This window comes from Candidatus Limnocylindrales bacterium, from assembly GCA_035559535.1.
Classification (GTDB): Bacteria; Moduliflexota; Moduliflexia; order Moduliflexales; family JAUQPW01; genus JAUQPW01.
Window position 1 is genome coordinate 1 of sequence record DATMBG010000042.1, and the last position, 57,671, is coordinate 57,671.

51 protein-coding genes and 2 pseudogenes (1 of these 53 running past the window's edge) are annotated in these 57,671 nt (G+C 47.2%); 41 read left to right on the plus strand and 12 right to left on the minus strand.

The genetic code is table 11. The annotated features are described in order from the left end of the window. Positions 1–56 precede the first annotated feature (56 nt). From VNM22_14965 to VNM22_15005, 9 genes are all read right to left on the minus strand, one after another. Positions 57–1,400 carry a hypothetical protein gene (locus VNM22_14965; GenBank protein HWP48464.1) on the minus strand — a complete coding sequence of 448 codons (1,344 nt, stop codon included), beginning with the start codon at positions 1,398–1,400 and terminating at the stop codon, positions 57–59. A 172-nt stretch (positions 1,401–1,572) separates the two neighbouring features. After that, the gene (locus tag VNM22_14970; GenBank protein HWP48465.1) at positions 1,573–2,745 is read right to left on the minus strand and encodes a glucose-1-phosphate thymidylyltransferase; all 1,173 of its coding nucleotides are present in this window, start codon (positions 2,743–2,745) and stop codon (positions 1,573–1,575) included. 21 nt (positions 2,746–2,766) lie between these two features. Continuing rightward, positions 2,767–5,019: an LPS assembly protein LptD gene (lptD, locus tag VNM22_14975; GenBank protein ID HWP48466.1), complete on the minus strand. Its 2,253-nt coding sequence runs from the start codon at positions 5,017–5,019 to the stop codon at positions 2,767–2,769. Positions 5,020–5,054: 35 nt separating this feature from the next. Continuing rightward, positions 5,055–7,241 (minus strand): SPOR domain-containing protein, encoded by a 2,187-nt coding sequence (locus tag VNM22_14980; protein HWP48467.1) that lies wholly within the window; start codon positions 7,239–7,241, stop codon positions 5,055–5,057. 105 nt (positions 7,242–7,346) lie between these two features. Continuing rightward, complete coding sequence (locus VNM22_14985) at positions 7,347–7,631, minus strand: HU family DNA-binding protein (GenBank protein HWP48468.1); 285 nt, start codon at positions 7,629–7,631, stop codon at positions 7,347–7,349. A 541-nt stretch (positions 7,632–8,172) separates the two neighbouring features. After that, positions 8,173–8,454 carry a MoaD/ThiS family protein gene (locus tag VNM22_14990; GenBank protein ID HWP48469.1) on the minus strand — a complete coding sequence of 94 codons (282 nt, stop codon included), beginning with the start codon at positions 8,452–8,454 and terminating at the stop codon, positions 8,173–8,175. Positions 8,455–8,585: 131 nt separating this feature from the next. Then, positions 8,586–9,770 carry a molybdopterin-synthase adenylyltransferase MoeB gene (moeB, locus tag VNM22_14995; protein HWP48470.1) on the minus strand — a complete coding sequence of 395 codons (1,185 nt, stop codon included), beginning with the start codon at positions 9,768–9,770 and terminating at the stop codon, positions 8,586–8,588. Between the two features lie 59 nt (positions 9,771–9,829). Next, complete coding sequence (locus VNM22_15000; GenBank protein HWP48471.1) at positions 9,830–10,303, minus strand: M67 family metallopeptidase; 474 nt, start codon at positions 10,301–10,303, stop codon at positions 9,830–9,832. Further along, positions 10,300–11,265, minus strand: coding sequence for a cysteine synthase family protein (locus VNM22_15005; GenBank protein ID HWP48472.1), 966 nt, complete (start codon positions 11,263–11,265; stop codon positions 10,300–10,302). Before VNM22_15005 ends, VNM22_15000 begins: the two co-directional genes overlap by 4 nt. Before the next feature lie 599 nt (positions 11,266–11,864). Between VNM22_15005 and rnhA the strand changes: the two genes are divergently transcribed. The 5 genes from rnhA to VNM22_15030 all read left to right on the plus strand — a co-directional run bounded on the left by rnhA (position 11,865) and on the right by VNM22_15030 (position 16,295). After that, the gene (gene rnhA, locus VNM22_15010; GenBank protein ID HWP48473.1) at positions 11,865–12,353 is read left to right on the plus strand and encodes a ribonuclease HI; all 489 of its coding nucleotides are present in this window, start codon (positions 11,865–11,867) and stop codon (positions 12,351–12,353) included. A gap of 88 nt (positions 12,354–12,441) precedes the next feature. After that, positions 12,442–13,353: a YitT family protein gene (locus tag VNM22_15015; GenBank protein ID HWP48474.1), complete on the plus strand. Its 912-nt coding sequence runs from the start codon at positions 12,442–12,444 to the stop codon at positions 13,351–13,353. A gap of 324 nt (positions 13,354–13,677) precedes the next feature. Then, positions 13,678–14,172 (plus strand): Hsp20/alpha crystallin family protein, encoded by a 495-nt coding sequence (locus VNM22_15020; protein ID HWP48475.1) that lies wholly within the window; start codon positions 13,678–13,680, stop codon positions 14,170–14,172. A 548-nt stretch (positions 14,173–14,720) separates the two neighbouring features. Beyond that, the gene (locus VNM22_15025) at positions 14,721–15,710 is read left to right on the plus strand and encodes a hypothetical protein (protein ID HWP48476.1); all 990 of its coding nucleotides are present in this window, start codon (positions 14,721–14,723) and stop codon (positions 15,708–15,710) included. 12 nt (positions 15,711–15,722) lie between these two features. Next, positions 15,723–16,295 (plus strand): choice-of-anchor V domain-containing protein, encoded by a 573-nt coding sequence (locus VNM22_15030; protein HWP48477.1) that lies wholly within the window; start codon positions 15,723–15,725, stop codon positions 16,293–16,295. 20 nt (positions 16,296–16,315) lie between these two features. Here VNM22_15030 and VNM22_15035 read toward each other — a convergent pair whose 3' ends face one another. Then, positions 16,316–17,788, minus strand: a complete 1,473-nt coding sequence (locus VNM22_15035; protein HWP48478.1) for an ATP-binding protein — start codon at positions 17,786–17,788, stop codon at positions 16,316–16,318. Positions 17,789–18,105: 317 nt separating this feature from the next. On the opposite strand from VNM22_15035, the gene mgtE reads away from it, so the two are divergent. From mgtE to hxlA, 15 genes and pseudogenes are all read left to right on the plus strand, one after another. Further along, the gene (gene mgtE, locus VNM22_15040; protein HWP48479.1) at positions 18,106–19,443 is read left to right on the plus strand and encodes a magnesium transporter; all 1,338 of its coding nucleotides are present in this window, start codon (positions 18,106–18,108) and stop codon (positions 19,441–19,443) included. Between the two features lie 537 nt (positions 19,444–19,980). Beyond that, positions 19,981–20,442: pseudogene (gene nuoB, locus VNM22_15045) on the plus strand (NADH-quinone oxidoreductase subunit NuoB). Positions 20,443–20,476: 34 nt separating this feature from the next. After that, entirely contained in the window at positions 20,477–20,968 is a 492-nt protein-coding gene (locus VNM22_15050; protein ID HWP48480.1) for an NADH-quinone oxidoreductase subunit C, read from the plus strand. 85 nt (positions 20,969–21,053) lie between these two features. Next, entirely contained in the window at positions 21,054–22,397 is a 1,344-nt protein-coding gene (locus tag VNM22_15055) for an NADH-quinone oxidoreductase subunit D (GenBank protein ID HWP48481.1), read from the plus strand. Then, complete coding sequence (locus tag VNM22_15060; GenBank protein HWP48482.1) at positions 22,394–22,912, plus strand: NAD(P)H-dependent oxidoreductase subunit E; 519 nt, start codon at positions 22,394–22,396, stop codon at positions 22,910–22,912. The genes VNM22_15055 and VNM22_15060 overlap by 4 nt, the downstream gene beginning before the upstream one ends. A 99-nt stretch (positions 22,913–23,011) precedes the next feature. After that, positions 23,012–24,289 carry an NADH-quinone oxidoreductase subunit NuoF gene (gene nuoF / locus VNM22_15065; protein ID HWP48483.1) on the plus strand — a complete coding sequence of 426 codons (1,278 nt, stop codon included), beginning with the start codon at positions 23,012–23,014 and terminating at the stop codon, positions 24,287–24,289. A gap of 86 nt (positions 24,290–24,375) precedes the next feature. Next, entirely contained in the window at positions 24,376–25,995 is a 1,620-nt protein-coding gene (locus tag VNM22_15070) for a molybdopterin-dependent oxidoreductase (protein ID HWP48484.1), read from the plus strand. Between the two features lie 126 nt (positions 25,996–26,121). After that, positions 26,122–27,159, plus strand: coding sequence for an NADH-quinone oxidoreductase subunit NuoH (gene nuoH, locus VNM22_15075; GenBank protein HWP48485.1), 1,038 nt, complete (start codon positions 26,122–26,124; stop codon positions 27,157–27,159). A 193-nt stretch (positions 27,160–27,352) separates the two neighbouring features. Continuing rightward, the gene (locus VNM22_15080; protein HWP48486.1) at positions 27,353–27,874 is read left to right on the plus strand and encodes an NADH-quinone oxidoreductase subunit I; all 522 of its coding nucleotides are present in this window, start codon (positions 27,353–27,355) and stop codon (positions 27,872–27,874) included. A gap of 74 nt (positions 27,875–27,948) precedes the next feature. After that, a complete protein-coding gene (locus VNM22_15085) occupies positions 27,949–29,958 on the plus strand; it encodes a (Fe-S)-binding protein (protein ID HWP48487.1) in 2,010 nt (669 codons plus the stop codon). A 243-nt stretch (positions 29,959–30,201) separates the two neighbouring features. Then, the gene (locus tag VNM22_15090; GenBank protein ID HWP48488.1) at positions 30,202–30,684 is read left to right on the plus strand and encodes a peroxiredoxin; all 483 of its coding nucleotides are present in this window, start codon (positions 30,202–30,204) and stop codon (positions 30,682–30,684) included. Positions 30,685–31,013: 329 nt separating this feature from the next. Then, positions 31,014–33,470, plus strand: coding sequence for an ATP-dependent Clp protease ATP-binding subunit (locus VNM22_15095; GenBank protein ID HWP48489.1), 2,457 nt, complete (start codon positions 31,014–31,016; stop codon positions 33,468–33,470). A 158-nt stretch (positions 33,471–33,628) separates the two neighbouring features. Continuing rightward, entirely contained in the window at positions 33,629–34,552 is a 924-nt protein-coding gene (trxB, locus tag VNM22_15100) for a thioredoxin-disulfide reductase (protein HWP48490.1), read from the plus strand. A gap of 161 nt (positions 34,553–34,713) precedes the next feature. Then, the gene (gene erpA / locus VNM22_15105) at positions 34,714–35,037 is read left to right on the plus strand and encodes an iron-sulfur cluster insertion protein ErpA (protein ID HWP48491.1); all 324 of its coding nucleotides are present in this window, start codon (positions 34,714–34,716) and stop codon (positions 35,035–35,037) included. 251 nt (positions 35,038–35,288) lie between these two features. Beyond that, positions 35,289–35,930, plus strand: coding sequence for a 3-hexulose-6-phosphate synthase (gene hxlA / locus VNM22_15110; protein HWP48492.1), 642 nt, complete (start codon positions 35,289–35,291; stop codon positions 35,928–35,930). 519 nt (positions 35,931–36,449) lie between these two features. On the opposite strand, the gene VNM22_15115 is transcribed toward hxlA, so the two are convergent. Continuing rightward, entirely contained in the window at positions 36,450–38,201 is a 1,752-nt protein-coding gene (locus tag VNM22_15115; protein HWP48493.1) for a tetratricopeptide repeat protein, read from the minus strand. Positions 38,202–38,566: 365 nt separating this feature from the next. Between VNM22_15115 and dnaK the strand changes: the two genes are divergently transcribed. Continuing rightward, positions 38,567–40,486 (plus strand): molecular chaperone DnaK, encoded by a 1,920-nt coding sequence (dnaK, locus tag VNM22_15120; GenBank protein ID HWP48494.1) that lies wholly within the window; start codon positions 38,567–38,569, stop codon positions 40,484–40,486. On the opposite strand, the gene nfo is transcribed toward dnaK, so the two are convergent. Next, positions 40,479–41,336, minus strand: coding sequence for a deoxyribonuclease IV (gene nfo / locus VNM22_15125; protein HWP48495.1), 858 nt, complete (start codon positions 41,334–41,336; stop codon positions 40,479–40,481). The genes dnaK and nfo overlap by 8 nt on opposite strands. 580 nt (positions 41,337–41,916) lie before the next feature. Here nfo and VNM22_15130 point away from each other — a divergent pair. The 20 genes and pseudogenes from VNM22_15130 to VNM22_15225 form a co-directional block, all read left to right on the plus strand. Continuing rightward, positions 41,917–42,348, plus strand: a complete 432-nt coding sequence (locus VNM22_15130; GenBank protein HWP48496.1) for a MerC family mercury resistance protein — start codon at positions 41,917–41,919, stop codon at positions 42,346–42,348. 217 nt (positions 42,349–42,565) lie between these two features. Beyond that, on the plus strand, positions 42,566–43,150 hold the full coding sequence (locus VNM22_15135; protein HWP48497.1) for a sigma-70 family RNA polymerase sigma factor: 585 nt from the start codon (positions 42,566–42,568) through the stop codon (positions 43,148–43,150). Further along, positions 43,143–44,084, plus strand: coding sequence for an anti-sigma factor (locus tag VNM22_15140; GenBank protein HWP48498.1), 942 nt, complete (start codon positions 43,143–43,145; stop codon positions 44,082–44,084). The genes VNM22_15135 and VNM22_15140 overlap by 8 nt, the downstream gene beginning before the upstream one ends. Next, complete coding sequence (merF, locus tag VNM22_15145) at positions 44,081–44,320, plus strand: mercury resistance system transport protein MerF (protein HWP48499.1); 240 nt, start codon at positions 44,081–44,083, stop codon at positions 44,318–44,320. The genes VNM22_15140 and merF overlap by 4 nt, the downstream gene beginning before the upstream one ends. Positions 44,321–44,323: 3 nt before the next feature. Then, positions 44,324–45,157 carry a copper ion binding protein gene (locus tag VNM22_15150; GenBank protein ID HWP48500.1) on the plus strand — a complete coding sequence of 278 codons (834 nt, stop codon included), beginning with the start codon at positions 44,324–44,326 and terminating at the stop codon, positions 45,155–45,157. 53 nt (positions 45,158–45,210) lie between these two features. Further along, positions 45,211–45,348, plus strand: coding sequence for a hypothetical protein (locus VNM22_15155; protein HWP48501.1), 138 nt, complete (start codon positions 45,211–45,213; stop codon positions 45,346–45,348). A gap of 21 nt (positions 45,349–45,369) precedes the next feature. After that, a complete protein-coding gene (locus VNM22_15160) occupies positions 45,370–45,735 on the plus strand; it encodes a hypothetical protein (GenBank protein HWP48502.1) in 366 nt (121 codons plus the stop codon). Between the two features lie 86 nt (positions 45,736–45,821). Beyond that, on the plus strand, positions 45,822–46,883 hold the full coding sequence (locus tag VNM22_15165; protein ID HWP48503.1) for a permease: 1,062 nt from the start codon (positions 45,822–45,824) through the stop codon (positions 46,881–46,883). Positions 46,884–46,899: 16 nt separating this feature from the next. Beyond that, entirely contained in the window at positions 46,900–47,811 is a 912-nt protein-coding gene (locus VNM22_15170) for a DPP IV N-terminal domain-containing protein (protein HWP48504.1), read from the plus strand. Between the two features lie 16 nt (positions 47,812–47,827). Then, positions 47,828–48,022, plus strand: a complete 195-nt coding sequence (locus VNM22_15175; GenBank protein ID HWP48505.1) for a hypothetical protein — start codon at positions 47,828–47,830, stop codon at positions 48,020–48,022. Between the two features lie 9 nt (positions 48,023–48,031). Beyond that, complete coding sequence (locus VNM22_15180; GenBank protein HWP48506.1) at positions 48,032–48,436, plus strand: cation transporter; 405 nt, start codon at positions 48,032–48,034, stop codon at positions 48,434–48,436. A gap of 409 nt (positions 48,437–48,845) precedes the next feature. Continuing rightward, a pseudogene (locus VNM22_15185) lies at positions 48,846–49,025 on the plus strand (glutaredoxin family protein). Between the two features lie 77 nt (positions 49,026–49,102). Further along, positions 49,103–49,762, plus strand: coding sequence for a thioredoxin domain-containing protein (locus VNM22_15190; GenBank protein ID HWP48507.1), 660 nt, complete (start codon positions 49,103–49,105; stop codon positions 49,760–49,762). Positions 49,763–49,842: 80 nt separating this feature from the next. Next, positions 49,843–50,433 (plus strand): TlpA disulfide reductase family protein, encoded by a 591-nt coding sequence (locus VNM22_15195; protein HWP48508.1) that lies wholly within the window; start codon positions 49,843–49,845, stop codon positions 50,431–50,433. A gap of 181 nt (positions 50,434–50,614) precedes the next feature. Then, the gene (locus tag VNM22_15200; GenBank protein ID HWP48509.1) at positions 50,615–51,100 is read left to right on the plus strand and encodes a DUF302 domain-containing protein; all 486 of its coding nucleotides are present in this window, start codon (positions 50,615–50,617) and stop codon (positions 51,098–51,100) included. An 88-nt stretch (positions 51,101–51,188) separates the two neighbouring features. Beyond that, entirely contained in the window at positions 51,189–51,998 is an 810-nt protein-coding gene (locus tag VNM22_15205; protein HWP48510.1) for a hypothetical protein, read from the plus strand. Next, positions 51,976–53,529 (plus strand): mercury(II) reductase, encoded by a 1,554-nt coding sequence (merA, locus tag VNM22_15210; protein HWP48511.1) that lies wholly within the window; start codon positions 51,976–51,978, stop codon positions 53,527–53,529. The genes VNM22_15205 and merA overlap by 23 nt, the downstream gene beginning before the upstream one ends. 109 nt (positions 53,530–53,638) lie before the next feature. Beyond that, a complete protein-coding gene (locus VNM22_15215; protein ID HWP48512.1) occupies positions 53,639–56,062 on the plus strand; it encodes a glucan 1,4-alpha-glucosidase in 2,424 nt (807 codons plus the stop codon). A gap of 36 nt (positions 56,063–56,098) precedes the next feature. Beyond that, positions 56,099–56,752, plus strand: coding sequence for an alkylmercury lyase MerB (gene merB / locus VNM22_15220; GenBank protein ID HWP48513.1), 654 nt, complete (start codon positions 56,099–56,101; stop codon positions 56,750–56,752). 421 nt (positions 56,753–57,173) lie between these two features. Then, on the plus strand, positions 57,174–57,671 hold the 5' portion of the coding sequence (locus VNM22_15225; GenBank protein HWP48514.1) for a cytochrome c biogenesis protein CcdA. Its footprint extends 507 nt past the window's final position; 498 of the gene's 1,005 nt are visible here — the first part of the coding sequence; it begins with the start codon at positions 57,174–57,176; the stop codon falls past the right edge of the window.

Below are 57,671 nucleotides of genomic sequence, written 5' to 3' on the forward strand. Positions count from 1 at the left end.
CCGCCCCTACATACTCCCATACCCCCATACCCCCACACTCCCATACGTATTCTTCTTCACGATACTCCTGGAATAAAAGGAACCCGAAGTGGGTCGATACTTCGGGCGGGAGGTAAGGGAGGATCTATGAAGGGAATGCCGAGTTTTTGAGCTAAAAGTTTCAGGTAAAGATAAGGCTCAGTGTAAGAGGTGGAAGCCTCAATCTGAGAACCCTCATGCCATTCATTCCAGGCTTGAATGACGATATAATCCGGCCGGGCCGTCAATGCAGCAGCAATCTGATTTTCCCAGTTTAATCCACCGGCCCGGGGACTGGTTGGAGCCGGAGAATCCCCGGGTCGCCATTCATCGTCATTAAATCCCGGCATAATAGGAATCATGGCATCTTTCTTCCATTTACGAGAATCATTCACGGCGAATTGATCGACTTGAATTCGTTTACTCTGCTCCGCAGTAATCATGCCGTTAGGAGTCCAGTGGGTGAAGCAATCGACTCCGGTATTTGCCCATTCCTGGGTAATAGGACTTCCGAATACGGCATCTGGAATAAAGTAGAAATAGACTTGGGCTACCATGGCAATCACATAGATAGGCTCGTTAACCTGTGCTTTGACACCATCGACCAGTTCTTTAAATACGGCAGGAGTTAAGGCCACATCAAAGTAGGGAATAACAATGACCGGTCTTCCACCGAACCGGAGGTAGGCCCCATGACCTTTCCAAAGGTTAAGCATGGTGGCAATTCGGTTGGCAGCCTCCTGTGTGGTACCTCGAACAGAAGGTCTACGAGAAGGTTGAGGAGCAAAAATACCGGGATGAACTCCTTCACGGCGGATCCGATTTGCTATTTCTTCAACGGCATCATGTTTATGGGAAATGAGGGGTTGGGGTTTTCCATCTTTAATACCTCGAACCGAACCCAATGCCGTAAAATGATCTACAAAGGCGATCTTGAAATTCTCCTCATAGGCTACATCCAGGAGCTTGCTGGTTACATTCTGCTCGGTTACCCAATCGTTCATATACAGAAAAAATCCTTCGAGACCTGCTGCCTTGGCTGCACGAATTTGCCATCTGAGCACTTCCGGATCGGTACTGTCGTAAGGACCTATGTAAGGATAATCCCCTGGAGCTCCTATCCAGATATCCCTGCGCCAGCCTTCAGGTCCTTTGATTCGTCTTGGATCCTTACCTGGATAGGACCACTGGGCAAATCCACCACTCTCATTCCGAAAATAATGAAAGTAAAATGCAAAGACTTTCGGAATTTCGTATTTGGGAGGAGGCGTCGGGGGAGGTTTTGAATCATGGTTATCATCGCCATCAAAAAAGGGGATATGACTGCAGCTTGCTAAGGTACTTAAAATTCCTACCAGGAAGATTAAGATAATTTTCTTCATTTATCCATCCCCCATTCCCTTCCCAGTGGATGGGAGGGGAGTGTGGGGTATGGGGGTATGGGAGTGTGGAAGTGTAATACCCCCATACTCCCATACCCCCATACCCCACACTCCCCTCCCATACTTCCATTTAGGGTTATCCTGTCCCACAGACAGCGATCACTGGACAAAATTATAAAACCCCTACTAAGCTATTGTCCCCCAACATAAACCTATAAGCCCTGGGTTTCGAGGAGGATTTGCGCACCTCGACATTCTTACCTATGAGACTGTCTTCGATGCGGGCATTGATATCGGAAATGGTGCTATTTTCCAGCAAAATGCTATGCTCAATTTCACTGTTCTTGACGAGAACGTTATAATGAATGGAAGTAAAAGGCCCTATATAAGAATTAATAATTTTAGAATTCTCTCCAATAATAGCCGGACCTCGAATCGTGCTATTGATAATCTCAGCCCCCTTAGAAATCACCACCTTACCGTAAACTTCAGAGCTACTATCGATATAACCTTCATTTTTACTCTCAAAAGTATCTAAAACGATGCGATTCGCTTCCAGAAGGTCTTCTAATTTTCCCGTATCCTTCCACCAACCTTTAACCAGACAGGGATGAACCTCATACCCCTTATCGATGAGATATTGAATGGCATCGGTAATCTCGAGCTCATTGCGAAAACTCGGTTTGATCTGTTTAACGGCCTCGAAAATAGGGGGGTTAAACATATAAACCCCCACAAGGGCCAGATTACTTTTGGGGTGTTGAGGTTTCTCCACAAGCCTTACCACACGCCCATTTTCTAACTCTGCAACGCCAAACTGCTGGGGATTGGGGACCTCGGCCAGAAGAATCTGAGAACCAAAAGAAGGACGAGAACCGTTCTTCCTGAATTCATCCACCAGACTGGAGATTCCATCTTTAATCAGGTTATCTCCTAAATACATGACAAAACAATCGCCCTTAATAAATCTCTCGGAAATAAGAACTGCATGGGCCAGTCCTAAAGGAGCTTCTTGCTCGATATAGGTAATCTGTACCCCCCATTTAGAACCATCTCCCACCGCTGCTATAATTTCATTTTTTGTATCCCCTACTACGATACCGATATCCGTGATTCCGGCATCCCGAATAGCCTCTATCCCATAGAACAGGACCGGCTTATTGGCTACAGGAACCAACTGTTTCGCACTGGTGTGGGTAATAGGTCGTAGCCGGGTCCCCTTACCACCGCTGAGAATTAAACCTTTCATAGAAGGATAGAAAGTATGAGGGTGTGGGAGTATGGGAGTATAGGTAAATCTCCCACACTTCCACACTTCCACACCCCCATACCCCCATACTCCCACACCCTCATACTCCCACACTCCTTAAAATCTGAGTGATCCAATTCTTCCCAGATGTTTAAATTCTAAAGTTACAATAAATCGTCGATCTGAGGTAATGGTACCGGTCGCAATATCCTGTTGGGTAAATTCAGAAATGAGGTTCCAGCATTGACCATTATAAGCCAGTTGCAGCGTGTCTTCCACTCGATCCTGATCTTCTATATTGAATCGGGTCCGGTACTGGATACCCAACGTATTCCATAATTTAACCCCCGCTTGAAGATCTAAGAATTGGGTCTCATCTATCACAGAATTTGCAACCCGATCTACTACCAGATTTCGTCGCCATAGCACGGCCAGATTAAATTTATCCTTGTAGTTGGTGTAGAGATCCACACCGGATCCAACCAGGGCCTTGACATAGACATCATAGCTCGCCGTGAATTGAAGTCGATTCGAACTACCGGGAAAAACCTGGAGGGTTCCGATGATGTTGGAAAATCTAAAATCCGGTTGGGTAAAGTTAACGCTTTGTGAAAGTTGTAAAGAGACGAATTCTTTGGTTTCAAATTGAGGTTTCGATTCGGAATCCGAGGTGGAAGAGGGGGTTGCAGATGTTGTTGAAACTCCGGTCTCTTCCTCCTTAGGTTTGATTTTTCTTCTGGCCAGCAACCGATTTGTCAAAGCGTAGGTAAGCTGATTTTGTTGACTGATCCGATCGATGCTGTCAAAGCTGGGTAAATCGCTTTGATCGGTGTTTTGAATAAAATTGTAGGTGAGGGAAGGCTCGATTAAATGTTTAATCTTGGTAATGGATTTATCCTCACCCCGGTCAAAGATTCTATCAAATCTGGGACCATTCAAATCCAGACTGAAGCCAAACTGACCTCGATCGACCGGATTACTTTTACTATCCGGGTTTGCTGCCGTAACGATGTCATCGGTATAGAGGGTTTCCCGGTAATTCAATTTGGGCGTCAGAGTTAAGGCTCTTCCCAGAGTTTTAAGGGGTATCGAGATGGTAGGATTAATATCTAACCGGGAGAACTCCAGTTGGGTTTTATTATTGACATCCCGACGGATGGTGGAGAAAACCGTGTCTTGCTGAAAAAAGACCGGGGAATCGAAAAGTCTTTGATTAAAACTACTGAATCGTATCTCGGGTAATCGATAATCGGTTTGCTGGATGACACTGGATGGATCAACGTTTGCCGGTACAACATTTTCCAGACGATCAAAAAGAATTCTCACCAGATTATTTTGTCCAAAGCGTTTGGTGAAAGAAACATCCGACGTAAGGCTCTGCCGGGTCCGTTCATCCAGACTGTTATCGAAATCACGAAGAAAGGTTCGATCCGAGACCAAATTTACGTTAGCCAGGGTTTCAAAATCCAGGGGGAGGGTCTGACGATGACTGAATCGTAAATCACCTCTATCCGAATGCTCTACCCGATCCCTTATGACACGACCCAGGAAACTTCCCCGGGTATTCTCATTATAAATATAGCGGTAATCCAACTCCAGCTCATGACCCCGGATATCATAAAAGTTGTGGGTTAAAGAAAGGTCCTGGCCTTCATTGATGGCCCAAAAGAAGGTATTACCCAGATGAAAGCCCTTACTTCGACTGGACCCAATATCAGGAACCAGGAAGCCAGTCTGACGCTCTTCCTTGATAGGAAATATCAGATAAGGGGTAAACAAAATGGGAATACCCTGGATAAACAGCAAGATATTTCGGCCTATGAAGTAATCTCCTTTATGGATGGTGGCCTTGGAGCTTTTAAACTTCCAAAAAGGAAGAAAAGAACTACAGGCCGTAAAACTGCCACGATCGATTTTAAAGGATTTCTCGCCAATTTTCTCTATCCGCTCACCGGTAATATATTGATCTGGCTGAATTACGGCATCTCCTTTATAAACAATCCCCAATTCAGAATTAATGTTAAATTCAAGTCGTTCGGCCCGCAAGACATCACTTCCTTCTGAATAGACCACCTCTCCAATGGCCACCATATCTCCCGTCTCCTCATTTAGTTCGACCCGATCTGCTCGTAATCGGACATCTCGATACTTTATATCTACATCCCCTTCCATAATATAGAGGCCCGTTTCAACATCTTTCTCTAAAGATTCGGCGTTGATGGTTAAAGGTTCATTGGGTATAATTTTGAATCGATCCTGACGGGAGGTATTCGATGGGGTTGCAACCGAGCTGGTCTGGGCTGCAACGGAATGAAAGAACAGATCGTTTACAGTGAATACAACTAAAAAACTTAAAATCAAAATCCGCATCTATCTTATCCCTCACTTCACTCACGATTGGAAAATTAATCATTGGCAACCGATCGAACGAACCATTTGCCAGCTTTTTTTTCAAGGGCATAATGGATGTTCTTTAATTCTCCCTTTTTGGATTCCTCGACCACCAATACATCTGCCTGCTCACCGGTCACGTTTATATTTTTAACCTGATAGGAATAACCCGGAATACTTCGTTTAATCAAAGCATTCCAGACCGTCTCTTCGATCTCATTTTCACCAGACTTCGCCGCAGCCGAAGTAACTCCTGTTTTAGAGGTTGTTTTAGGAGTGGCCTCAGTGGCTGGCATAGATTTTAGACTCGCCTTAACATCCGATTTGGATGGTTTCTCAGGGATCGAGGGGGTTGATGGAGAGGGAGAGTTCGTTGCGGGTTGCGTAGAGGTACGGGTAGATTTGAGATCTGCCCGTGTCAGAGGGGAAGGACTGTCTCCGGTGGAAGATCTACGATCAGAAAATCCACTGTCGGAAAAAGATTCTGCCTTCCCATAACCAACAGGTTTTGTCAGTTCAAACGGGTTAGAATCTGGAGGAGTAGACCAATGGGTTTCCCTCCAGTAGGGATCATCCCGCGTGATCCAGGTTTCTAATCCTTCCTGCACCCGAAGGTTGTAGGCTTCTCTCTCTGCACTCCATCGATCGGGATAGGTACCTACCCTCACCCGGAAGAAATGACCCAGTCCAGGGACATAAATTTCTGAGATATAGGCCGGATACCCTCTTCTTTTCAATCGATCTTGCAGTTTTACAGCGTTATAGTGGGTTCGGTTCGCTGCGACCTGAATGGTATAATTCCCTCTAGGTACAGGGGCTAACCGCATACCCGGCGGTGGAACTTCATAATCGGGTTGCAAAGGCGGAGCGGTATAGATTTCAGGGGGTTCTCCCGGAGGGGATGGAGGCTGCCTGTAGGGTTGAGCAGGAGGCGGTACCAAAGGTTGAGGGGATCTCCCGTAAGACGATACCGGAGGTTCTGTAAAGGTCTCTGGAGGTCTTTCATAAACTGGTGGCGGAGGCACCGCAAAGGGAGGAGGACCTTCATAAGCCGGCCTTGGAGGCCCCGCAGAGGCCTGTGAAGGTTCCAACGACTGAGCAGAGGGAGGTGGTGCATAGGCCTGTGGAGATTCTGAATAAGAAGGGGCAGGACGGGGGTAAAAGTAGAAACTATCCATATCTGACATGGTTTTAGAACCGGAACGGAAGACCACCCGAGCCCTATAAAGTCCGGATTTAAAGAAAGGAGCTCCTGAAGCTAAAAAACTGATAGAATCGGCGGTTAAATTTGGATTCCTGGCCTTCAATTGCTCAATCCCATCGGGATCTATCACATACAGATCCACCCCGAGCGCCGGCGTACTCTTGTTAAAACGTAAGGTAACAAAATCCCCGGTATAAGCCGGATTGGGATAAATATCTGCAATGTGGATCTCCGGATTATATTCATAGTCTCCGCCGGTAATATTTTTGTAAACATCTACCTCTACCCGCTTAATAACAAAGGCATCACTTCCTGTCATGGCAATTTCAATGGGAAGTCGTCCATCCGGACCCACAAGACTTCCAGGATCTCGATTAATTCGATCTGATTGATATTTGTTGGAAGGGTAGCGAATCCTCCAGCTCTCATTTCGATTAGACGGCTCTGTTAAATCGCCATAGATCAGATCATCGGCAAATTGAAATACCTTCGGTTTCCAGGCATCTCCAACCCGTCGGGTTACCTGACCAATATTACGACCTCCTATGAGAATAGTTGGACCTACGTCGGGGTTACTACTTTCTGAATAACCGTCGATCCAAACTTCTAAGATATCCGATTTATCCAGTCTTCCAACCGGAACCGCATAACGAATGGCTCCACCTTCTAAATGATTGGAGCCTATATGAATCCAGCCGGTATCCTCTCGCCGCAAAACGTCCCCACTGATCCCAATTTGATCTCGGACCAAATCTATTTTAAAGGCTTTGACCCGCCACTCGGTGGGGTTTCCTCTCAGGGTGGTACTCTGCCAGTCTGCCAGGGCTTCCGGGAATCCTATCTGGAAGCCATCCTTCCATAGGTTTCCCATTCGTCCTGCTGACAAACCCGGGACAGATTCTAAACCTGTCGAAGGAACAAGCCTCAGGGATGGCCCTACCAGGATGAAACCTAACACTACACACCCTACCAAACTTAAATGCACCGATTTTTTCATAAAGCCTCCTTTTTCTGGGACGTTAGGTCAAAAACTCATGGCCTTAGAATCGAAGCTTAGTTAATGGTAATCACACTTCTCTAAAGGTATAAAACCGTATTCTTCTTATTCACCTTGATTGATAATGGCTTCCTTAAATTCCTTTCCTGGCTTAAATTTAATCGTTCTACCCTCGCTAATCGGAGCTTCCTCCCCGGTACGCGGATTACGGCCTGTTCTGGCTTTCCGTTTGCGAACCCTAAAAACCCCAAACCCTCTAAACTCCAGGCGCTCTTCATTTTTAAGAGCCTCCTTGAGGATGGTTAAAAGGGACTCCACCGCTTCACTGGCTTTGGTTTTTGTTAGTCCTGTTTCTTTGGCAACTCTATTGGCTATCTCTACCTTGGTCAAAACGACCTATCCTCCTTTCCTAAAAATAAAATGATCTCCTTTAACCTAAAATCTCTTTACCTGAATTTAAAATGAATCTTGAAAATCCCTTTAAAATCTAGGGTTTCCATGGTTAAGCATCAAGCGTGACTATAAATATAACATTCTTATTTATTTTGCAAGAAAAAAAGAAAGAATCCACCAGAAAAGTTTAAGGAAGAAGTTTGATTAGCCTGAAAACCTGTCACCCTGGAGATGGGAAGGTGACTCTGCAGAGCTACCCGACCCTTTCTCCCACATTTCCACGCCGATCAGGTATAACCTTTCGGAAGAGGAATCGGTCGGTCACCTTTACTCTTAGTGAATAGAGTATGGCTTATCAAATCGGGTATAAACCCGATTAAACGAAGCAATGGCGCTTCTGGAAGAGATACCCTAAGCTGGAAGTTACTACCCTGGGAAGGATTCCTGACTTGGGAATTTCCGTTAACACCCATAAAAAATGAGGAAAAAAGATGGAATCTTTTTTCCTCTGACCCGGTTAAGGATCTCTTTAAACGACTTAGCTTTTACCTCCGGCAATGGCAGGAATAATGGCTACTTCATCTCCATCATGAACCGGTGTATGTTCTCCTTCCATAAACCGAATATCGCGGTTATTGATATAAATATTCACAAACCGTTTAAGGGTCCCATCCGGGTTGTAGAGCTTTTCTTTCATCCCCGGATATTGTTTCTCCAGGTTCTCAAAAACCTCCCGGATATTTCCTCCTGAGGCTTGTATCTCATCCTTATTTCCTGTTAATTTTCGTAAAGGGGTTGGAATACGTACCTGAACAGGCATACTACCCTGCTGGTATGGGAGTATGGACGTGTGGGCGTGTGGAAGTATGGAGGTATATAATAAATACTTTACTTTCCATACTCCCATACTCCCGCACTTCCACACGCCCACACACTTATACTCTCTTCTCTCTAAGCATGGGCCATGCTGCAAACAGCCCCGGTGGCAACAAATTCATCGTAGTCTATAAACTCTTTGATTTCCGGATTTTTTCCGCAAACCGCGCAATTGGGATCACGACGGATCTCCAATTCACGAAACTCCATATTCAAGGCATCATACAGGATTAATTTTCCCATCATGGTAGAACCGATACCGAGAAGAAGTTTGAGGGCATCGGTAGCCTGTAACAAACCAATAACCCCGGGTAACACGCCCAGGACTCCGGCCTCGTCTCAGGTTGGGGCTAACTCTGCCGGAGTGGGTATGGGATAGAGACATCGATAGCAAGGCCCTTTACCCGGAATAAAGGTCGTAGCCTGCCCTTCAAATCGAAAAATACTCCCATAAATATTGGGTTTACCATAAAAGACACAGGCATCATTGACCAGGTATCGGGTCTTAAAATTATCACTTCCGTCGATGATCACATCGTAGTCCTTAATAATATCAATATTATTCACCGAAAGCCTCTCGGCATAAGGAATGACGGTAATCCCCGGATTGAGTCTTTTGAGCGTATCTTGGGCAGATTCTACTTTGCTCTTACCTAACCACTCGGTATTATGCAGGATTTGCCGTTGCAAATTCGATTCGTCTACCACATCTGAATCTACAATCCCCAGAGTTCCTACACCGGCTGCAGCCAGATAATAAGCCGCAGGAGAGCCCAGCCCACCCGCTCCAATTAATAGAACTTTGCTTTCTAAAAGCTTGATTTGTCCTTTTTCTCCAACTTCTGGAATAAGAATCTGACGACTATAACGGGCCCGTTGTTCAGGAGTTAAGAACTTTGGTTTTACCACTTTATACTGGGCATTTTTCCAGGCATTAAAACCTCCCACCATGGATTGTACATTTTTATAGCCCATGTCTTTCAAGGTTTTGGTGGCTAAGGCAGATCGAACTCCGCCTGCACAATAAACGACGATGGGAGTATCCTTATCTGGAACTGCATTTTCGATCCTTAATTCCAGAAAACCCCTTGGAATAAATACCGCATTTTCAATGGCCCCTTCATCAAACTCTTCCTTTTCTCGCACATCTACGAGAACAAGCTTATCCCCTTTTTGAAGTCGCTCATGAACTTCGTGGGGTGTCACCTCCGATATTTCCTTTTTTACCTGTTGTAGCAGTTGATCCTTGGTTAAACTCATACGACCAGAAGCAAGAGGTAAGAAACAAGAAATTTTATTTCTTGCCCCTTGTTTACTGTTTAATCTTTAACTTGAAAAGCTTCCTCCTTAAAATCCTTTATCCTTTCATCCCATATAAAAATTCGGGCATTTTTTACTTTTCCTCCATAAACCGAAACGACCATATGAAAGGCATCAGGATACATAGGTTCTCCCCACTCTCCGGAGAGAGCCATATATTTATCTTCCTGAGAAAAATAAGCTTCGTGTTCAGGATGAGAATGATAGAACCCCTTAATTTCTTCCTTTTGCTCTTCGGCTTGTTGAAAAACCCGCATCATCTCCTGAGGCTCCATATAATAAGCAATTCGGGCGTCACGCTTGTATTTATTCGGATCTTTCCGGTGCAGCTCATTTTGAATATTTGTGATCCGATAAACCCTCCAGATGTCCTGATCCTTAGGACCTGTTATAATACCACAACATTCCTCGGGGTAGGTTGCTTCGGCATGTTGATAAATTTCCTCCAATTTAGATCTCTGAATATATATCATAATCGGTCTTCTGTACTGAGATACCTTTCTCCACTATCTGGCAAAATAGTTACAATCACCCCCTGGGTAAGCTGCCGACCTACCTCCATAACCCCAACTAAAGCGGCCCCTGCCGAGTGGCCTATTAAAAGTCCCTCTTCCCGGGCCATCCTGTGGGCCATCTCATAGGCATCATTGGTATTCACGTTGATTTTCATGTCGGCAAACTTTTCATCGTAAATTCCAGGAACAATAGAAGTAGCCATATGCTTTAACCCTTCGATCCCATGCAAAGGCTCACCGGGTTCTACAGCAATGATTTGAATGTTGGGATTGTACTCCCGCAGTCGCTTTCCCGTTCCCATGAGAGTTCCACTGGTTCCCAGAGCTGCTACAAAGTGGGTAATACGACCTTTGGTTTGGTTGAAGATTTCTACCCCCGTGGTTTCATAATGGGCTTTGACATTGGCAGGATTATTATACTGATCTGGCATGAAATACTTACCAGGATTTTCATAGTAAATTTTACGGGCTAATCGAATAGCCCCATCAGAACCTTCAAAAGGACTTGAAAAATGAATTTTAGCCCCGTAAGCCCTTAAAATCTTTTTTCTTTCCTCGCTGGCATTCTCAGGAAGGACAATTTCAACCCGGTACCCGGTTACACTGCCAATCATAGCCAGGGCAATACCGGTATTACCCGAGGTCGGCTCCAAAATAATTTTATCCTTGGTTAACCTGCCGGATCTTTCCCCTTCCCGTAACATCATCAAGGCAGCCCGATCCTTGACAGAACCACCCGGATTGAACCATTCTGCCTTGGCATAAACCTCTACCCCTCCTAACTCCTGGCTTAAACTTTCAATCTTTATCAAAGGGGTATTACCAATCTGACTCAGTATGGACCCAGATCGAAGACTCCCTTCAACAGTTCTATTCGGCCTCGGGGCTTTTACATTACTATCTAAGGTGGCTACCATCATCTCTCTACTCCTTGTTTGAATGAAAATGGCTCAACTTTTTGAGTCTGCTTCAAAATGTTCGTCGGTTTCTTGAGACAACAAAAAATAAAAATACCTGACTCTTTTGTCAAGATTCAGAATTTAATATATTCTGCGCTTTAAGTTTTGACAAGGGGAATTTTCCGTTTCCAAACCTTTCTCCTCCACTTTTAGAGAAGAAATAAAACAGACTTCAAGCTATTTCCCCTTATACCGACTTTATAGTGAAATTCGACCCAAGCATAGGGCACGTTGTAGCGTGCCCTACCAGATAGGGATAATTTCAACATGAATCTGGTATAACTTTTTCCTGAGCCTGAAAGTTAGAGCCCCTCTTCCGTCCTGCTGCTTTCAAATGAAGAACCTTTCTATATTTCATAGGGCCCTCCAATAGTCCCTAAGCAGGGATAGGCGGGAAACCGATCTTCGGGGGATTAGAAAAGTAGCATGGGGGTATAGCCTCCCGACAAAGCTATTGACAAGCCGGGGAAGTCACTCTAGAATTTACTAAGATTTTGAGAGGCTTTTCCATGGATAAGGAGGAGGACCGTTTTATTTGTTCATCGTAAGAGTGGAGAGGAATGAGCCAGCTTAAGAAGGTGATCATGTATACCGATGGGGGATGCCTGAAAAATCCCGGTCCGGGAGGTTATGGGGTGGTCTTGCTTAACGGAGATCACAGAAAAGAATTGTCCGGTGGATTTCGACGGACAACGAATAACCGTATGGAAATCATGGCGGCCATCGCCGGTCTTCAGGCCCTTAAGACCCAATGCGAGGTAACCCTTTATACCGATTCGCAATACCTGGTTAACGCCATGACGAAAGGATGGGTGAAACGATGGCAGGCAAACGGTTGGATGAGAAACAGGGAGGAGAAGGCTCTCAACTCTGATTTATGGGAGCAACTGCTCCGATTATGCCAACAGCACAAAGTTGAGTTTGTATGGATTCGAGGGCATGCGGGTAATTCGGAAAATGAGCGCTGCGATCAACTGGCTAAACAAGCCGCCCGGCAGAAAGATTTACCTGCTGACCTAGTTTATGAGAGTCAGGAAGGACAGAGATGACCCTAGTAAGGGCTTTAAGTAAAAGCTTTTAAATTTCAAAAGATATCTTAACGTTCCAACCAAATTGTTTGTAGAGGAGAACCCTAACATGAAACAATTCCTTAGACGACTGGTGAGGAAGCGGCGTGCTTTTTCTCATATCTGGAGGAAAATCCGACAACCGGTTATCATTGCCATTGGAGCCATTATAGCTGCCTTTGGCTATAGCCTTTTTCAGGTACCCTTCAACCTTGCAGCAGGTGGGATCAGCGGAATCGGCATTATCATCAATCACTTTACCGGCTGGCCGGTAGGCGTTCTGTATTTAATCATGAACATTCCTCTCTTGACCCTGGGTTACTTCTATTTAGGGCGCTGGCAGTTCTTGATTTACACCATGCTGGCCGTTTTTATCTTTTCCATGGCAACGGATCTATTCATTGCCTTCTTTCCTGTGATCCTGACCCAGTATCCCATTACTACCGACATACTGCTGAGCACGGTCTATGCCGGATTGGTTTCCGGTATTGGAGTAGGGATTATTTATCGGGCAGGGGGGACGATTGGGGGTACAGGGATCGTGGGCCGTATCCTCCAGCAGAAGACCGGGATTCCCCTGAGCCAGATATATCTATATACCGACGGGATCATTATCCTGGCTGCAGGATTTGTATTTGGCTGGGAAACTGCCTTACATGCTCTCTTGACCCTGTTTCTGAATGGATTGGCCTCCGATTTCGCCCTGGAAGGACCCAGTACCGTCCGTACGGTGGTTATTGTCACGGATCGTCCCGAGGAATTAACCAAAGCCCTGATGGAAGGGTTACATCGGGGGGTTACTCACTGGCAGGTGATCGGGGGTTATACCCATCAACCCCATTTTATTGTCTGGTGTGCCGTATACCGTCCGCAGGTTATTGAAATGAAACGAATTGTAGCATCGGTGGATCCTAAAGCCTTTGTGGTAATTGGCAATGCTCACCAGGCCCTGGGATCCGGTTTTATTCCGCTGAAACGTTGATCGTTCCGAAACTTCCAGAAAATCCAGGCGGCAGTCTTGAGAGAAACTCACAGATAAAAGTTTAGTGCCTTTATATCAGATTTCCTTCAAAAATTTTTTACACCCCCTCAATTTTAAAAGTAAGTGAAAAATTTTAAAAGAAAAAACTCGAAAATATTTTATATTCTTATTTCTCGGCTTCATGATTCTTTTAATGATCCGGTAACTCATTTATTCAAAGTTGAAAGTTCATCCCGGAGAATTTAATATATAAACTTGGAAAGCCCAAAAGCCATCCCTGGGATGGGTTCTGATCAGGAGATTAACCAAGGAGGTGTATCGACGATGTTAGGATTAACCAAGTGGAATCCCTTTAATGAAATCTTCACCATTCAAAACGAACTGGACAATCTCTTTGATAGAATTTGGGGTGATACCGTGAGAAGCAGGTTTGTAACAGGTCTGAGTCCCTGGAGTTACCGGAGTGGTCACTGGTACCCTGCCATGGAATGTTTCGTTAAAGGCGAGGAATTGGTGGTACGGGCGGTATTGCCCGGCATAGATCCGAAAGAAGTTGATATATCCGTATTGGGAAATCAACTGATCCTCAAAGGCGAACGTAAACCCCTGGAAGGGATGAAGAGTGAAGATTATTATTTTAGCGAAATTCCCTATGGAAAGTTTGAACGAACCATTACCCTTCCGAGAAAAGTAGATGCGGAACAGATCCATGCAAAATATAAAGATGGGGTTTTGGAAATTACCTTACCGGCTTCCGATATTGTTCCTAAAAAGGTTCCTGTGATGGTTGAGACCGGTGAAAAAGCCTTGAATGCCTGATTAACCTAATTAAATTGAAAACCCATCCCCGGGATGGCCTTCTCAACAAGCCCTTCCTCAAGAAGCTTCTCCCCTCTGCCTCCACCAGGAGGGGAGGAGCTTTTTTATTATCCCGGCTTCCTTTTACCCACTCCGGTAAACTTACAACCGGTGTATCCGTATCAATTTAGTAGGTGGAAAAAGAAACACCCCTCTGGCCCCCCTGCAGGGGGGGACCGACCTCGACCTGGGGTGGCTGCTGCTGAAGTTCCCCCCTGCAGGGGGGCCAGAGGGGTGTTCAGACAGAAAAAGTGCCACCTTCTAAATTGTTATAGTCACCACAACCGGTAAAAAAGTTGACATGGGATCAAAGGGGTGATTAAAATATCCATAGATCTGGTTACAATACTGACTTTATATTGAAATTCAAGTTGAGTGCAAAGGCACGTAAGCAACATACCCTTACCGTCCAGGAATAATTTCAAAATGAAGTGGGGATAGGGTATGATCCCACTATTTACCGGCGAGATAAATTCGCTCACCATATATCCTTATCAGGAGGTAACAGGATGCGTTATTTGACGGGTTTAATTTTTCTGTTTTTTACGTTGTTTGGAGAAGTCTGGGCCTTAGAGGCCGGAAAAGTAGACATTACTCTATGGCCCGTCCCCTGGAAGAATACACGACCCCGGGATCCTTATGTAGACCAGCAAAATCGAGTTTGGTTTGTTGGACAGGCAGGGGATTACATTGCTTATCTCGATCCAGAGAGCTCTCAATTCAAGCGATATGATCTGGAATCGGGCACCGGTCCGCACAATTTGATTGTGGATGCCAAGGGATATGTATGGTACGCAGGTAATTTAAAAGCCTACATCGGAAAATTAGATCCCAAGACCGGAAAAGTTGCCCAATATGCGATGCCCAATCCTGCTGCACGAGATCCCCATACCCTGGTCTTTGATCAAAAAGGCGATATCTGGTTTACAGTCCAGGGAGGAAATTTTGTTGGAAAACTCTCCACTCAGACCGGTGAGATTCAGCTAATTTCCGTCCCAACTCCCCAGGCACGGCCCTATGGAATCATCATTGACTCAAAAAATCGTCCCTGGATTTGTGAATTTGGGAGTAACAAACTGGCCACCGTAGATCCCAATACCTTGAAACTCCAGGAGATCTCCCTACCCCGTGAATCGGCCCGACCCCGTCGGATCGTTGCAACTTCCGATGATAAGATCTGGTATGTAGACTATGCAGAAGGTTTTTTAGGGCAGTATGATCCGACTACCGGTAAATTCAACGAATGGCCGCTGCCGGCAGGAACTGATTCCAGGCCTTATGGGATGGCTGTAGACGATCAGGATCGTATTTGGATCGTTGAGACCGGCCCTCAACCCAACCGATTTGTAGGCTTCGACCCAAAGACCCATCAGTTCTTCAGTGTTACGGAAATCGAAAATGCAAGGGGATCGGTACGTCATATGTTCTTCCATAAGCCCTCTCAAACGGTCTGGTTTGGAACGGATAGCAACTATATCGGACGAGCCCGACTTCATTAATCCTTCATAACAATGGGAAGGCGTTTAATCTGGCTTATTTTATCCGGTAGTTTTGGGGTCATCCTGGTATTATCCCATCTTCTGAAAACAACCCTGGCCTATCCCGAACATCCTCCCTTGGCTCACACCGGAGGCTTTGGCGAACCGACCTGTCAACAATGTCATTTTGATCAAACCCTCAATGATCCTGAGGGGTCTTTAACTCTGGAAGGCTTACCCGAGACCTATACCGCCGGTACCCGGTATCGATTAACGGTTAGCCTAAAGAGGTCGAATATGCGTAAAGGCGGTTTCCAATTGGCAGTTCGCTTTAAAACAGGAAAGCAGGCAGGCTCCTTACGAGCCGTGGATGAACGGGTGGAGTTGGTTCAAGAGGCCCCTTCTGAGATTCAATATGCTCAGCATACCAGGGCCGGAACTTCTCTGGTATCTTCAGATATGGCAAGATGGACTGTGGAATGGATGGCCCCCACAACAGGCAAGGAGGTCGTAATATGTAATGTGGTTGCCAATGCTGCAAACGATGATGCCTCTCAGTTCGGTGACTACATTTATGTAAGAGATTTTCTCAGCAAAGCACGGTAGGTTAAACGTCCCGTTTGACACTATCCTGGAAATTCTAAAGCCCGTTGAAGAGCTCTAAGATTTATCGGCTTGGTAAAGTGATGGTCAAAGCCGGCTTCTCGGGCTCGTTGTGGGTCTTCTTTTTGTCCATAGCCTGTCAAGGCGATCAATACTACCTGAGAGAGCTGAGGTTCCTGTCGAAATCGTCGGGCTACTTCGTAGCCGTTTATTCCCGGTAGATCAATATCCAGTAACACAACTTCCGGTCGATAAGAGGTCGCCAACTCAATGGCCGTTGGGCCATCCTGGGCGATCTGGACCTCATGGCCCCATAACTTCAAGAGCTTACCCAAACTAACCGCCGCGTCGGTATTGTCGTCTACCACCAGGATGCGTCGATGGGGAGGGTTCTTGCCCCCGGAGGCAGGTTGAAATTTTTTCCAGGGGGTTTCTGGCGAAACCGACAAAAGGGGTAGTTGGACAACAAATTCACTTCCCTGGCCCGGGCCTGCGCTGTAAGCAGAGATCTTTCCACCGTGCAGTTCTACCAGACTCCGTACCAGCGTAAGTCCTATTCCCAGACCTCCCCGTAATCGATCTTGAGAGCCATTCACCTGCGTGAAGAGATCAAAAATACGATCCACCATCTCTGGAGGAATGCCTATTCCGGTATCTCGCACCCGAAGTACGGCCTTTTCTCCTTCTCGATAAACCGTCAGCCAGATCTGACCCCCGGGATCTGTATATTTGGCGGCATTATTTAACAGGTTGACCAGAACCTGCTCCAACCGAACAGGATCGGCTTCTAGATACAAAGGTTCTGAAGGTAAAGAAACCGATACCTTATGTTTACGGGCTTCGATAAAAGGACGGCTGGTATCCAAGGCATGAGTGACAACCGTGGTCAGGTCCAGAAGTTCCTTACATAACTCGATTTTCCCACAGGTGATTCGGGAAATATCCAGCAGATCTTCAACCAATCGGTTCATGTGCCGAAGCTGTCGTTCCACCACTTCTACAGGCCACCTGAGATCTGGGTTATGGGTATTTTCCAGACGCAATATTTGAACAGCATTCAAGCTAGAGGTAAGAGGGTTGCGTAGCTCATGGGCGAGCATGGCCAGAAAGGTATTTTTGCGTTTATCGGCTTCTGCCAGTTCTGCCACCCGCTGTTTAAGCTCTTTCTCTAATCGCCTCCGGGTCTCAGTAAGGGAACTGATCAAAAGAGCTACGAGCACAAATACACTAAGCTCCAGCATATCATCTAATCCAAAAGTCAGGGAGTGGGTTGGAGGCATAAAAAAATAGTCGATCATCCAAGCAGATAGAAAGGTTGCCCATAATCCCGGTCCCAGGCCTCCATACCAGCTACTAATGGTCACAGCCGCAAAAAACAATGGATCGGCGCTTGGTTCAATCAGTGGCCATAACCCATAAGTTAACAACAGAGCCAGAATCACAACTGATATAGCCATTCCATAACGTAACCAGATGGGGTTTGTTGTTTCCGGCATATCTTCCCTCCTACTCTAGGAACAGATACCGACAAAATAATATCTTTATCATACGTCGACCGATCGGGAAGTACAAGAAATTTTTCTGGGAAGTTCGAGGACGAGAACTTCAACAAACCATAGAGTAATTTTATTAAATAATGTAATTTATTCTATAAGGATTTTATATTTCGGTAAGATAAGTAAGGGTTACCCGTTTATGCCGGTTAATTTACTGCGAAGTATGGTACCTGGAAAAGCCTTTATTCTAAATTGCAGGAATCCCACCGCGATATGGGTTGAGCCTCTGCCCTGTCTCGGGGGGTGGAGGTCGGATCATGTCATCTAAGCTTCAACAGGATAAAATGGAGGATTCTTTTACCTCCGATGAGCTTCGGGAAGCATGGCCTCTGCTTTTAACGGTAGATCGTGTGGAGTTTTTTAAACAGCTGCCTCAGGAAGATGCCGAGGAGTTCTTCTTCAGTTTGCAGGCCAGAGAACAGTTAGAGCTTTTATTGGCCCTTAAGCCGACAGAACGCCGGACCTGGATGCGATTGCTGGAACCGGATGATGCAGCGGATGTGATTCAAGAAGCCCCTCCCGAGGAAAGAGAGGGCCTTCTTGCCCTTCTCGATGATACCACCCGCAAGGAAGTGTCTGCGCTTCTTGCCTATGCCGAGGATGAAGCCGGTGGATTGATGAATCCCCGTTATGCCAGAGTCCGTCCGGATATGACCGTGGATGAGGCCATCAGTTACCTGCGAAAGCAAGCGCGGGAACGGGTTGAGACCATTTATTATGCTTATGTATTGGATGCCCAACAGCATTTGCTGGGAGTCGTATCGTTTCGTGAGCTTTTCTCAGCCCAGGGGAATAAAAAAATTCGGGATGTGATGCGCACCGATGTGATCTCTGTACCCGAGGATATGGATCAGGAAGCGGTAAGTCGTTTATTGGCCCAGTATGACCTGATGGCTATTCCGGTTGTGGATGGTGAAGGACGTATGAAGGGGATTGTAACTGTGGATGACATTGTAGACGTCGTTCAGGAGGTGGCCACAGAAGATATTCAAAAAATCGGTGGTATGGAGGCCCTGGATGCTCCCTATCTAAGGATTGAGTTCTGGCGTATGATCAAGAAGCGGGCCGGCTGGCTTTCCGCTCTTTTCCTGGGTGAGATGCTGACCGCTACGGCCATGAGTTACTATGAGCAGGAAATTGCACGGGCCGTTGTACTGGCTCTTTTCATCCCGCTGATTATCAGCAGTGGGGGAAATTCAGGCTCCCAGGCCTCTACTCTGGTGATTCGGGCTATGGCCCTGGAAGAGATCCGACTACGGGATTGGTGGCGAGTACTTTTTCGGGAGTTTTTGGCAGGGATCGCCTTGGGGGTTATTTTAGGAACCATCGGTCTCATGCGTATTCTCCTGTGGCCGTCTAAACAAACCATCTACGGAGAACATTACCTCATGGTTGGCCTTACCGTTGCCTGTAGCCTGATCGGTGTGGTAACCTTTGGAACCCTCGCCGGTTCTGCACTTCCCTTCATCCTCAGACGATTGGGATTTGACCCGGCCAGTGCCTCCGCTCCGTTTGTGGCAACCCTGGTCGATGTTTCCGGACTCGTTATCTATTTCACTATCGCCAGTCTCATATTAAAAGGAACCCTGCTGTAAGCCTCCGAAACTTTCTTTATCTAAAAGAGCAGAATAAAGCTAACGACGAATCCTTCAAGTTTTTTCCTTGATTTTTTTAACTAGAAGATATTACGTAGCTATGAGTTCTTTGCCACTGGCGAATTCCGAATGAAGACTCGTATATTGTAAGTACTGAGTTTAATTTCTGTTAAGGTTTAGTACTTTGTAAAGCTAGATTTGAATAAGCGTTCTGCCCTCATCCCCAACTTCCTTCTCCCGAGGCTTCGGGAGGGGGACCAGGGGCACACGCGCCAGGATAAGCTGAAAAGCCCCATCAGGGGCAGACAGTTGGGAGCCCCCGACTTGCGTCGGGAGATTCAGAATTTTTTTCAAGCTCCCTGGCAGCGCCTGTTAAACAGGTTGCCCCGCTGGGGCTAACCAAATTGTCAACCGGAGACGGTTAACCTACTTATCCCGGTGCGTAGAAGGGCCGGGGTGAGGGTAAAGAGTTCTGCTGATTTAATTTAGTACGGGTCGTTTTCAATAATTTCAATAAAAAAAGAGGTGTAAACAACTATGGACATTATGGAATCGGGTGGATCCTGGAGTTCAGGATATCTTCTCTCTAAATTAGAAGAAGCTATTGCCTGGGCAAGGAAATATTCCATCTTTCAATACCCCTTTGTAACGGCCTGTTGCGGTATGGAGTATATGGCAACAGCCTGTTCCCATTATGATATTGACCGGTTTGGGGCCGGGTTACCCAGGTTTTCACCCCGTCAGGCAGATGTACTTTTTGTGGTGGGTACCATCAGCCACAAGCTGGCTCCAGTACTTAAAAAAGTCTATGACCAGATGTGCGAACCTAAATGGGTCGTTGCTTTTGGCGTATGTACCTGTACGGGAGGTTTTTACGATAACTATGCGACGGTTCAAGGGATCGATACCATTATTCCGGTGGACATCTACATACCGGGTTGCCCGCCACGTCCCGAAACCGTCCTGGATGGTCTCATGAAACTCCAGGAAAAAATCCAAAAACAAAAACAACTGGTTTAATAGGGAAAACACCATGAGTGACGAAAGCCTTACCCTTCAGCTCCTGAAAGAGCAATTCCCGGATAAAATTATAGAAACCCATTCTTATCGTGGGGATGATACGGCCATTGTAAAGAAGGAAGCCATTCTGGAAGTTCTAAAATTCCTTAAAGAAGATGCCCGGTTGAAATATAATTTTTTGATGGATCTGGCCGGAGTGGATTATTTGACCTATAAAAAGGACCCTCGGTTTGAGGTGGTGTATCATCTTTACTCGTTGGAGTATAACCGACGTGTACGGATCAAAGCTCCGGTTGATGAAGATGATCCGGTAATTGATTCTGCAACCCCGCTATGGGAGGCTGCTAACTGGTATGAGCGCGAAGTTTGGGATATGTTTGGAATTAAATTTAGGGGCCACCCCAACCTCAAACGGTTGTTGATGTATGAAGAGTTTGTCGGACATCCTCTCAGAAAGGATTATCCCATAAACAAACGCCAACCCCTTATAGGACCAAAGATTTAAGTCCTGAAGGTTGAGTACCGGGTGCTGAGAGAAAAGCTTCACTGAGTACTCCCTACTCAATCCTCAGGACTCAGGACTTATAGGTGTGTCAGATCTGAGTAAAGAACTTAAGACAAAACATATGTTTTTAAACATGGGTCCCTCGCATCCGGCCATGCATGGGATTATCCGTATCATATTGGAACTGGACGGGGAGACGGTGGTCAATTCCGAGGTAGAGATCGGATACCTCCACCGGTGCTTTGAGAAACATGCAGAAAACAGTACCTACAACCAGGTAATTCCTTATACGGACCGGTTAAATTATGTGTCTCCACTGATTAATAATGTAGGCTACGCCCTGGCGGTGGAGAAACTTCTGGGAATAGAGGTCCCCGAGCGATGTAAATATATCCGGGTTATCATGAGTGAGATTTCCCGGATTACAGATCACCTGACCTGTATCGGAGCCTCTGCCATGGAGTTGGGTGCCTTTACGGCCTTTCTTTATATGATCAAAGCCCGGGAGCTCCTCTATGAGCTTATCGAAGCGGTGACCGGAGCTCGATTGACCATTTCGTACACCCGGGTAGGTGGCGTAAAGGCAGACCTGCCGGAAGGATTTGCCCAAAGGACGAAACAGGCCTTTGCAAAGGTCCGGGAAATCCTGGATGAGGTCGACAAGCTTCTCACACGGAACCGCATTTTTATGGACCGAATGAAAGGAGTGGGTGTCATTTCCAAAGAAGATGCCATCAGTTATGGGTTTACAGGCCCTCTCCTTCGAGCCTTGGGGGTGGAGTATGATGTACGAAAAGCCAATCCTTATTTGGTTTACGACAGGCTAGACTTTAAAATTCCCCTGGGTTCCAACGGGGATAATTACGACCGGTACCTGGTTCGCATGGCAGAAATGGAACAAAGTATGCGAATTGTAGAGCAGGCTTTGGAACAGATACCTTCAGGACCTATCAACGTGGATCACCGGGGGGAGATTTTGATACAACCAGCGGATATGGTCGATCGAGCCAAATTGGGACAAACTAAAGATCTCCTTATTACGGAGATTTCCCTTTCACCCAATTTGGAAGGATCCGAGGAAAAGGTCTATCCGGCCATTAATGCCAACGAAAAACGGGTTGTCTTACCTCCCAAGGAAGAAACCTACGGCAATATCGAAGGACTCATGAATCACTTCATGTTGATTATGGATGGGTGGGGAATCCGACCCCCCAAAGGGGAAGTTTATTTCCCTGTGGAAGGAGCCAATGGAGAGTTGGGGTTTTATATCATCAGTGATGGAACCGATAAACCGTACCGCGTACGGGTCCGACCTCCGTGTTTTCAATTAACCGCAGCCCTCCCTAAGATGATCAATGGCGGCATGGTTGCCGATATTATTCCCACGTTCGGGTCTATTAACATGATTGGAGGAGAATTGGATCGATGAGCTTGTTAGAGATTTCTACCGAAGATAAATCCGTAAAACCCTCTATTTCGTTTTCCCCGGAGGCTAAAGCCAAATTTGAAAAGATCTTGACCCTCTATCCACCGGGTACGCAAGCGCCTTTACTTCCGGTACTCCATCTGGCTCAGGAGGAGTTTGGCTATCTTTCTCTGGAGGTTCAAGAATACGTTGCAAAGCTGATGAATCTGCCGGTTACAACCGTCCATGAAGTTGTATCCTTTTATACCCTCTTTAAAAAGGAGCCTACCGGAAAGTATTGGATCCAGGTCTGTACCAATCTTTCTTGTAACCTGAGGGGTTGTGAGAAAATCGTCGATTACATCTCCAGAAAGCTGGGAATTCAGGTCGGACAGACCACGCCTGACAAGAAATTTACTTTGACCACCGTAGAATGTTTATGTGCCTGTGAAATGGCTCCTATGATGCAGATCAACGAAGACTACTATGGCTATCTTACAGAAGCCAGGGTTGATGAAATTTTGGATAACTTGAGGTAGGTCAAACGCCTCGTTTGACATTTGAGACCGGAGACTTGAAACGAGAGACCGGAAGCTCGATTTTCCAGCCTCTCGCCTCAAGTTTCCTGCCTCTCAGGGATGGCTGAACTGGTTTTAACTAAAAACTTTGGGGTTCCGGATTTTCACAAGATCGAGGGGTACATCCGGTGCGGTGGTTACGAGGGTTTGAAAAAAACACTGGAAGAATTTACACCGGATCAGGTGATTGAAGAAGTAAAAAAATCCAACCTGCGCGGACTGGGAGGAGCCGGTTTCTCAACCGGAATGAAGTGGAGTTTTGTTCCCAAGGATTCTCCAAAGCCCAAGTATTTGGTGATTAATGCCGATGAAGGGGAACCGGGAACCTTTAAAGATCGATACCTCCTTGAAAAAGCCCCCCATATGCTTATCGAAGGAGCCGTCATTGCTGCTTACGCCGTGGGAATCCATACGGCCTACGTGTATATTCGGGGAGAATACGTAAAGCCCGCGAAAATTCTCCAAAATGCCATTGAAGAAGCCTATGCACATGGATTTTTGGGGAAAAATATTCTGGGAAAAGGGTTCGATCTGGACCTGATCATCCATCGAGGTGCAGGGGCCTATATCTGTGGAGAGGAAACCGGATTACTGGAATCCCTGGAAGGAAAGAAAGGGTGGCCCAGACTTAAACCCCCCTTTCCGGCTATTGTTGGACTTTTTAAATGCCCCACCGTCGTGAACAATGTAGAAACCCTTTCCCAATTACCCCATATCATGAAAAATGGGGCAGCCTGGTTTGCCAATATCTGCCAGGGAGCTCCCAAATGCGGTGGAACCCGAATCTTTAGTGTAAGCGGCCATGTCAACAGACCCGGGATTTATGAATTACCTCTGACCGTGACCCTGCGGGAAATTATCTACGACCATGCCGGGGGAATTCCAGGTGGAAAAAAACTCAAAGCCGTTATACCGGGAGGTTCTTCCGCACCGGTATTAACCGCCGATGAAATCGATGTGAAAATGGATTTTGATTCCCTCATGGCCGCAAAAACCATGGGGGGATCGGGGGGCGTAATCGTCATGGATGAAGATACCTGTATGGTCAAGGCGCTCTATGTCCTTGCTAAATTCTATGCCCATGAATCCTGCGGTCAGTGTACCCCCTGTCGGGAGGGAACCGGCTGGATTGCTAAGATTTTACACCGACTGGTCCACGGGGAAGGCCGTCCTGGAGATCCAGACACCCTTAAATCAGTAGCCGATAATATCGCAGGTAATACCATCTGCCCCTTCGGAGATGGGGCAGCCTGGCCGGTTCAAAGTTTTGTGAAAAAGTTCCGAAGCGAGTTCGAATACCACGCCAAGGAAAGAAAGTGTGATATTTTAAAGACATAACCCACGAAGAACCGGAAGGGTCCATCGGCAGAAAGACTTTTTTCCCCTGCCTGCTTCTTCAGGTTCCTCGGGGTTCATGTTCTCTTATGCCCACATTAACCATTGACGGAAAAGAAATCACTGTTGAAAAGGGAACAACGATTATCCAGGCAGCCGAAAAACTGGGAATCGAAATTCCTCGCTATTGTTACCATCCGGGACTCAGTATAGCCGGAAACTGTCGGATGTGCCTGGTGGAGATTGAAAAGTCCCCTAAACTCCAGATCTCCTGTTATACCCAGGCTGCGGATGGAATGGTCGTTCATACGACCAGTGAGAAGGTGAAAGCGGCCAGGCGGGCTATCCTGGAATTTTTATTGATTAATCACCCGGTAGATTGTCCCGTTTGCGATCAGGCCGGTGAATGCTGGCTTCAAATTTATTATATGGAACACGGATTGTATAACTCCCGGTTCATGGAAAATAAAGTTCGTAAACACTTCAAAGCCACCCCGATCGGACCCTGGGTTAATCTGGATTCAGAACGCTGTATCCTCTGTTCCCGCTGCGTCCGATTTACCAGTGAAATAACCAAAACCTATGAGCTGGCCCTGGTGAACCGGGGAGATCACTCGGAAATTACCATATTCCCGGGTAAAGAGTTGAACAATAAATACTCCGGAAACGTAGTAGATATTTGTCCAGTCGGAGCCTTAACCGATCGAGATTTTCGGTTCCAGTGCCGGGTCTGGTATCTGGATAAACAGGAATCCATCTGCCCCGGATGTAGTCGGGGCTGCAACATTGAAATCCACTATAACGTTCAACGCGCCCACCACGCCGGAGGACGTAGAGTTTTAAGAATAAAACCACGTTTTAACCCCGAGGTCAATAAATGGTGGATCTGCGATGAAGGACGCTATGGCTACAAATTTATAGATGATAAAAGCCGGATTCAAATGCCTTATCTGCAAGAAGGAGAAGTTCTGGTGGAAACAGATTGGAAAGTAGTACTGGATAAGGTGGCTTCAACCCTTCGGTCGATTCTTACCACCTACGGAACCGAAAGTATTGGGGTTATCGCATCTCCTCAGTTAACCAACGAAGATCTCTACCTCATCCGAAAGCTCTTTGTGGAAGACCTCAGACTCCCCCACGTGGATTTTAAGGTTCCTGTGAAAGAGAAAGGGTACGAAGATGATTTTCTGATCAAAGCCGACAAGAACCCTAACACCCGGGGGGCTGAAGAGCTTGGGTTGGGAGCCAGAGAAGGCTCTTTGAATGTGGAAAATATGCTGGAAGCAGCCGGTACGGGCAGACTCAAGGCTTTGTATGTCTTCGGACAGGATCTAACCAACTTCTTTGGAGAAGAAAAAATTAAAGAGATCGCTTCTCGCCTGGAGTTACTGGTTTTCCAGGGAAGTAATCTGAATCCAACCGGACAATACGCCCATGTCATCCTACCCTCCGCTACCTATGCGGAGAAAGATGGTACATTTACCAACTTTGAAGGTCGGGTTCAACGGATCTACAAAGCCGTGGAACCTTTAGGAGAATCCTTACCGGATTGGGAAATCATCATTAAACTGGCCAGGTTGATGGGATTTTCTTATCCTTATCAATCCGCCCGGGAAATCTTCGAAGAAATCGCAACGGTGATTCCTGCTTTTAACGGGTTGAGTTATAAGGTAATCGGCAGTCAGGGTGCAAAGCTCGCAACAGTCTGAGGGTATGGGAGTGTGGAAGTGTGGGAGTAGAGAAGTATGGGGGTATGGGAGTGTGGAAGTGTGGAAAGTAAAGTATTTATTTTGTACTTCAACACCCCATACTCCCACACCCTTGGTTAGATAGAAATGGATTTAGCTATTGAAGTCATTAAGGTTGTCGTTGTTCTCTTCGGAGTCTTGAACCTGGCAGGGTTATTGACCTGGGTGGAGCGCAAACAGAGTGCGGTCATGCAAGACCGGATTGGGGCCAATCGTGCATCCATTCTGGGGATTAGAGCTTTTGGACTTTTTCATCCCCTGGCAGATGCGGCTAAATTGATCCTTAAAGAGGATTTTATACCGGAAGGTGGTAACAAAGTTTTACACACCTTGGCTCCCTTTGCGTCGCTGTTCTTTGCCCTGCTCGCGTTCGCAGCAATTCCATTTGGTAATGTGCTGATCCTGGATGGAAAGGAAATTAACCTGCAAATCGCCAATCTGAATGTGGGGATCCTTTACATTTTTGCCATGATGTCCATGGGAGTTTACGGAGTTGTTTTAGCCGGATGGTCTTCCAACAATAAATATTCCCTTCTGGGAGGACTACGAGCTTCCTCACAAATGATATCCTATGAAATCACCATGGGTGTTTCCATCATGGGAATTATCATGGTCTATAATTCCCTGGATCTCCAGGAAATTGTCCGAAGACAAGGCGAGCTTCTTTGGGGTTTTATCCCCAAATGGGGGGTCATTACACAACCTCTGGCGTGTCTGCTGTTCATGACTGCCATCATTGCAGAAACCAAGCGGATTCCCTTTGATCTTCCAGAGGGAGAGTCGGAAATTATCGGTTACTTCACCGAATATAGTGGGATGAAATTTGGGATGTTCTTCATGACTGATTTTGTCGAAACGGTCCTGGCAGCGGCCTTGATGACCACTCTGTTTTTTGGTGGATGGCAAATTCCCTATGTCCATGGAAATAGCCTGACTATCGTTATTTTACAGGTTCTGGCTTTTACGTTAAAAGTGATCTTCTTCTGCTGGTTCTTCATGCTCATTCGGTGGACCCTTCCAAGGTTCCGATACGATCAATTAATGAAACTCGGGTGGAAGATGATGCTTCCCCTTTCCCTGGCCAATATCTTCGTCACAGGATTGGTAATCCTGTTATGGAACTAAAAAGAGGTCTTAAAAAATTTTAATTTTCTTTAGGAAGAGGTATTAAAAATTGGCAATCTGGTTGCACAGATGAAAATTTCAAGAATATCCTGGAGATCTTGTTTCATTATCAAACATATTTCCGATGAAACCAAGGAATCCTGGGATTCAGAGATGGGTGAAGGCACCCCTGTTGAGTAGGTTATAAATTTCTATGAGGAAAGAAGAATTGACTTTTTGGGAGCAACTTTATATCCCGCAAATTTATGAAGGTTTGAAGGTTACGGCCCGTCATTTCTTTAAAAACATGAAAGGCCATATCGCCCGTTTGTTAGGAAGGCCTGTAAAGGATGATGAAACCGTCACCATCCAGTATCCTGAAGAACGTCGACCCCTATCTCCTCGACTTCGGAGTTTACATCGTCTGGTAAAACGGGCAGATGGAACCCCACGTTGTGTTGCCTGTATGATGTGTGAAACCATTTGTCCGGCCCGATGCATTTATATTGTCGCTGCTGAGCATCCGAATCCTGATATCGAGAAGCGACCTGCCCGCTTCGATATCGACCTGGGCAAGTGCATCTTTTGTGGCTACTGTGTCGAAGCCTGTCCAGAAGATGCCATTCGGATGGATACAGGAATACTGGAATTTGCGGCCTATACCCGTCAAGACATGATCTATACCATGGAAAGATTGCTGGCCCATGAACCTATGAAAATAACCTCACAAGGTTAACGACTTTAGTTGAGTAGGAAGAAGTCCTAAAAGAAAGTTCCCGGCTTTTTAAAAAAGAGGGGTTACTAAATTTTATGCATCCAACACAAAGTCTTTTGGGTTTCATTTTTTTCTGCCTTCTATTGGCAGTTTCCATAGGAATCTTTTCCTATCTTCTCTATCGGCGTTATGATTTAATGCGCCGGGCACAACCCGAGAATCGTTTCGATGAAATAAGCCGAAGAATCAAAGAAACCCTTATTTACGTTTTCGGACAGAAGCGTCTTTTCAAAGGGAAGTATTTCCTGGCGGGGGTTCTCCACGCCCTTATTTTCTGGGGATTTTTGGTTGTATCCATCCATACGATCCATATGATAGGAGGCGGTTTCGTGCAAGGATTTCATTTGCCTTATTTGAGTCCCCAGACCCGATTGGGAGCTTCTTACGCTTTTGTGCGGGATATCTTTGAGGTTTTGGTTTTGGTCATGGTTCTGGCGGCTGCCTATCGTCGGGCGGTACTCCGTCCCCCGCGAATTACCCGGTCCTGGGATGCCGTCTTGATATTGACCCTGATCGGAACTCTCATGGTAACCGATTTCATCCTCCATGGGGCTGAAACGGCTTTACAGGGTTATGAAAATACCAGATCTCCCGTTGGAGCCGTTCTGGCCAGCTTTTTTAATGGATGGAGATTACAGGAAACTACCCTTCAAGTTTTACAGGGAACTGCCTGGTGGCTTCATCTGGGAGTTCTCCTCTTCTTCCTGGATTATCTGCCCCTTTCTAAACATTTCCATGTCATTACCTCCTTACCCAATGTGTTTTTTAGAAATTTCCACAAGAACGCTCTCAAACCCCTTGACCTTGAAAACGCAGAGACTTTTGGGATCCACAAACTTGAGGACCTTACCTGGAAAAATATCCTGGATATTTACACCTGTACAGAATGTGGCCGTTGTCAGGATGCCTGCCCGGCCCACTTTACGGGAAAACCTTTGAATCCCAAGAAGATCAATGAGGATCTGCGCGAGTACATTTACCAAAAGGATTCTCTGGGGACCTGGAATCGGAGGAACGGAGGGGAAGAAGAGTTAGAACTCCCCTTGGCCGGGGGAGTGATTCATGAAGATGTTCTCTGGGCCTGTACAACCTGCGGGGCCTGTGAGGAACAATGCCCTCTTTTTATCGAGTTTATCGACCGCATTGTGGGGATGCGTCGCCATCTGGTTCTCATGGAGAGTCGATTCCCGGAAGAGACAAAAACTACCTTTAGAAATATGGAAAACACCGGTAATCCCTGGGGTTTAAGTCCGGACTCCCGGGCAGACTGGGCAAAGGAATTGGGAGTTAAACAGCTATCCGAGGAGGAAGAGGTAGAAATTTTGTATTGGATAGGTTGTGCCGGAGCCTTTGAAGATCGAAACAAGAAGGTAGCGCGCTCGGTGGTTCAGTTACTCAAAAAGGCCGGGGTGAAGTTTGGCATCCTGGGGAATGAAGAGGGTTGCACTGGGGAATCGGCCCGTCGAATTGGAAATGAATATCTGTTTCAGATGCTGGCCCGATCCAATATTGAAACTTTAAACCGATACAAGGTCAAGAAAATATTGACGCATTGCCCCCACTGTTTTAATACTATAAGAAACGAATACCCTCAATTCGGAGGAAATTATGAGGTCGTCCACCATACGCAGTTTATAGCCGATTTGATTCAACAAGGGAGACTCAAACCTACGAAGGCGTTGGAAAAAACCGTGACTTATCACGATTCATGTTATCTGGGAAGGCATAATGGCATTTATGAAGCCCCTCGAAAAATTTTACAGGCAATCCCTGGAGCTAAAATGGTGGAATTGCCGCGGAACAGGAAAAACAGTTTTTGCTGTGGAGCGGGAGGAGGTCGTATGTGGATGGAAGAGAACCAGGGAACCCGGGTTAACCTGGCCCGGATAGAAGAAGTGGTAGAATCTAAAGCAGAAGTACTCGGAACCGCCTGTCCTTTCTGCCTTATCATGTTGGGGGATGGGGTCAGACAAATTGGAAAAGAAGAGTCCCTGAAAACCGTTGACCTGGTTCAGTTATTGAGTGAATCCATAGAAATGGATTAAGAAAATCTCTACTCCCGGTCAGATACTCTTTTTCGTGAAGGGGAGGTAAGGGATTTCTCCTAAGGTTCAGGTGGGAGGTTTAAGGCTTTTAAAAATCCCACGTAAGGTACCGACTAAGAGCTAAGAGGCTTAGAAGGTAAAGAGGTAGATAACGGATCCAAGATCGCGAAATGGGAAGAAGTAGATCTTTGTTCCGTAATCTCCGGATTTAGGTTGAAAAGGAGAATCATTATGCGAGCAACTATGAGATTACAGGTCGGTGATGAAGCACCGGACTTTACCCTTCCGGCCACGGGTGAAACTGCCGGAAAAGGTCAAGAGCGAAAGAATATCAGTCTGAAGGATTATCGAGGGAAGAAAAACGTACTCCTGGCTTTTGTTCCTGCGGCCTTTACAAAGGTTTGAAGTGCCCAGATGCCTGCTTACGAGGAAGATCTGGCCGAGTTTAGCAGGTATGACACCCAGGTACTGGGTATCAGCACGGATAATGTACCTTCCCTGGAGAATTGGGCGAAAAGCATGGGTGGGTTATCTTATCCACTTCTGAGCGACTTCTGGCCCCATGGTCAGGTTGCCCTTAAATATGGAATCTTAAGGGAAGAGGGGATATGTGAGAGAGCCCTGTTTGTCATTGACAAGCAAGGAATTATTCGATATATCGATATCCACCCCATCGGGGACCAGCCGGATAATGCTGAAATTTTCGAGGTGTTGAAAAAACTCTAGTCGGAAGTATACCCGGGCAGGTCCCCCTTTGAATTTTAAACTCCTTACGTGGGATAAATCTTTTTACCGATAGTTTAAACCAGACCGGGTGAATTCGGGGGGAAGGGGGGTGGAAAAGGATTTTTCTGAAAAGGGATTCCCCCGCAAATAGTCGAGGACTAAAAGTTCTTGATTCTTAATCGGTATTCTCGTATATTATCAATAGGAAAGCGTTATACGATGATTCCTATCATCAGCGAATAAAATTCGCCGGAACTCGGTTTAATGAGTTATTAAATAAAAAAGGGTCTCTGCGTGACAATGGGTTAAAAATTTATAAGGAGGTTCCGATGTTCGACAGATTTACAGAGCGAGCACGTAAAGTGATTATTTTAGCCAGAGATGAGGCCAGTCGTCTTAAACATGATAGTTTAGACTGTGAGCATCTCTTGCTAGGCCTTATTCGAGAAGGGGGAGGGATTGCCATAGCAGCCCTGCAAAAACTAGGTGTAGACCCCGATCGGCTGCGACAGGAAATCGAAAGCCGATTGGTCAGGGGTAAAGAAGCACCCTCGCTCAGTGAAATACCCTTTACGCCTGCTGCTAAGAAAGTATTAGAGCTTTCAATAGAGGCTTCTCGTCAACTAGGCCACAATTATATCGGTACAGAGCATTTGTTATTAGGGCTCGAAAAGGAGCGAAATAGCCTGGCTGCTAAGGTCCTCAGGGATTTTGGGATAACTGAGGAGAAACTAAAAAGACAGATTTTATGGCTTTTAGGAACTCCTCAAGAAACTACAAAAGAACAAGAAGAATTTAAAGTACTTAAACATTTCAGTGTAGATCTTACGCAGTTGGCCCGAGAAGGTAAAATTGATCCGGTCATTGGGCGGGATGACGAAACGGAACGAGTCATCCAGATCCTGAGCCGGCGAACGAAAAATAATCCTATTTTATTAGGAGAACCCGGAGTCGGTAAAACGGCTATTGTGGAAGGACTGGCTCAGAGAATCGTCAATGGAACGGTACCGGAAATTCTCCTCAACAAGCATGTGATCACCTTAGACCTGGCTGCTCTGGTTGCAGGAACTAAGTATCGAGGTCAGTTTGAGGAACGGCTAAAAGCCGTTATGAAAGAAATCAAAAGCTCTGACCGGATTATTATGTTCATCGATGAGATTCATACCTTGGTCGGAGCCGGTGCCGCCGAGGGTTCCATTGATGCTTCCAATATGCTAAAACCCTCCTTATCTCGAGGGGAAATCCAGTGTATTGGGGCTACAACTCTGGATGAATACCGTAAGTATATCGAAAAAGATGGAGCTCTGGCACGACGTTTCCAGACGGTGATTGTAAATCCTCCGAAGGCGGAAGAAACCATCAGTATTTTGAAAGGCCTACGGGAAAAATATGAAAGCTTCCATCGGGTCAAGATCCCCGATGAAGTTATTAAGACGGCGGTTCGACTGTCCGAACAGTATATAACCGATAGATTTTTCCCGGATAAGGCGATTGATGTGATCGATGAAGCCAGTTCCAGACGGAAACTTCATGGTTACATGTACCCACCTAGCTTTAAGGAGCTCGAGGAAGAGATTCAACAGGTGAATATGCAGAAAGAGAGCGCGGTCCTGGAACAAGATTTTGAGAAAGCGGCAGAGCTAAGGGATAAAGAACGTCAGCTACGGGCTAAGTTGGAAACCATGAAGGTGAACTGGCGGGAAAATCGAGAGAAAATCACCCCTGTTGTTACAGAAGAAGATGTAGCCCATGTGGTTTCCAAGTGGACCGGAATCCCGCTTTATAAACTGGAAGAGACCGAAACCGAGCGACTCCTGCATATGGAAGAAGAGCTTCATAAGCGCGTGGTGGGACAGGATGAAGCCATTAAAGCAATCGCCAAGGCCATTCGACGCTCCCGTACCGGACTCAAAAATCCAAAACGACCGGTTGGCTCCTTTATATTTCTCGGACCTACAGGGGTAGGAAAAACTGAATTGAGTAAAGCCTTAGCTGAATTCCTCTTCGGCAGTGAAGCGGCTTTGATCCGAATCGACATGTCGGAGTACATGGAAAAGTTCTCGGTATCCCGATTGGTTGGAGCCCCTCCGGGTTACATCGGATACGATGAAGGCGGGCAGCTCACAGAGAAGGTTCGGCGTAGACCTTACTCGGTTATCTTGCTGGATGAAATCGAGAAAGCGCACCCGGATGTCTTCAATATCCTGCTCCAGGTTTTAGAAGATGGTCAGTTGACCGATAGTATCGGACATGTTGTAGATTTCAAAAATACGGTCATCATCATGACTTCTAACGTGGGAGCGCGAATGATCGAAAAGCGGACTTCTTTAGGGTTCCATCAGCAGGATGAAGAGGTGACCTATGAAAAGATGAAAGAGCTGGTGACCTCGGAGTTAAAAAAGGTCTTTAACCCGGAATTCCTGAACCGAATCGACGAGGTAATCACCTTCCATACCTTACAAAAAGAGCATATTAATCAAATCGTGGATATTATGATCGGCCAGGTTAATGCCCAACTTGCGAAGAAGGGAATTACGCTGGTGCTTGAACCTGAGGCAAAAGAATGGCTGGCCAATAAAGGATACAATCCAAGCTATGGAGCACGACCTTTACGGCGCGTGATCCAAAAGTATGTGGAAGATGCCTTGGCCGAAGAAGTCTTAAAAGGTCGATTTAAAGAAGAGACGGTTGTTCGCGTGGTTGTGGAAGAGGAAAATAAGCTTGGATTTATCGAAGAACCTTCTAAAACCGAGGAAAAATTGGAAGTTATCGAAAAGGGAATCTAAAAGACCGTTGTTAAATACCATCTCCTATAATAGGGGCGGGCTTAAACCCGCCCCTATTACGTTTAACGGATTCTTGAACCTATTTTTTTACTTTACTAAAATCGATGTGAGCAGGGATACTCATATTGAGCTTAGTAAAGTAGAGGCCATTCAAAATAATGAGAAACGTCATTATTATCGGATCCGGCCCAGCGGGACTCACAGCAGCTATTTATACCGCCAGAGCTAATTTGAACCCCCTTGTTTTTGAAGGATATGGAGCGGGAGGCCAACTGATGTTAACCACCATGGTGGAAAATTTTCCGGGGTTTCCTGAAGGTATTTTAGGCCCCCAGTTGATGGAAGATATGCGCAAGCAAGCAGAACGGTTCGGCGCAGAGTTGATTCGGAAAGATGTGACCGGGGTAGACCTCTCTCAAAGACCTTTTAAAATCCAGGTGGAAGAAAACACCTACGAAACTAAATCCCTGATCATCGCCTCAGGGGCTTCCGCAAAGCTATTGGGACTTGAATCGGAAAAGAAGTTGATGGGACGAGGGGTTACAACCTGTGCAACCTGTGACGGTTTTTTCTATCGAGGTCAAGAGGTGGCCGTTGTAGGTGGCGGAGATTCCGCCATGGAGGAAGCAATCTTTCTTACAAAATTTGCAACCAAAGTGACCGTTATCCACCGACGAGATAAACTACGAGCCTCTAAAATCATGCAGGAAAAGGCGTTTAAAAATCCAAAAATCGAATTCATGTGGAACTCGGTTGTAGAAAAGGTCCTCGACGAAAACCTGGGTAAGGTTACCGGCGCTTTGATCAGAAACGTTAAAACGGGAGAATTGACCGAGAAAAAATTTTCAGGTCTCTTTGTAGCCATCGGACATACTCCCAATACCCAATTATTCGCCGGGCAATTGGAACTGGATGAGCAGGGATATATCATCACCCGAAATGGAACCCATACCAGTGTCCCCGGCGTCTTTGCTGCCGGAGATGTCCAGGACCACGTTTATAGACAAGCCATTACAGCCGCTGGAAGTGGGTGTATGGCAGCCATGGATGTGGAAAAATTCCTGGAACACTCCGAACCTTAAATCCAACAGGAAAATAGCTTTTCCGGCTTCGGACTCCCGGCTGAAGCCGGGTTATTCCCTGTAAGTCCGAATTGCCTTTATCGAAGAAAGCGATTATATTGTCATTATAGGCTTCATGATAGGTTATTCACTTAAAAATTGAAAAAGGAGGAGGATAGTCTATGATAACCGTAACAGACGCAGCCGCATCTAAAATCAAGAGTCTTCTGGAACAGCAAGGTAAACCGGGATACGGATTAAGGATGCGGGTTGTGGGCGGTGGATGTTCAGGATTGCAATATCAGTTAAACTTTGAGGAAAAAGCCAATGCAACGGATAGGGTTCTCGAAACAAAGGGGATTAAAATCTTCATCGATATGAAAAGCTCGCTTTATCTGGTTGGATCGGAGTTGGACTATGTAGATGGACTTATGGGAGCTGGGTTTAAAATTAATAATCCCAATGCCAAATCCACCTGCGGTTGTGGAGAATCTTTTCAGGCTTAAAACTCTGTAGGGCTCAGCCACAAAGACACGAAGACCCCCGGGTTGAAAGTCGAAGGGGAGAGCATAGTTGCCGGGAGCCTTTCTCTTCAGGGAGAAAGGTACGTGTCTTTGTAGCTGAGTGGCCGGGTTTTTAGAAAATTTTCTTGCCTTTCTACTCCTACCTCTGATAATAATACCTTTAATATCGTCATCTTAGTTTCACAGATTTTAATTTTAGTAGTCTTTGGATTCCGAAAAACCGTACGCGGAGTATGGGAGATACGACCCTATTACAAATCGCCCTGGACTGTACCACCATCCAGGAAGCTCTTGAAATTTCCCGGCAGGTCGAGAATTATGTGGATATTTTAGAAGTAGGAACTCCTCTCTTAAAATCGGAAGGGCGAAGTGCCATTGTGCACCTTCGAAATCAATTTCCGAATAAGCCGATCTTTGCAGACACCAAAACCATGGATATGGGAGACTTAGAGGCCCGCATTGTATTTGAAGCAGGTGCCGATATTATGAGCGTGTGCGGAGTCGCTTCCATAGAGACCATCGAAGCGGCTATAGATCAGGCCAGATTGTTGAACAAACAAATTCTTATTGACCTGATTGGGGTTCATGATAAACTCCAGTGTGTAGAACGCCTTCGATGGACGAAGCCCAACTTCATCGGCATACAAACCGGAATCGACGAGCAGAGGAAGGGTAAGTTTCCCTATCAGGATCTAGAAATTATCTCTCAGGCCGTTTCTTTCCCCCTTGTTGTGGCCGGAGGTATTAGCCTGGATGACATTCCTTACCTTATGATGTTTCGTCCTGCCATTATTGTGGTTGGAGGATTTATAACAAGGGCTAAAGATCTAAAAGCAGCCGCAGAAACCATTAAGGAGGCGATCTGCAAGGGATAAATCCTTAAGAATCGAAGCAGGCTTTCCGGGACCTCCTCGAACCTCCAGGGGTAAGTTTCTTAACTTTCAGGGGTAGGTTTTCTGAACCTAGCCCCTCCGACTCTCCTTCCCTATAAGGGAAGGGGAGAGCGGGGTATACGCGCCAGGTTAAGACGCCCCTACCCGGTCCCTCCCCCGTTTCCCAAGGGAGGGACCTTCCCTTCAAAGTTCCTTCCCCTGCAAACCTAAGGTAGGGGCGCAAGGCCTTGCGCCCGTACAACGTCGCGTCTGACATTTAGGAGACCCTCCTCATAGATCTCACCCTTATCCTGGCGCGTATGGGAAAGTGGGGACCCGGATGATTTCGGCGAGGGTAGAAGCGCCAGGATAAGCTGAAAAGCCCCGGTCAAGGGGCGAACAGGGGGTGGCTCCCAACTTATCCCGGCCTGTAGGTTCTTCCCCCCACTTACCAGGGAAGGGACTTTGGGAGGAAGTCCCCCCTCCCTTGCCATAGCGGGAAGGGGACCGGATCTGATGGGATTATCTCGGTGCTTGAGGTTGTCTACCGGCCGGAGGTTGACTACCCGTAGGAGGCTGGCTGCTGGCAGGGTACTGTCCACCAGTAGGAGATTGACCACCGGTAGGGGAAGATCGGGAGGTTCCTGCAGAGACGGTGATATATCTTTTTTCGGTTTCGCTAAACCGGGCTTCGACGACCTGGACATTATTTCTAAATATGACGATACCGGGGGTTTTATTTAATTCTTGCTGAATTTGATTTCCTATCTCAATGGCCAGATTGGAAGCTTCTGCATCGGTAGTCTGGGGTAAAACATTAATTCCTATCAGGGTAGCCTTATCCAAATCTTCATTTCTGAAGGAGACAATTTGCGGATGAGTCGACAAGAGGGTCGCCCGTAGGGTAATAGCTTTCTGCTCTTCAGGGGAGAGTCCGGATCTTTCGGTGGTTTCTTGTCTTAACCGGGTCAACATCTCTTCTTTGGTGGCGGGTTTAGGAATCCGGGGTACTTGGGGTGCCGGGATCTGAAGAGCTTCCAAGTCTCTTCGAATCCACTGCCGGACCTCTGCCTGGCGGGGGCCTCCCAACTCTAAATAGGTGCGGTAAAGTTCGATGGCTTTTGCCTTATCCTTTATCACTTCATCCATAAGAATGGCCATATTTAAATAAGCATCGGCATTGCGAGGGTCTAATTTTAAGATTTTAGTATATTCTGCCATGGCTTCCCGGGTCTGCCCGTTTCTGTAATACCAGTTTCCTAAAGCCAGATGGGCCCGATCGTAAGTATCCAGACCCCCATTGGAATTTACAATGCCAATGGTCAGATTATGCAACCGATCCAGGGTAAAATAGGTCGATAAAGGAGGAATGGTAGAAATCTCCAACCGATAAACTCCCGGTTTTAAAATATGGGGAGAGTCCCCGATGGCAGCGTCCAAAAGTTTCACATCGGTCAGATTTTCGAAGACTTGATAGATGGAGTAACGGAGTCGACCTGTTTTTTGGGCAAGGCGGATCAAGTCTTCTTGCGTATGGGTATGGGTATTTAAAAAGTCTCCGTGACCCCGGACAGCTATACAGCTCAATCCGCGCACAGCATCTTCCGAAGGAGGATTAATTCCGATAACATGGATAACCTGCCCTGTTCTGGCCTGGTCTACTCTCTCAAAGGTTACTGCGCAGGTATCGGTCTGTCCTATATCACAGGTTTCTTGTCCATCGGATAAAACAAATACGACTTTCCCTCCATTCAGGTTTTGAAAGTCTTTGATGGAATCCCGGATAGAGTAAAAAAGGGGAGTCAATCCCTTCGGTTGAATGCCTGGAAGGGTTTCCAATATTTTAGATCCGTTTCCTTTTTCAAAGGGGACCAGAAGGGTCGTATCCAGGCAATTGTTATCGTATTGACCCCCGTTTACGCGCAGGGCGAACCGGGTGTGCTTGGGGAGATGCTCAACAAGGGTGGTTATCAGATGTTTGGCAACATCAAGTTTTGTCCGACCCTGTAAGTCCATTTCAGACATAGTTTTGGAAGCATCCAGAATAATCTCTACATTAAGGACTTCTTCATAGGTAAGATGGGTAGCAACCGGTTTAATGTTTTCATCCAATTTTACAATATTAACCTGGGAAATTTCGGGCTCAGGCCTTGTTTTAGTAGAGACCTGGGTTTTCAAAAAGGCATCCAGGGCAAAAACTGGAGATCCTGAGGCAAAACTTAACAGCACCATCCAGAAGCAAACTGCTTTAATGGACTGATTAAACGTTTTCATAGGGGTCCTCACAGGTTAATCTACGGGTTTCTGTCGTCAAGGGAGTTCACTTAAAGTCATATCTCCCTTGCTACAGAGGTTTTCGGGCTTTGGAGTAGGTCATTTTTCGCTAAGTATCAGAAATTTTATAGTTTGTCAAGAGCAAAACGTAAAAGATAATGTCAAATTCTGGTTTTCTGTTGGAGGGTTCGGGGGAGGAAGTTTTACGTTTAAAACATTGACAAAAAGAGACTCAACTATTATATTAAGGTTGTAATCATATTAATTGTCAAAAGTTTTAGGGTAGGGAAGGTTTTGGATCTAATACTTCCATTTCATGACCTAAACAGTTTTCCACCGAGTAAAAACGGGGAAGGAGGTTATTCATGGCTAGCAGTAGCAAAGTTATAGGAATCGATTTAGGAACGACGAACTCCGTAGTGGCTATTATGGAAGGTGGCGAGCCTACGGTTATCGTTAATCAGGAAGGGAGCCGGTTAACCCCATCGGTAGTAGCTTTTACAAAAGATGGTGAGCGGTTGGTAGGAAGGATTGCAAAGAATCAGGCCATTACAAACCCTGAAAATACGATCTTCTCTATCAAACGGTTCATGGGACGGCGGTACGAAGAAGTAACGGAAGAAATTAAAATGGTCCCTTATAAAGTGGTGAGAGCTCCCAACGGGGATGCCCGGGTTGAAATTATGGGTAAGCAGTATTCCCCACCGGAGATTTCTGCCATGATCTTGCAGAAACTGAAACAGGCGGCAGAAGATTATCTGGGACAAAAGGTTACTCAAGCAGTTATCACCGTGCCGGCTTATTTCAATGATAGTCAACGACAGGCGACCAAAGATGCCGGTAAAATTGCAGGTCTTGATGTCCTTCGGATTGTCAACGAGCCTACCGCGGCAGCTTTAGCCTATGGACTTGATAAAAAGAAAGATGAGACCATCGCCGTCTTCGATTTTGGAGGAGGAACCTTTGATATCTCCATTCTGGAGGTTGGAGAAGGGGTAGTCGAAGTAAAGTCTACCAATGGAGATACCCATTTGGGTGGAGATGACCTGGATCAAAGGATTATCAACTGGTTGGTCAGCGAATTCAAAAAAGATTACGGCATTGACCTGAGTAAAGATCGAATGGCTTTACAACGGCTTAAGGAAGCTGCAGAAAAGGCCAAGATGGATCTCTCCACGGTTATGGAAACGGAGATTAATCTTCCTTTCATTACAGCAGATGCTTCAGGTCCCAAACATCTTAATATGAAGTTGACCCGAGCTAAATTTGAGCAGATGGTCGCAGATCTGCTGGAGAGAACCTTAGAACCTACCCGACGGGCTTTGAAGGATGCCGGCCTTGCACCCAGTGATATCGATGAAGTGGTTCTTGTGGGAGGATCTACGCGAATTCCAAAGATCCAGGAAATGGTGAGACAATTCTTTGGAAAAGAACCTCATAAAGGGGTTAACCCGGATGAAGTGGTGGCGGTGGGTGCTGCTATTCAGGCAGGAGTTCTTGTCGGAGAAGTTAAAGACCTTCTCCTCCTGGATGTTACTCCGCTCTCTCTGGGGATTGAGACCCTGGGTGGTGTGACCACAAGGCTCATCGAGCGGAATACAACCATTCCAACCCGAAAAAGCGAGATTTTTACAACGGCGGCGGATAATCAAACCAGTGTAGAAATCCATGTGGTTCAGGGCGAACGAGAAATGGCACGGGATAATAGAACTCTTGCTAGGTTCCATCTGGTAGGAATACCTCCGGCTCCTAGAGGAGTCCCCCAAATTGAGGTGACCTTTGATATCGATGCCAACGGTATCGTTAATGTCTCGGCCAAGGATTTAGCTACCGGTAAACAACAGCAGATTACCATTACTTCTTCCAGCGGCTTAACCGACGAGGAAATCAAGAGAATGATAAAAGATGCCGAGGCCCATGCCGAGGAAGACAGGAGAAAACGGGAAGAGGTAGAAGTTCGAAACCAGACAGACTCCCTCATTTACAGTACCGAAAGACTCCTTAATGAAAACCGGGCCAAACTTTCGGAAAGTGATATCAGACCCATTGAAGATGCACTGGCAGAAGCTAAAAGGGCCTTAGAATCCGGTGACGTTTCACGTATGCGGCAGGCCAAGGATAATCTGACCCGGGCTTCTCATCGTCTCGCAGAAGCCATGTATCGGCAGGCTGGTGGACAGCAAACCGGTGGATATACCCAAAGTGGACCCGGCCCAGGTGGAGCAACCGGTGGATCTAAAGGTGGCGATAACGTAGTGGATGCGGAGTTCGAAGATATTAAGTAAGTAATGCTCGAAGCCGATTCAGATTTTTTCGGTCTGACTCGGCTTCTTTTTTTTTGTCCTTGGGAGTCTCCAAAATCTTAGGAACCTCTTTGAAACGTTCATCTTTCAGGAAGCATCGAAAGGCTTCCAGTCCTAAACACCCTTCTCCAATATGCTCGTGCCGATCCACCCGGCAACCCAGCCCTTTTTTAGAATCGTTGACATGGATGGCTTTGACTCGGGATAAACCCACCATCCCATCCAACTCCTGTAAAATTCTCTGATAACCCTGTTCGGTGCGAATATCATAGCCGGCTGCCAGAAGATGACAGGTATCCAGACAAACCCCAAACCGGGGCTTCTCTTCCACCTGTTCCAAAATCTCGGCGAGATGCTCAAACCGATAACCCAAATTAGTTCCCTGCCCCGCCGTATTTTCCAACAAAATCATCACCCGAGATCCCGGGGTTTTCTCCAAAGCCCAATTTAAAGATTCTGCAATGCGTCTGATTCCCTCTGACTCTCCGGCTCCCACATGGGACCCGGGATGCATGACCAGATAAGGAATATCCAACTGATCACATCGCTTCAATTCAATAAGAAAAGCTTCTCGAGACTTCTGAAGAAGCTCCAGGTCCGGAGAACCCAGATTAATCAAGTAGGAATCATGGGCCACCACCGGGCTAATCCCGGTTTCTTTTTGGGCCTCCTTAAACTTTAAGATCTCCTCCTCGGTTAGATCTTTAACTTTCCATTGATTGGAATTCTTCGTAAAAATCTGAATCGTCGTACATCCCACTTCTTTTCCCCGCAGAAAGGCCTTATAAAGCCCTTCGGATATCGACATATGCGCACCGAGTAACTCACTCACCCTGGAGTCCCTCCTCCCATAGATCCACCCTTAGAAACCGAATCGGAGTCTGAACCCAAAGTACTCCGAACCCTTCAGGGCCGGATCCCCTCCCCTTGAGAAAGATTATTTCACTTTACTAAACTTAACATCCACAAAACAGATAAGCAAATCCAGTTTTTAATCTTCCACAAAAAATTTCCCAAAGATCCAACAGGATTATACTCACTTCATGGACAAAAAAAATTAATTTTTTCTTGTCTTACCGTAACCATTCGCCTGCTTTTAGGATTTCTTTAAATGAAAGGGAGAAAGATGGGGGTTTAATAAAGTGACCGATGAAAAACCCATATCTTGCGTAAAACCTTTTTAATTTTAAGGAAGGAGGTTGAGGATATGCTCCGCAAACGATGGATGCTCCGCGCGGTTGCACGTTGCCGCGAGGGTTGTTAACCTGGGTCCTGGGTATGACGTTAAACTGCCCAGAAGAAGATAAAGGACCCAAACCAGATCGGTGAAGGGGTTTTTATGGCAAACGCGAGCAAGACGACCGGAGATTTAATTTGGAGCGAAGGATATCTGGGAGTCTAAACGTCAGGAAATGTCAAAGGCCCTTTTGAAAAAAATGGGAATTCTAGGGACCTATTTTTCTACCACTTTTGCCCTGGGTTGCTGCGGATTTGGTCCGTTTCTTTATCTGGTGTCAGGGCTTTCGGCTCTAGGTCTGGGGTTCTTGGCTAATTTGTCGTTACCGATTCTGTATACCTCCTTGGGAATGACGGTAGTCGGGCTTTTGATCTCCTATCGCCATCATCGCCATCCTTTACCCTTCATCTTAGGTCTGGTTGGCTCCGGTATGATTCTCTATCCTTTCCATGAAGCCCTGGATGTCTGGATTTTCCGGATTTTTTTCTCTACAGGCCTGGCTCTGTTAACCCTGGGGGTTATTTGGGACTTGATAAATCCCAGGAGATGGCTGCATAAAGGATTGAGACAAGGAGAAGGCTGGACCCCTTCCCTACTACGAAGGTAGAGGTTGATGACTTCTCAGTTACGTTCTTCTCGTTGAATCTGCCTCGCTCTTTACTTCCACTGAGATTTTGCCGATCTGTTCCAATCGAAATCACTCACCTGGTTTAGAGTCGGTCAGGTTGCCGGGTTAAAAAATTTAAAATTTTTTCCCATAGATGATAACCATTTTCATGTTTTAAGGATTTCTATTTACAAAGTAGGTAAAGCCATAGGGGATCATGGGGTATTCGTTTAATAAAATGACCGATGAAGAGCTCATGGCTCAAGTTCAGAGGGGGGATCAGGCTGCCTTTGAGGAATTATTCAAACGCTACGATCGAAAAATCTTCAATTACTTCCTTCGTTACCTGGGAGATGAAGAGTTGGCTAAAGACCTTTTTCAAGAAACCTTCCTCCGGGTGTTTCAATTCAGCAAGTCCTATAAGCCGACCACTCACAGTGGACGTTCCTCTTCTTTTGCAGCCTGGCTCTATACCGTTGCCCGGAATGTGTATAGAAAACAATGGGGACGAGAACCGGTTGAGGGGCGTATGGGAGAGTCCACGTGGGAGATGTTAGAAGAAGTTCCAACCCCTAACGCCACGCCTCAGCAGGCAAGGGCCGATCAGGAATTGGTGGAAAAGATCAAACAGGCCCTGGACGCCCTTCCTGAAAGCCAGCGGGAGGTGGTGATCCTTCATAAGTATCAGGGACTCAGTTATCCTCAAATCGCTCAAGTCCTGGGATGCTCGATAAGTTCTGTGAAGCAAAGGGCTTTCAGAGCCTATCAGAGCCTCAGGCAGCAATTAGCCGAATATGCCTAAAGAAGAAGGTGAAACGAACATGTGTAACTCCATTGTTGAACAACTGCCCGCTTATATCGCCGGGGAGCTGGGGGCTGAAGAGAGGGGAGAAGTAGAAAGACATCTGGCTCACTGCGTCTCCTGCACTTCAGAGCTTAAAGCCTTTCAGAGAACCTGGGATCTGCTGGATCAATGGGAGGATGTGGTCCCATCTCAGGAGCTTCGGAACAGTGTCCTGGCTCAAGTTCAGAAATTAACCGATGCCAAAAGGACCAGAAGAGTCGATGGGTGGAGGTACTTTAAAGGCTTTTCCCACATTGTGTATGGCACCTTGACAGCCGTCCTTTCTGTGTTGCTTCTGGTTAGTAAGGGCGACCCGGCGGGTCGCCCCTACACAGAACCGTTAACCCTTGAGTTTATTCTGGGCTTTAGTGTACTCTGGACCGGCCTTTATATCCTGGCTTTCTGGTTGGCCGCCGGGAGGGGAGATCCGACAGTTTCACCTGTAAACTTCGATAAAGTCTTTGGACCTGTAGACTTAGCCCGTATTACCTATGTAGGATTGGTTGCCATTGTCATTTCCCTGGTTATCTCCTGGCTGGTTCCCATCCACAGTGTCGTAAAATTCTGTCTAACCCAACCCGGCTTGCAGGGGATCAAGGATAAAATCTCCATAACCGGGTTCTATTTTCTGTTTGGAGGATTGTATGCCTGGATTCCCTTGCTGATGGTAGCTTCCTTTGAAGGAAGAAAAGTCTCTGGGAGCCCTGTCAGCTACGGGGTATTAACCGGGGTTATCTTTGTGCTCTTAATGGTACCGGGAATTTTCCTTCAATGTGGCTCTTTAACCCTGGGTATGCTGGTAAGTTGGATCTTAGGGACGGCATTGGGATCCATGGCCGGGGGTGTTACCGGCTATTGGATCGCGTTCCGGACCCGGGAGGTTTCCTTATGACCGAACAAACCTGTAATCGGCTCATGAAAACAGGAATGATTGGAGCCATCCTTGCGGCTATCTGCTGTTTTACCCCGGTTTTGGTTATCTTACTGGGCTTGGTGGGACTCAGTACCGTAGTAGGCTACCTGGACTATGTTCTCATTCCGGCCCTGGGAGCATTTGTGATTCTGGCCGCGTATGCGGTCATTAAAAAGAGACAGTTAGCCTGTTCCGATATTCCTAAGGAGGTTTAGCCGATGAAAACGATTACGACTTTTTCAGCTTTGATTCTCTTTTTAATAGGATCCTTTGTTTTACAGAATATGGTTGCAGCGGACGTCCCGCTTCAAAAAACAGTTCTCAAAATCCAAGGCATGGTCTGCGAAGCATGTCCGCCCAAGATTAAAAAAGCCCTGGAAGGGTTAGATGGCGTGAAGAAAGTAGAGGTTAGCCTGGAGAAGGCCGAAGCCTATGTGGAATCGGAACCGGGAAAAGTTACCACCGAACAGATGATACAGGCAGTGGACCAGGCCGGATTTAAAGCTTCTCCGGCAGCAGAGAATTTTTCAGAGATAACCTTGAAGGTGGAGAATATCAAAGGACCCGAAGATGAGCTTAAGATCAAGCCGGCCTTGGAGAAGATAGAAGGGGTGAGAAAGGCTTTAGTCGATGCCGAGAAAAAAGAGGTGTTTATAGACTATCTAAAGGATAAGGTAACGGTTCAACAGCTCACCCAGTCTTTAACCAAGCTAGGCTATCCCCCTCTTTCCCCCTTAACGACCCAGGTAGGGGATTTCCTGGTAACCTTACAGATCCATCCAAAACCTATCAAAGACCAGGAAGTCCATTTTGACGTAATCTTACAGAGCTCTGATGGGAAACCTGTCTCCGATGCAGAGGTTCAAGTGGATTTGAGTATGCCCGGGATGACCATGGGGGAGATGCGATTTAAAGCGGAACCCGCCGGAGAGGGACGGTATACAGGAAAAGGGAAGTTTTCCATGGAGGGCAAATGGAGAATTGCCATCCGAATTAATCAAGGGGGACAGAAAAAAATCGCCAACTTCGATATGGAGGTTCCTGAGCAGTAGGGGGTAGGGCGTTGGCCCGTTGGCCGGCAAATACCCAAAAAGGGGGTGTTCCCATGAAAGATTTAAAAAAAATTTTATTAAGCCTTTTATTAACCTTTACTCTCATAGCTGCCTTCCTTCCTAAGGCAACTGTTGCCGAAATTGAAAAGGCTGTTATTAAAGTCAAGGGAACTTTGAGGTGTGTATTCTGAGCTTATGGGATTGACAAATCCGTGGGACGCCTGGAAGGCGTCAAGAAATCTGAGACCGATTGGAAAGCCGGTTTAACCGTGGTTACCTTCAAGGAAGGGGCCTCGTTGGATCCCAATCAACTGGCAAAAGCCATGGACGCAGCCGGATTTGGAGCGGATGAGATTACCCTTATCGCCAGGGGAAGCCTGACCGAAGAGAAAGGCTATCCGGCCTTTAAGGTCAGTGGCAGTAATCAAATTTTTCTGCTGGCAGAGAACGAAGTCCTCAACCAACTTAAAGCCTTGGGCTCCGGGAAAGAAGCAACAATCACAGCCAAAGTGGAGATGAAAGAAGAGGGGACTCCATTTACCCTGATCCTTGAAAAGGTTGAGTCGCCTACCCTGTAGGTTGAATTTTGTCTGTTATCCCTGGTCGATTGTCCGGGGTTAAAGGCAAAGAACAAAAAACAACGGACAACAGACCAGGTTGAGTAATGGGAGAGTTTCTTAAAGAAGTTCTAATATTTATCTATGCCACAGCTAACCATACCTTTTTAATGATGTATTGGGTTTGGCTTCCGGCTTTTCTCCTCTCCGGCTACCTGTTCACCCGATGGCATCGGGATCCGGTTGATAAGATTCTGCAGGATCGGACCTTGACCTTTAACTCTCTTTTGCAGGCTGTCAAGTTAGGTGCCTCTTATTCCACGGACCGTCGTAAGGGGCTGGCGGCTGTTGTGGGTTTATTTGAAAAAGGGGTGGTCCCTTTTCCCCTGATTTTCGCGTTCTGGCTCGCAAGCCAGCACCTGATTCTTTATTCCCTCTCCTTTTTCATGGCCCTGGTTGGAGGCGAGTTCTTTGTGGGACCTGCCGTGGCCGCGTTGGCTATGATAAGCTTGACAACCCTTTTCTTGAGCCAGATTCCCGAGAATACCTGGGAAGAGGCCAGGAAGCGGTTACGTATCTCCTCACCCTCCATCCCCCTCTCCCAAAGCTTTGGGAGAGGGGACATAAGGGGTGTGGGTAACCCTCTTCCACAAAGCTGGGGAGGATATTTTCGATATGTAGGCAGGGAGATCAAAGTGATCTGGAAGAACGTCATCTTGGGGATTATTCTGGCAGGGTTTATTGCGGCCGCCGGACGAACCGAATGGTGGATAGATTTCTCAACAGTGGGCGGTGGCGGAGTTTTCACGGAAATTTTAAACGTAATTCTCGGAGCGACTATTTCTCTGGTCATCCCCTTATCCCCGGTGGGACATCTCTTCGTAGCTGCTTTCCTTTGGAAAACCTATACCGTAACCTACGGAGGGATTTTGGGCTTTTTTCTGGCCAGCGCCCTGGACCTCAGAAATTTCTGGGCTTATGGGAAGCTCCTGGATCCCAAACTGGGGTTGACCGTGGAAGCTTTGGGATTTGCCTCGGCCATCCTGGGTGCTTTGGTCGTGGTGGTCCTGCTCCGGATCGTGGGATTTGAAGTAACCCACGCTCCGTTGTTCCATGAGTACGTGGATAAGATCATGATGTTCTTCTCCCTGGGGGGAAAGATGATGTAAAAGGAGGTAAGGAAAAGTGAAAAAGGTTATGCTTTATATGGCTCTATCCAGCTTTTTAATCCTGGGAAGTGCTTTCTCAACCCCTCACCCCTTTGGTCCCCCTCTCCCAAAGCTCTGGGAGAGGGGGAAGGGGGTGAGGGCTGCCACCCCAGATTGCCGAATTGCCTTCCATACCAAGAGGGGAGAGAAAGAATTTAGAATTTCTACCATTCGAATAGACGGAACAGATATAAAGGACCTGACCTCGGGCCACTGGGACAGTAATCCCTGGTTTTCTCCGGATGGAAAGCAAATCGTCTTTGACCGGGATGAGGAGATTTATATCGCGAACACCGATGGAAGTGAGCCGAGAAATCTGACCCATAACCCAAAAGCTAACTCCTGCCCGACCATCGCTGGAGGTAAGGTCGCTTTCCAGACGAACCGGGATGGGAATTTTGCGATCTATGTGGTGAATACGGATGGAACCGGACTGCAACGATTGACCCAGGAACCATCTAACAATGCCTGTCCGGCCTTCTCTTCCGATGGAAAGCGACTCGCTTTTGTCTCGGATCGGAACGGCCCCATGGAGATCTACGTAATGAATATTGACGGAACCGGACTCAAACGGCTCACTTCTAACGCTGGAAATAACATGGATCCCGCCTTCTCCCCCGATGGGAAAAAGATCGTCTTTACTTCGGACCGAGATGGAAACTTTGAGATCTACCTCATGGACAGCGACGGCCATAATCAAACCCGGCTTACCTATAACAATACGTCCGATATCCAACCTGCTTTCTCTCCCGATGGGAAACAGATTGCCTATGAGCGGGGTGGCAATATTTATGTGATGGACCTTGAGAAACGAGAAGAAAGGCCACTGACCCAGGGAGCTGTATACCGGGGCGGTCCTTCCTGGGATCCTAACTGTGTTTCTGAATAAGGAAGGATAGAGTGCTATGAAAAGTTTTAACCTTTTTTCAACCCTTCGACCAGCCTGTCCTGAGCGAAGCCGAAGGGCTCAGGACGCAGCCTGGCTGAGTATAGCTCTAACGCTTTTGATCTCGCTGTTTTCTTTACACCCAAGTTCGGTTTATGCTGAGGACCTTCGGAAAGTGACCATCAAGGTAGGTTGGATGCTCTGTGAAAAGTGACCTCCGGCGGTGAAAGCAGCTTTGGAGAAGCTGGAAGGTGTAAAAAAAGTTGAGGTCAGTCTGGAGAAGGCTTCAGCTTATGTGGAGTATGAGGCTAGAAAGGTCACTCCGGATCAGATGGTAGCGGCAGTGAACCAGGCGGGATATATGGCGTTTCTTCCTCCCAAGGATCTGGTGGAGATCACGTTAGCCATCGAAGGTCTCAAGGGTCCTGAGGATGAGCTGAAAATCAAACCGGCCCTGGAGAAGGTGGATGGGATCAGGAAGGCTTTGGTGTATACAAAGGAAAAGGAGGTCTATGTGGAATATATGAAAAATCAGATTACCCTTCAACGGATCACTGAAGAGATCTCGAAACTGGGCTATAAGGTGATCCTGCCTTCTGTTGAAGGGAAAGAAAGGTGCCAAAGATAAAATTTAACGAAGGTTTGATTCATGAAATCGACCCAGGAAAAGAGAACCCTGAAGGGATATTTGCTTTTGGTCACGGCTTTTATTACCTGTCCCTGCCATCTCCCTTTAACGTTGGTTTTACTAGGGGGAACAGCTTGGGGTGGGTTTATCGCAGCAAACCAGACGCTAATTTTTGTTGTAGCTCTGGTTTATTTCCTTTTTGCATTAGTTTTTGGTTTGAAAATCCTTAGCAAAGAAGTGGAGGATCGGTCATGAGTTCCTAGTCCCTAGTCCTTTGCCTATAGTCCACACTCAGGTGAAGGACAAGGCATGAAGAACCCAAGTCGATCTCTAAAAGGAGGGTATTCACGTGACGTCTAAAAAAGTCATTGTCTATAGTTCCACCGGTTGAGCCGCTTGTAAGCAGACGAAAGAGTTTCTTTCGCAAAAAGGGGTTGCGTTCACGGACATTAACGTTAGCGAGAATCCGGAAGCTCTGGATGAAATGGTTCAGAAGGCTGGAGGAACCATGGCAACGCCTACGGTCCTCATCGGGGATGAGGTGGTCATAGGATTTAATCCCAAACGATTGATGGAGCTTTTGGCTTAGGTGGCTTGTTGGTTAGGTCGTCAGGTTGGTCACCAGTAACCTGACGACCTGGCTACCCAAGCAAAGGAGGTCATTCTTTGAAAGCAGGAAAATTTAGTCTACTATCTACGCTGATGGCATTGATTTGTTGTTTTGGCCCTATAGCCCTATTGGCTATAGGGCTGGGAAGTGCCGGATTAACCGTTGGCTTGTTAAAATATAAAAGGGTTTTTCTCTCTCTAGGTCTAACAGCTTTGGCTTTTTCCTATTATCTATACTTTCGAGAGAAGACCCGCTGTACCACCCAGGGATGCCAGATGGTCAACACGAGGTTTAACAAGGCCTTGTTGATCTTTTCAACCCTCACGGTCCTGACCTTTGTGGTTTTTTCTTATCTCCCTTACTCCCATGCCAATCATCCGTCATCGGACCAGGCAGCTTTGGTTGCCGCCGCTTCTACGCCTCAAGTGCTCTATTTTTGGGAACCCTGTCCCACCTGCGCAGTCTTAAACCCCCTTGTAGAAAGCCTGGAGAAAACCTACCAGGGAAAAGTACGCTTCCGGTGGGTCAATATGATCACAGATGATGACTCGCTCCGGCTGGCCCGGCAGGAAAATCTAAAGGCAATTCCTTATCTGGTCTTTAAATCCGCGGATGGGCAGCCGGTGGACTATATCGTTGGTTTTTTTACTTACGAAACAGCCAAAGAGAAGATTGAAAATCTTTTAAAAAACAGAAAGCAAGATCAGAGAGGTTGACGGTTAGAGAGGAAACGCAGTTATTCTCTCATCGCAACCTATCTGAATAATCCAATAACAGCTAAGGAGGGATTAAGAATATGAGAAATCGGCCAAAACAAACCTTCGTTCCATGGGCAGTCCGCGTCATCCTGGGAAGTTTTATTCTTTTCATTTTGATGCTCTGGTTTGTAGTAAAACCTGGAGAGGCTGAGAATCAGGCTTTAAAAGCCCTTGGGGGATCAGAGGTTAAGGAAGCTCTAGAAGCCCCGGATTTTATCATACAAACTCCAGATGGAAAAGCGCTTCACCTGAAGGATTATCGGGGCAAGGCCATTCTCCTCAACTTTTGGGCGACCTGGTGTGGCCCTTGTGCCAAGGAGCTTCCTAAAATGGCCAAGCTTTATGAGCAGTATAAGGATAAAGGGTTCGTTCTGATAGGGGTATCCCTGGATTTTGGGAATCCGGAGGTGGTCAAAGCATTTCTGGAAGAACGTGGATTAAATTTTCCGGTTGGCATCGATACAGAAAAGGAGGCGGTTAAAGCCTATGGAGTTCGCGGACTTCCCACCAGTTATTTTATCAATCCACAGGGGAAGGTGGTTGGATGGCTGACAGGAGAGAGGGACTGGGAGGGTGAGGCCGCCCATCATTTAATCAAGTCCTTGTTAGACCAAGCCCCTAAGGGGTAAACCTCTCAATTTTTGTAACTATTCAGGCCCTCACCCCTAACCCCTCTCCCGAGGCTTCGGGAGAGGGGGAACGAGGAGAAGAGATTCTAACCTCTTACCCTCTCCTACAGCGTGGGAGAGGGGCTGGGGGTGAGGGTGAACAGTTACCAAATTTTAAACCTTAACTTTAGAGGAGGAGACCATGTTCAAAAAATTTAAAGTTTATACGTTCGGCATACCCCTATTAACCCTTGCATTAATGGGCATATTCATGCTCCCTACAAGCCTGATCCTGGCTCAGGATGGACGGGTCGAGAAGGTTTCTAATTCTCCATTTGATAAAACCATCAAACAACTGGAGGATGCGATCACGGCTAACAAAGTGATGGCTGTCAACAAAATTGACCATCAAAATATGCTCACCATGGTAGGGATGAACATCAAAGGGAGCAAAACGTATGAGGTGTTTCGCCCCGATTTTGGTAAGATCCTTTTTGAGAGCAATCCCGCTGCCGGGTTGGAGATACCCTTAAGAATCTATGTCTACGAAAATAAGGAGGGAAAAACCGTGGTCAGTTACCATAAGCCTTCAGTGGCTCTGGCAGTTTACAAGAATCCCAAGCTGGATGAGCTGGGTAAGACTCTGGATGGCATTCTTCAGGCCATTGCCGATAGCGCCACAAAATAATTTAAATCCAGGGGTTAGTTGTTAGGGGCTGGGGATGAGTGCGGACCCCTAACCCCTTTAGTTTTACTTTGAAAGCGAGGTTAGTCTTATGGTTGATAAATTCCTTTATACTTCGATAATCCTTATGGCCATTGTAGCCTTCATAGTCGGAGGCGCTCTGGTGATCCTAGGGCTTATAAAAAGACATCGGCATACCAAAGAACTGCTGCTGACTTTGATAGTTCTGGCGAGTGTTGGAGTTTCTCCAAACCTTACCGTCTTCAGCCCGGCCGGGTTCATCTCCTGGAGCACGTATTTCTGGTATCTGGTAGTTCCAGGTTTCATCCTATTTATAGGGATCCTGATCTATGCCTATGTCTCCGGTGAGCAAAGGCTCTTCAACCGGATGTGGGCCGGGATGTGGGCTGGGTTCGCAGCGGCTATTGCTTTAGATATAGTACGACTCACGGGATTTAAGCTGGGTTACATGCCCGGCAACATGCCACGGATGTTCGGAGTTATGATCTGGGGAAACATGCTGGAAGGCCCCAATGCCTTATCTGATTTTATTGGGTATGCCTACCATTTCTGGAATGGATGTGCCTTCGGGATTGTATACGCCCTAATTTTCGGCAAGACAAGCTGGATCGGTCCCTTAATCTACTCAGCGGCTTTTGTTGAGATCGGGATGATGATTAGCCCGGCCATGCTCTCCATGGGAGTGGGACCCTTTGGGATCAACTTTGGTCCGGGGTTGTTTATGGTAAGCCTATTAGCTCATATTGCCATGGGTATCGTGATGGGAGTTATCCTCCAGCGATATGTCCGGGACCAGGGTACGATTCTGAAGTTGCTCCCCTTTGGGGAAGAAAGGTCAGGGGAAGTGCTGACGGGCTATGGTCAAACTTCCAGAAGCTGAAAGGGCAGCTGGAAAACCAGTGTGGGAGTATGGAGGTGTGGGAGTGCGGGAATTACTCCCACACCTCTATACTCCCACACCAGTCGAGGTTCTTATGAAGCAAAAAGAAAAGCCATCACATTACGATTTAGTCATCCTGGGATCCGGTTCGGCAGCTTTTGCTGCGGCCATCAAAGCCTCTGAATTAGGGGCTCGGGTGGCCATGACGGAAAGCCGGGTCGTGGGTGGGACCTGTGTCAACCGGGGATGTATCCCGAGTAAAAACCTGATTCGAGCCGCTGAGATTTATTACAGCGCTCGTAACCAGCCCTTTGACGGCATTGAGCTGGAGCAGAAAAGGTTGGACTTTGGTCGTCTCATCGCCCAGAAGGATGAGCTGGTAGAGCGGCTCCGATACAAAAAATATATCAGCATTGCCGAAGAGGATGAGCGAATAACTATCTTTACCGGACCAGCCCGGTTCATCTCCCCCCATCAGGTTCAGGTTGGGGATCAAGTTCTTCAAGCAGAGAAGTTCCTCATTGCCACAGGAGGGAGAACCCAGATTCCCGATATTGAAGGATTATCGGAAGTGGGGTACCTCACCAGCGATTTGCTGGCCAGCGGGGAGAGCATGGAGCTCAAGGAATTACCTCAATCTTTGCTGATTATTGGAGGGGGATATATCGCAGCGGAACTGGGTCAGATGTTCCAGCGGTTCGGAACGCAGGTCACGATGATCGAGCGAGGATCCCGGCTCATCAAAACTTTTGATGAAGAAGTGGCGGCGGTTTTAAGGAAGGTCCTGGAGGAAGAAGGGGTGAAGCTGGTGTTTGAGGCAAATCTGGTTAAGGTTATCCAACAAGAAGGGCAGGTTCGTCTGACCGTTGAAGTCAGGGGTCAGAAACAAGATCTGGTCGGTGAGAAGCTGTTGTTAGCTACCGGTGTTGTACCTAACACGAAGGATCTGGGCTTAGAAAAGGTGGGCGTTAAGCTCGACCCGCAAGGCTTTGTGAAAGTGAACGAAGAAATGAGAACCACGGCTTCCCATATCTGGGCGGCAGGGGATGTGACCGGAGCGCCTTTAGCCACGCCGGTGGGAGCCCGGGAAGGGGTGGTGGCCGCTGAGAACATGCTGAACCCCAAGGCTCATAAAAAGATGGACTATTGGGCCATTCCGAGGGCGATCTTTACCGATCCAGAGGTAGCCAGCGTAGGATTAACGGTTCAGCAGGCCAGAGATCAAGGCTATGAGGTAGATGCTAACTGCCTGGATCTGGCCCATGTCCCCAAGGCGGCTGCCATTCGGGATACTCGGGGGCTGGTGAAAATGGTCATGGATAAAAAGACCCGACAGGTTTTAGGAGTCCATTTGATAGCCCATCGGGGAGCGGACATCATCCATGAAGCGGCCCTGGCGGTTAAGTTTAAGCTCACAGCGGATGATCTCATCGAAACGGTTCATGTTTATCCAACCCTATCCGAGGCTATCCGGATGGTGGCCCAGACGTTTACAAAGGATGTCTCTAAGCTGAGCTGCTGTGCCGAGTAGGTCAAACGTCTCGTTTGATTAGGAAAAGTCAGGGATCAGATCCAGAGAACCTGGAATGAGTACTTTCTGATCTCTCTTACCTGTGAGACCTGGGAAGAGGGGGACTCTTATGAATGAAAATATCTTGACAAACGATGGGCAGGCCTTTGGCTACCCAGGGATTCCACCCAGGTGGACCTTGAGTTCAAAGGAAGGGGTGGGAACGGCCTATTCCACGTCCAGCCGGGTATGGTTCACTATATCCCATGGCATCCTCACTGAGGTTTACTATCCCACCATAGACCGTCCGCAGATCAGGGATCTCCAATTTCTCCTCAGTGACGGCGAAACCTTTTTTCATGAAGAAAAGCGCAACCTGGTTAGCGAAGTCGAGTACCTCGAGCGAGACACCCTGGGCTATCGCATCGTGAGCACCGACCCTGAAGGGCGATATCGGATCATCAAGGAGATTCTCTCTGATCCTCATCAATCTTGTGTGTTAGTACACGCCCGAATCGAAGCTATTGAGGCTTCAGAAGATTGGTTAAACCGCTTGCAGGTTTATGTATTGATGGCGCCTCATCTGGAGGTGGGCGGATGGGGCAACTCAGCCCGGAGGTTTCATGCTGCCGGCTGTGACCTCCTCGTAGCATGGAAAGGCCGTACCTATCTGGCAATGGGAGTGAATGTGGGGTTCACCAAGACATCTTGCGGCTATGTGGGTTTCAGTGATGGCTGGCAAGACCTCCACGACAACTTTCAGATGGACTGGCAGTTCCAACGGGCTGAGAATGGGAATGTCGCGGTCATCGGGCAAATAGACCTTGCGAAAGACAAAGAGTTTACGCTAGGATTGGCCTTCGGTGACGGACTCCACGCAGCAGTAACCACCCTCACCCAATCACTGAGCGTACCCTTCGCCGATCATCGAGAAAAATACATCGCCCAGTGGTACCGTGTCTGTTGCGATATACCGGAGCTGGATAAGTACTCCGGGGACGGAGGACGGATCTATCGGATCAGCCATAGCTTGCTGCTGGCCCACGAAGACAAAACCTTTGCGGGTGCCTTGATCGCCTCAGCGAGCATTCCTTGGGGGGACGCCAAGGGGGATGAAGACCTCGGTGGCTATCATCTGGTATGGACCCGCGACATGGTTCACAGTGTTACAGGATTGCTGGCCTGCGGGGACCTGATAACCCCCCGCAGAGCCCTTATCTATCTGGCCTGCTCGCAGCGTCCAGATGGGGGTTTCCCACAAAACTTCTGGCTGGATGGAACGCCTTACTGGAGCGGCATCCAACTCGACGAGGTCGCCTTCCCTGTGATCCTCGCCTGGAAGCTCTGGAAGGCTGAAGCCTTGGGTGAGTTCGATCCTTACCTCATGGTCAGGGCCGCGGCCACTTACTTGATTCGTCAAGGTCCCATGACCCAGCAGGAGCGCTGGGAAGAGAACAGCGGATACTCCCCCTCGACCCTTGCAGTGACTATTGCGGCTCTCATCTGCGCAGCCGACTTTGCCAGATCTCGTAGGCAGGAAAAGCTCGCCGTTTTCCTGCAGGATTATGCGGACTTCCTGGAGTCCCATGTCGAGCGCTGGACGGTGACGACCCAGGGGGGTCTATTGCCAGAGATTCCCAGGCATTACATCCGCATCCATCCGACGGATATCCACGATCCCGCTCCGGACGAAGATCCCAATCGTGGCATGCTGGCAATTCGCAACCGGCCACCGGGGGAGCCCTGGGAGTTTCCGGCCAAAGACATCGTCGATGCCGGTTTCCTGGAATTGGTCCGTTACGGCCTACGCAAGCCAGGAGACCCGCTTATCGAGGATTCGCTCCAAGTCGTGGACGCTGTGCTCAAGGTAGATACCCCCTTCGGTCCCTGCTGGCATCGCTACAACCATGACGGATACGGCCAGCGTCCGGATGGCGGCCCATTTGAAGGATGGGGAAAGGGACGGGCCTGGCCGCTTCTCACAGGGGAGCGGGGCCACTATGAGCTTGCAGCTGGCCGCGACGCGAGACCATACATCCGCGCGATGGAGGGATTCGCTTCCAGAGGTGGCCTGCTTCCTGAGCAGGTGTGGGATGAAGCAGACCGGCCTGAGATCAAGATGTACCTGGGGCGGCCTGCGGGCTCGGCCATGCCTCTGATGTGGGCCCACGCCGAATATATCAAACTGTTACGGTCTGTTGCTGACGGCCAGGTGTTCGACCTGATCCCAATTGTAGCCGAGCGCTATCTGGTCGGACGGGGGCGCAAGGACCTTGAGGTGTGGAAGCCAAACCGTCAGGTCCGGCAAGTGGTACCGGGGCAGGTGCTGCGGGTTCAGGCACCAGCAGCTTTCTGGCTGCACTGGACGGATAATGAGTGGCAGGACGTTTACGATACACGGTCAACGCCAACGGCCCTTGGTATCGAGTTCGTGGATATCCCAATTGCGTTAGAGCAGCGTGCCCCGATCCGCTTTACCTTCCGATGGGTGGAAGGAGATCACTGGGAAGGTAAAGATTATGCAGTGACCATTGACCACAAGACACCGCGATAACCAGACACTTAAGTGACCCCAAAAGGAGGTAAATCCATGGAAAAGAAAAAATTAGACCTGGAGGAGATAGTTGCCCTGATAAGGAATTCATTACCAAAACTCAGCGCAGAAGAGCAAAAGGTTTTTGTACAAATATATCGGCTTTTGGCCGTAGGTCAACCCGTGCCCCATGACAAAAAGCCACAAACGCTTCACGTCTCAAATGACGTTGTAAACGATATTCTGAGTCGATGGTGGGGGATCTATTATGATGAAAAAGATCGTATCATAGGGTTTTGGGGACTGACCCTAAAACCCATGTCACACCGTTTTGAGGTCAACGGTCATACGCTGTACACCTGGTGCGCCTGGGATAGTTTATTTATCCCTGAGATTATCCAGAAAACTGCTCGTGTAGAGTCTACCTGTCCTGTGACGGGAGCCAAGATCCGGCTTACGGTAACCCCGAAAGACGTCAAGCAACTCGACCCGGCTGGTGCCGTTATGTCTTTTATAACACCAGAAGCTGCCAAAATTCGCGAGAATGTGATTGCCAACTTTTGCCACTACGTGTATTTTTTCAGTTCTGCGGAAGCAGGTACTACCTGGATTTCAAAGACCCCGGGAACCTTCCTTCTTTCCATAGATGAGGCCTATTACCTTGGGCGAAAGAAAAATGAGTTTCAGTTCAAGGAGGCTTTAGTAATGTAGCCAATATAATAAATCTGATGAACTTAAAAAACCCTTGACCTTCCAGCATACTGGAAGGCTTATCCTAAAAGTATCCTGGGAATCATGAACGGCTCTAAAGAAATTGTTTTATAGAAGTAAGGAGGTGATCCTGGATGGCTCTCAAGGAAGGCGAGATTTACCAATGTCCCGATCCTAATTGTGGGTGTGAAATTACCGTGACGAAGGCACCTGCGTCAGGCAAGGGCGGTAATTTACCACCGCGTTGCTGCTGCGGTAAAGAGATGATGCTAAAGAGTAAGCAATAAAGACCGTCGCAGAAGGGGAAAATCCCCTTCTGCTACCCTGAGAATTATTCACAATATTCAGGGATATTCTCCGATTTCTAGACATAAACAACTCAAATCAGCGTGTAACATAAAAAAGAAAGAGAGCAAGAAATATGAATAACTCTAACAAAGGAAAAATTATCTTTGTCTCCATGGCTTTGGTCCTTCTGGCCATAACCGTGATTGGGCTCTTTTCCCTGGCCACGTCTCCGGCTCAGGCCGCCAGTCTCACGCTGGCTTACGTAGCCGGACTTTCAATGATCCTGTTACCGTGTACGTTACCTGCTCTGCTTGTAATCGTTCCACTATCCATGGGCAAGGGCTATCAAAAGGGTTTTCTTATCGCTTTGTTCTTTTCCATTGGAATGGCGATCACACTGACTGCCTATGGAGTAGCTATGGCAGCCCTAGGGAAGATCCTCTATCTGGACCGGGCGACCCTTTTGATGTGGTTGGTCGCGGGACTGGCGGCTTATCTCTTTGGGCTGTCGGAGTTAGGATTAATTTCCTATAAAGGACCGTCCTATTCCGGGTCTCTGCCTGGTTTTATGGCAGGATCACCGACTAATTATTTCAAAGCCTTTTTGATGGGAATTCTACTTGGAAACGCC

Bases quoted from the DNA above. Each gene is read 5' to 3' on its own strand.
- VNM22_15155 (HWP48501.1), top strand. From the start codon at position 45,211: ATGAAAGATTTAAAAAAAATTTTATTAAGCCTTTTATTAACCTTTACT.
- VNM22_15025 (HWP48476.1), top strand. From the start codon at position 14,721: ATGCGTTATTTGACGGGTTTAATTTTTCTGTTTTTTACGTTGTTTGGA.
- hxlA (HWP48492.1), top strand. From the start codon at position 35,289: ATGGGAGATACGACCCTATTACAAATCGCCCTGGACTGTACCACCATC.
- VNM22_15200 (HWP48509.1), top strand. From the start codon at position 50,615: ATGTTCAAAAAATTTAAAGTTTATACGTTCGGCATACCCCTATTAACC.
- VNM22_15115 (HWP48493.1), bottom strand. From the start codon at position 38,201: ATGAAAACGTTTAATCAGTCCATTAAAGCAGTTTGCTTCTGGATGGTG.
- merA (HWP48511.1), top strand. From the start codon at position 51,976: ATGGTCAAACTTCCAGAAGCTGAAAGGGCAGCTGGAAAACCAGTGTGG.
- VNM22_15035 (HWP48478.1), bottom strand. From the start codon at position 17,788: ATGCCGGAAACAACAAACCCCATCTGGTTACGTTATGGAATGGCTATA.
- nuoF (HWP48483.1), top strand. From the start codon at position 23,012: ATGGCTGAACTGGTTTTAACTAAAAACTTTGGGGTTCCGGATTTTCAC.
- VNM22_15085 (HWP48487.1), top strand. From the start codon at position 27,949: ATGCATCCAACACAAAGTCTTTTGGGTTTCATTTTTTTCTGCCTTCTA.
- VNM22_14990 (HWP48469.1), bottom strand. From the start codon at position 8,454: ATGCCTGTTCAGGTACGTATTCCAACCCCTTTACGAAAATTAACAGGA.
- VNM22_15080 (HWP48486.1), top strand. From the start codon at position 27,353: ATGAGGAAAGAAGAATTGACTTTTTGGGAGCAACTTTATATCCCGCAA.
- merF (HWP48499.1), top strand. From the start codon at position 44,081: ATGACCGAACAAACCTGTAATCGGCTCATGAAAACAGGAATGATTGGA.
- erpA (HWP48491.1), top strand. From the start codon at position 34,714: ATGATAACCGTAACAGACGCAGCCGCATCTAAAATCAAGAGTCTTCTG.
- trxB (HWP48490.1), top strand. From the start codon at position 33,629: ATGAGAAACGTCATTATTATCGGATCCGGCCCAGCGGGACTCACAGCA.
- VNM22_15130 (HWP48496.1), top strand. From the start codon at position 41,917: ATGTCAAAGGCCCTTTTGAAAAAAATGGGAATTCTAGGGACCTATTTT.
- lptD (HWP48466.1), bottom strand. From the start codon at position 5,019: ATGCGGATTTTGATTTTAAGTTTTTTAGTTGTATTCACTGTAAACGAT.
- VNM22_15175 (HWP48505.1), top strand. From the start codon at position 47,828: ATGAAAAGTTTTAACCTTTTTTCAACCCTTCGACCAGCCTGTCCTGAG.
- VNM22_15205 (HWP48510.1), top strand. From the start codon at position 51,189: ATGGTTGATAAATTCCTTTATACTTCGATAATCCTTATGGCCATTGTA.
- VNM22_15030 (HWP48477.1), top strand. From the start codon at position 15,723: ATGGGAAGGCGTTTAATCTGGCTTATTTTATCCGGTAGTTTTGGGGTC.
- VNM22_14965 (HWP48464.1), bottom strand. From the start codon at position 1,400: ATGAAGAAAATTATCTTAATCTTCCTGGTAGGAATTTTAAGTACCTTA.
- mgtE (HWP48479.1), top strand. From the start codon at position 18,106: ATGTCATCTAAGCTTCAACAGGATAAAATGGAGGATTCTTTTACCTCC.
- nuoH (HWP48485.1), top strand. From the start codon at position 26,122: ATGGATTTAGCTATTGAAGTCATTAAGGTTGTCGTTGTTCTCTTCGGA.
- merB (HWP48513.1), top strand. From the start codon at position 56,099: ATGGAAAAGAAAAAATTAGACCTGGAGGAGATAGTTGCCCTGATAAGG.
- VNM22_15215 (HWP48512.1), top strand. From the start codon at position 53,639: ATGAATGAAAATATCTTGACAAACGATGGGCAGGCCTTTGGCTACCCA.
- VNM22_15005 (HWP48472.1), bottom strand. From the start codon at position 11,265: ATGATGGTAGCCACCTTAGATAGTAATGTAAAAGCCCCGAGGCCGAAT.
- VNM22_15050 (HWP48480.1), top strand. From the start codon at position 20,477: ATGAGTGACGAAAGCCTTACCCTTCAGCTCCTGAAAGAGCAATTCCCG.
- VNM22_15070 (HWP48484.1), top strand. From the start codon at position 24,376: ATGCCCACATTAACCATTGACGGAAAAGAAATCACTGTTGAAAAGGGA.
- VNM22_15015 (HWP48474.1), top strand. From the start codon at position 12,442: ATGAAACAATTCCTTAGACGACTGGTGAGGAAGCGGCGTGCTTTTTCT.
- rnhA (HWP48473.1), top strand. From the start codon at position 11,865: ATGAGCCAGCTTAAGAAGGTGATCATGTATACCGATGGGGGATGCCTG.
- VNM22_15020 (HWP48475.1), top strand. From the start codon at position 13,678: ATGTTAGGATTAACCAAGTGGAATCCCTTTAATGAAATCTTCACCATT.
- VNM22_15165 (HWP48503.1), top strand. From the start codon at position 45,822: ATGGGAGAGTTTCTTAAAGAAGTTCTAATATTTATCTATGCCACAGCT.
- VNM22_15140 (HWP48498.1), top strand. From the start codon at position 43,143: ATGCCTAAAGAAGAAGGTGAAACGAACATGTGTAACTCCATTGTTGAA.
- VNM22_15135 (HWP48497.1), top strand. From the start codon at position 42,566: ATGGGGTATTCGTTTAATAAAATGACCGATGAAGAGCTCATGGCTCAA.
- VNM22_15150 (HWP48500.1), top strand. From the start codon at position 44,324: ATGAAAACGATTACGACTTTTTCAGCTTTGATTCTCTTTTTAATAGGA.
- VNM22_15000 (HWP48471.1), bottom strand. From the start codon at position 10,303: ATGATATATATTCAGAGATCTAAATTGGAGGAAATTTATCAACATGCC.
- VNM22_15060 (HWP48482.1), top strand. From the start codon at position 22,394: ATGAGCTTGTTAGAGATTTCTACCGAAGATAAATCCGTAAAACCCTCT.
- dnaK (HWP48494.1), top strand. From the start codon at position 38,567: ATGGCTAGCAGTAGCAAAGTTATAGGAATCGATTTAGGAACGACGAAC.
- VNM22_14980 (HWP48467.1), bottom strand. From the start codon at position 7,241: ATGAAAAAATCGGTGCATTTAAGTTTGGTAGGGTGTGTAGTGTTAGGT.
- VNM22_15095 (HWP48489.1), top strand. From the start codon at position 31,014: ATGTTCGACAGATTTACAGAGCGAGCACGTAAAGTGATTATTTTAGCC.
- VNM22_15195 (HWP48508.1), top strand. From the start codon at position 49,843: ATGAGAAATCGGCCAAAACAAACCTTCGTTCCATGGGCAGTCCGCGTC.